Below are 54693 nucleotides of genomic sequence, written 5' to 3' on the forward strand. Positions count from 1 at the left end.
CGGACCACACGAGGTGGACGAGCAGGAGCAGGTTGAGCCCGAGCGCCGCGGCCTTGTTGGGGCTCACGCCGAACTCCGCGATGCGCGTGAGCATCGCGGTGAGCGCGACGGCGTCGACGGCGAGCGCCGCGACGACGAGGACGACCTGGAGCCCGTCGAAGAACGACCGCGGGGCGAGCGGGTCGCGCGCCGAGACCGAGTAGAGCAGCAGGCACAGGACGAGCACGAGGATCGCGTCCATGAGGATGAGCAGCTCGCGGTCGACGGCGGCGAGGTCGCCCGCGGTCGCGAGGACGACGAACACGGCGAGGAGCATGACGAGCGTCAGGGGCGTGAACACGCGAGTGAGCACGGGCGCGATGTTCTCGACGACGTTCTGCTTGGCCTCGACGAGCCACGCGGCGACGATCAGCGCGGCCGGCACGCACAGCGGCAGGATCCAGTCCTCGAGGTAGGGCTCGAGGTCGACGTCGGCGAGGGAGAAGACGCCGGCGGTGAGGCCGAGCAGGACGCCGCCTCCGAGCGCGAGGAGCGTGTAGTACACGGCGAGCTCGCCGGTGAACCGCGCGAAGTCCATGCGGCGCGCGTCCGAGCGCCAGCGGCCCCCGACGTACGCGAGACCGACGACGGCCCACAGGGTCACGGGGGCGCTCAGCGCCGCGAGCACGAGGGTCGAGCCCGTGGGCTCGAACGGGTACGTGTTGAGCACGACGCCCAGCACGACGAACGGCACCGCGAGCGCCCCGACGACGCGGGCGGTGACCTGGCGCTTCCACGCGAGGTAGGCCGTGAGGAACGGCAGCACGAGGAGCCCGACGTTGAGGCCGACGGTCTCCGGGGCGAGGACCGCGGTGGCGCCCTTGACCGTGATGCCGGTGGCGACGGCGAGCGCGAGCACGACCGCGAGCTCGCGCCACGAGCGCGTACGGCCGGTCGGCTGCTCGCCGACGAGGACGAGCTGCTTCCACAGCCGCTCGGAGTGCTCCTGCGCGAACTCGCGCGACAGGTCGTCGAGCGTGCCCATGCGCTTCACCGCGACGAGGAACGCCTCGTCGTCGTCGAGCCCGGTCGCCCGCAGGTCCTCGACCCGCTCGCGCAGGTGGTCCTCCATCTCGTCGACGTCCGCGGCCGAGATGGCCTCGCGGCGGCGGACGTACCCGCGCCACTGGTCGATCTGGGCCTCGAGCGCGGCGTGCGGTCCGGGGCTCGCCCCGTCCGTCGGCGCGGTCGCGGCGCCCATCAGGCCCACCCCTCCGCGACGCGCGGCGGGCTCTGGAGCCCGTCCTGCGCCGTGCGCCAGACCTGGTGGAGCGCGTGCGCGACGACGTCCCACTGCGCCTGGCGCTCGACGAGCGCCTCGCGCCCGGCAGCGGTGATCGCGTAGTGCTTGCGGCGCCGGCCGACGTCGGACGTGCCCCACGACGCCTCGACGAGCCCGAGCCGCTCCAGCCGGTGCAGGAGCGGATACAGCATGCCGTCGGTCCACTGCATGCGGCCGCCCGAGAGCTCGTCGACGCGCTTGAGGATCGCGTAGCCGTACGACTCCCCGTCGGCGAGGATCCCGAGCACGAGCGGGGTGGCCGACGCGGCCACGAGGTCCTTGTCGATACGCATGGCACTCCTATGCCTAGTTCTTCTAGGGATACTGACCCTAGCAGATCTAGGGTTGGATGCGGTCGGCGTCGACGGACGGGGAGGCGACGGCGCGCCGCGGGGGAGGTCGTCGTGACGGTGTTCCTCGGCCAGGACGGCGAGGGCACGCTCGACGTCGTCGGCGGCGCCGGAGCCGGCTGACCCCGGCCCCGGCGCCGTGGCTGCGCTCGGTCAGGCGACGGCGGTCGCCTCCAGCTCGACGAGCTGTCCGGGGACCGCCAGGCGGGTCACCCCGAGCATCGTCGTCGCCGGTGCCACGCGCGCGGCCCCGAGCCGTGCGGCGAGCACCCCGTAGTGCTGGAAGAGCGCGTCGACGTCGGTCGTGTAGACGTTCAACCGGACGACGTCCGCGAGCGTCATGCGCGCCTCCGCCAGCACCGCCTCCAGGTTGTCCAGGCTCAGCGCGAGCTGCGCCCCGAGGTCACCGTCGTGCTGGGGGCGGCCGTCGTGCGACATCGCCGTCTGCCCGGAGCAGAAGAGGGTCCGGGTGTGCCCGGAGACCAGCTCCGCCTGGTTGAACCCCAGCTCCTGCGACCACGTCACGGGGTTGATCGCCGTTCGTTCCACTGTCATGCCGACTCCGTCCGACTCGCCCTGCCCGGGCGCGCGTCGACCCTCGTGGCCGACGTCCCGCACGCCCGTCTCCGAGCCTCGCGGGGAAAGACGACACCCTCTGTCATGTGTCCCGGTACGTTTCTCGGGTGCGCGCCGACCGGCTGGTCTCCCTGGTGCTGCTGCTCCGGCAGCGGGGCCGGTTGTCCGCGACCGCCCTGGCGCGCGAGCTCGAGGTGTCGACCCGGACGGTCCTGCGGGACGTCGAGGCGCTCTCCGCCGCAGGCGTGCCGATCTACGCCGAGCGCGGCCGGCACGGAGGCTTCGCGCTCCTGCCCGGCTTCCGCACGGAGCTCACGGGTCTCAATCCGGACGAGGCGCTCGCCGTGCTCGCCGCCACGTCGGGGCGGGGAGAACAGGTGCTCGGCCTCGGGCCCGCGCTCGCGTCGGCCGTCCGCAAGGTCGTCGACGCGCTTCCCGACGCTCACCGTGACGCGGCCGACGACGCGGCCCGGCGGATCCTCGTCGAGCCGGAGATCGACCTGCTCGCTCGCCGGCAGGCCGCCGAGGAGGTGCCCGTGGCAGTCCTGCGCGAGGTCCGGCGCGCCGTGCTCGGCGGGCGGAGGCTCCGGATCCGCTACGCCGCCGTCGGCCGGACGCCGGCCTCGCGCGAGGTCGACCCGGTGGGCATGGTCACCGCCCGCGGCACGGGCTACCTGCTCGCCACGGTCGGCGGGGCGGACCGTACCTACCGCCTCTCCCGGATCCTTGCCGCCGAGGCGCTCGCCGAACCGGCGGACCGTCCCGACGTCGTCGACCTCGAGCAGCTCTGGCGCGAGCGCAGCGCCCGGTTCCGGGCGGGTGACCACCAGGTCGTCGCGCGCGTCCGGCTCGCGCCGCACCGACGGGAGATGCTCGTGGGCACCGCGGTCTCCGTCCGCGCCGAGTCCGTTGCCGACGACGGCCTGCTGGTGCTCGACGTGAGCTTCCAGGACCTCCGGCACGCCGTCTGGGCCGTGTGGCAGCTCGGGCCGGACGCCGAGGTGCTGGACCCGGCACCGCTGCGCGACCTGCTGCGGGACCGCGCCGTCGCGACCGCGCGACGCTACGGGGCACCGGACGGCGCCCCGGCAGAAGGACGGCCCCGCCGCGGACGGCGCGGCGGGGCCGTCGTCGAGCCCGGGCGGGACCAGGTGGTCCCGCCCGGGGTCGTGCACGGGTCTCCCGGAGGAGGGTCGGGCTACCCGGCGTAGGTCTCGAGCTCGGCGACGCGGGGAGTGCCCGACGCGCCGGTGATCTCGAGGTTGATCTTCTTGAGCGACGTCGCGGTGAACGTGATCGTCCCCGCACCGCTGCCCGTCTTCAGGACGGCGCCCGTGTCGTTGTTCACGAGGCGCCACGTCCCGATGCTGCCGCCGCCCGCGGCCTCCTTGACGACGACCCGGCCCACGGTCGTCGCGGTGCCCCACTTGACGGAGATGGTCCCCGTCGACCCGGAGGGGGACCAGTAGGTCGCGGTGTCACCGTCGATCACGGCCCCGTAGCTCGTCCCGCTGGCCTTGCTCGAGCCGTCCGCGCCGGCACCGATGCTGAGGTTGGTGCCCGACGGCGGGTCGGTCGGGTCGGTCGGGTCCGTGGGGTCCGTGGGGTCCGTCGGGTCGGTCGGGTTCGTCGGCTCGCCGCCGAAGGTGACCTGGAGCGAGCCGTCCGCCGCGAACGACCAGCCGAGCTCGCCGTCGTACGCGGAGCAGGCCGACCCGTTCGAGCCGGACCAGAACGAGTTGCCGCCCGCGTCCGTGCCGACCGTCTTGTCGTTCGCCCCGGAGTCGCACGACACGTTGCCGCTGAACCGGTGGGTCCCGGCGTCGAAGCTGAAGTTGCGCTCCTCGTTCCCGACCGCGACGTTCCCGCTGACCGTGATCGAGCCCGGGTTCGAGTTGTACGTGAACCCGTGCTTGCCGTTGTCCACCGCGAACGAGTTGCGCACGACGTGGTCGACCTCGATGTCCTCGCCACCGAGCTTGTACCCGTTGCGGTCGCCCGCACCGGCCTGGCCACCGTTGGAGAGCGTGCCGTTCTCGTAGGCGAGCGAGCTCTCGATCGTCACCGGCCCGATGGGTCCGGTGTCGGACTTCGTGTACAGGTCCCAGCCGTCGTCGATGTTGTGGTGCGCCACGGTGTTCCGGAACACGTTGCCCGGACCGGACGTGAGCTTGGCGGCGAACCCGTCCGCGTCCTCGCCGTCCGAGTCCGCGTTGTCGTGCGACTCGCTGCTGAGGATCAGGTTGTTCGACGGCCACTCGCTCGCCGGGGCGCCCGCCACGAGACGGGAGAGCTGCAGGCCCGTGTCGTGGTTGTAGCGGGTCACGACGCGCTCGATGACGTTGTTGCTGCCGCCGAGCAGGATGCCGTTGTCACCCGCGTGCTCGACCACGATGCCGTAGACGTGCCACCAGTCGCCGCCGATCGCGAGGCCGCGGTTCGCCGGGTCCTCCGCCTGCGCCGAGAAGTTCAGCACCGGCCGCTCCCCGGGGTACGCGGACAGCAGGGTGCGGTCGCCCGACGCGCCGTCGTTGCCCGGCTGGATCGTCACGGTCGACGACAGGTCGTACGTGCCACCGCGCAGGAAGATCTCGCCGCCCGAGGCGACGCGCTCGATCGCGACGGGGAGCGTCGTCGGCGCCGACAGCGTGCCGGCCGCGCTCGCGCTGCCGTTCGGCGCGACGTAGATCGTCTCCGCCGTCGGCTCGGGCGGGTCCGTCGGGTCGACGGGACCCGGGTCCGTCGGGTCGGTCGGGTCGGGGTCCGGCGTCTGCGGCGTGCACGAGCCGTCCGAGACCTTGAGGCCCTTGTTCGCGCCCGCGGTCTGGTTCACGAGGTTCGGCACGCAGCTCGCGCCGTCGAGCGTGTAGGAGTAGGGGATGCTGACCGACGTCGTCGAGGTCAGGTTCGGGCCGGCCGGCTGGATGTCACCGCTCGGGCTCGACCACGTGACGTTGTCGAGGACGTTCCCCGCGACCTGCCAGGTGCCCTTCTGGTCGGTGTAGAACGTGCCGAGGACGTCCTTGGAGTCCTCGAAGTAGTTGTTCTCGACCTTCGCCTTCGCCCCGGCCCGCGAGTTGATCCCGGACTCGTTGAGGTGCACGTAGTGGTTGTTGTAGATGTGGGCGATCCCGCCGCGCAGCAGCGGCGTGCGCGAGTCGAGGTTCTCGTACTTGTTGTGGTGGAACGTCACGAAGCCGTTGGACGTGTCGCTCTCGCTCGATCCGATGAGGCCGCCGCGGCCGGAGTTGCGCAGGATGCTGTAGGACAGCGTCACGTACTGGACGCCCGCCTTCATGTCGAAGAGGCCGTCGTAGCCCTCGGACTCCCCGCCCGACGCCTCGAGCGTCACGTGGTCCACCCACACGTTGCGGACGCCGCTCTCCATGCCGATCGCGTCGCCGCCGTTCGACGTGGGCGAGCCGGACTTCTTGACGTTCTTCACGGTGACGTTCTGGATGATGATGTTGCTGGCCTCACGGATGTGGATGCCCAGCTGGTCGAACGTCGCACCGTTGCCGACGCCGACGATCGTCACGTTGCTGATCTGCTTGAGCTCGATCACCCCGGCCGCGGTGTTGCAGCTGTCGCCCGAGACCTTGGCCGTGTTGCCGTGGTTGATGGTGCCCTCGACCTCGATGACGATCGGGGTGTCGTCGCTGGCCCTGCTGCACAGGGCTGCGTGGATCTGGGTGCCGGTCGTGGCGCGGACGGTCTGGCCGCCGGCGCCACCGGTCGTGCCGCCGTTCTGGGTCGCGTAGCCGGTCGGGCTGCCGGTCACGGCCGCGTTCGCGGTCGTGGTCAGGGCCGTCACGCCCATCGTGGTGGCCAGGGCCGTCGCGGCGGTGGCCGCGAGCAGTCGTCGTGCGACGGGTCGTCTCATCGTGGTGCCTCACCTTTCGTCATCGAACTGGGGGCAGTGCGTGGTGACTCACGGCTCCAGGTCCGCGTTCGCATCGGTCGACGCGACGACCCGTCCTGGTGCGCGGGCGCTGGGTCGTGCGCCCTGCGCGGCAGCCGACGACGACGTCGGGCAACCCGCCTCGGAAGAGCACGTCGAGGCGCTGGGATGGGGGTCGAGACTGGGTAACCGGTTTCCCGATCGTAGGATACCGGTTTCCCGATGCGCAAGCCCCGACTGCCTTGGGATTTTCTTTACCGTGAAATTGCGGACGTCGAGAAGTAGAGCCGCCGGGGCCGGGAGGCACCCGCTCGCAGTCAACCGGGCCGACGCGGACCACGGCAGCACGCCGCTCGACGTCGAGGAGCGAGCGTTCAGCGGTCGGGTGCGGGTGGGGTCGAGCGCGCGTAGCGCGCGGTCAGACGGCGAAGGTGTGCGACGAGCTCCGGTGGTCCGGTGACGTCGAAGTCCGCGTCGAGCAGTCCCAGGTACACGCCGAGCGTCTCCACGGTGTCGGCTCCGGTGTCCAGCACGCACGTCTGCTCGTCGATCCGTTCGACGACGCCCACCGCCGGGCTGATCCGCTCGCCCACCATCTCGGCGGGGGCGTGCACGGTGACCCGCGCCCGGTATCGCCAGGCGGCGGCGGAGACCCGGCTCGACACGTACGCCGCCACGTCGTCGGGCAGCTCGCGCGGGGCGAACCGCGGGCCGGTAGGGATGCGCGGCGCGATCCGGTCGACGCGGAAGGTCCGCCAGTCGTCCCGGTCCAGGTCCCACGCGAAGAGGTACCAGCGGCGGCCCCAGCTCACCAGCCGGTACGGCTCGACGGCGCGCACGGTGGCCGCGCCGGAGTGGTCCGCGTAGTCGAACCGGAGCCGCTCGCGGTCGCGGCAGACGGCGGCGAGCGCCGTCAGGACCTCCGTGTCGACGGTCGGGCCCGTGTCGTCGCGGGGCACGGGCACCGTATAGGTGTGCAGGGTGCTGACCCGCCGGCGCAGCCGCGAGGGCAGCACCTGCTCCAGCTTCGCCAGCGCCCGGAGCGACGCCTCCTCGATCCCCGCGATGGCGCCGCCCGTCGCCGTACGGAGCCCGACGGTGATCGCGACCGCCTCGTCGTCGTCGAGCAGCAGCGGCGGCAGGACCGCACCGGCGCCGAGACGGTAGCCGCCCACGTTCCCGCGAGTGGCCGTGACCGGATAGCCGAGGTCGCGCAGGCGCTGGACGTCGGCGCGCACGGTCCGCACGCTCACCCCGAGCCGCTGGGCCAGCTCGGGACCTGCCCAGTCGCGCGGGAGCTGGAGGAGCGAGAGCAGGCGCAGGAGCCGCGCAGAGGTTTCCAGCATGGCCCAAGATTCCCACGCCATGAGGAAGCGACTCTTCCTCATAGGTGAGCAGAGTGGGATCTATGGACATCACCGAGTACCGCATCGACATTCCCCAGGCCGACCTCGACGACCTCGACCAGCGCCTCTCCCGCGTGCGCTGGACCAACGAGCTTCCCGACGGCGGCGCCGACTACGGCGTCTCGCTCGAGTACCTGCAGACCCTCGTCCGGCGCTGGCGCGAGGAGTACGACTGGCGCGCCTGGGAGGCGCGGCTCAACCGGTACCCGCAGTTCACCACGACCATCGACGGGCAGAACGTGCACTTCATGCACGTCCGCTCCCCCGAGCCCGACGCGACCCCCCTGCTGCTGACGCACGGCTGGCCGACGACGGTCGTCGAGTACCTGGACGTGATCGACCGCCTGAGCGACCCGCGGGCCCACGGCGGCGACCCGGCCGACGCGTTCCACCTGGTGATCCCGTCGGTGCCCGGATTCGGCTTCTCGGGTCACACCACCGACCGGGGCTGGAGCCGGTACCGGATCGCGAAGGCGTGGGCCGAGCTGATGCACCGCCTCGGGTACGAGCGGTACGGCGCGCACGGCAACGACGGCGGCTCCCTCATCTCGCCGGAGGTCGGACGCTGCGACCCCGAGCACGTGCTCGGCGTGCACGTCACCCAGGTCTTCTCGTTCCCGTCCGGCGATCCCGCAGAGCTGGAGAACCTGTCGCCGGAGGACCAGAAGAACGTCGAGTTCCTGGCGTGGTGGCTGGAGAACGGCGGCGCGTACGACAAGCTGCAGTCGACCGCCCCGCAGACGCTGTCGCACGCGCTCGCGGACTCGCCGGTCGGACAGCTCGGCTGGAACGCGCAGCTGCTCGGCCCGAACCTCGACCCCGACTACGTGCTCACGAACACGACGATCTACTGGCTCACCAACACGGCGGCGTCGTCCGCGCGCCTCTACTACGAGGACTTCCACGCCACGGACAAGCCGACCGAGCCGACCACCGTGCCGCTGGGGCTGGCCAACTTCGCCTGGGACTTCCACTCGATCCGCGCGTTCGCCGAGCGGGACCACAAGAACATCGTGTCGTGGAACGTCTACGACACCGGTTCCCACTTCGCGGCGCACGACGCGCCCGACCTGCTGGTCGACGACATCCGCGGATTCTTCCGCAGCCTGCGCTGAGCGCAGGCCCGAACGCAGAAAGTCCCGGTCAGGTGATCCTGACCGGGACTCTCCGTCATGTGGGCTCCCGACTACCCGGGAACCCCACCACGTCACGTGCGCGAGGGGGGACTTGAACCCCCACGCCCTTTCGGACACTGGCACCTGAAGCCAGCGCGTCTGCCATTCCGCCACTCGCGCGTGCCGCAGAAGACTAGCACGACGCACGAGGACGCCTGGAACCGCGCGGCCGGACGTGACGGCGGCCACGCGCCGGTCGTCGCGCCCCGACGAGGTGCCCCGACGGCTGCGCGCCCGACGTTCACACCCTCCGCCCCGAAAGCGCCACATCCGTCCGGAGATCGTGCGACGAATCGGGCTGTCGTCGCAGACGTGATCGATACGATCTAGGTAGTCTGCCCGGGACGCAGGTGTGCACCAGAGGCCGCCGGGGGCAGGGCCGGGAGGCGCAGACGAGGACCGCGGCACGAGCCGCAGCACGAGCGAGCACGAGGGAGGAGGTGGCATGGGAGTCCTGGACCGCTTCGAGAAGGGCGTCGAGCGCGTGGTGAACAACGCGTTCGCCAAGGTCGGTCGCAGCGAGGTCAAGCCCGTCGAGCTCGCGAGCGCGCTGCGGCGCGAGGTCGACGACCGCGCCGCCGTCGTGGACCGCGAGCGCACGGTCGTGCCCAACGAGTTCACCATCGAGCTGTCGGTGGACGACTTCGGCCAGGTCGAGGGGTGGGGCGCGGAGACGCTCGCGGACGAGCTGGCGTCGAACGTCACGCAGTACGCGGCGTCGCAGCACTACGCCTTCGTCGGCCCGGTGAGCGTGAGCTTCGAGCAGAACGACACGCTCGACGTCGGCCGCTTCCAGCTCCGCTCGGCCAGCGTGCGCGGCAACGTGGCGCCCGCGACGTCGGCGTCCCCGAGCACCCGGCACCCGCTCGTCGACATCGACGGGCAGCGCTACCTGCTCACGGGCCCGGTCACGGTCATCGGCCGCGGCTCGGAGGCCGACATCGTCGTCGACGACCCGGGCGTCTCGCGCCGCCACCTGGAGATCCGCGTGACGCCGGAGGGCGTCATCGCGACGGACCTCGGCTCGACCAACGGCCTGTTCGTCGAGGGCCACCAGGTGCCGGCCGCGACGCTGCTGGACGGCAACTCCCTGACGATCGGCCGTACCCGCATCATGTTCTGGACCGGCGCGTCCGACAACGAGGAGTGGTGATCCGGCCCGCATGACCGACCTCACGTTCACCCTGCTGCGGCTGGGCTACCTGGTGCTGCTCTGGGTGTTCGTGCTCTCCGCGATCGGGGTGCTGCGTCGGGACCTGTACGGCACCAAGATCACGCCCCGCCGAGGCCGCAAGGGCGCCGCGCCGGCCGCGCGCCCGACGTCGGGCCCGACCCCTGCCGCGGCGCCGGAGCCCGCGCGCCCCGCCGCGCCGGCGGGAGCGTCCCGGCTCGTCGTCACCGCCGGCCCGCTGACGGGCACGACGATCCCCCTCACGACGTCGTCGATCCTCATCGGTCGGGCGCCGAGCTGCACGCTCGTGCTCGACGACGACTACTCCTCGTCGCGCCACGCGCGCATCTTCCCGCAGCACGGGTCCTGGTTCGTCGAGGACCTCGGCTCCACCAACGGCACCTACGTCGAGGACCAGCGCATCGCCCAGGTGACGCCGCTGGGTCCGGGCACGCGGGTGCGGATCGGTCAGTCCGTCGTCGAGCTGCAGAGGTAGCCCGCAGTGAACATCGCCCTGCGCTACGCCGCGCGCTCCGACGTCGGGCTCGTGCGCTCCAACAACCAGGACTCCGGCTACGCGGGCCCGCACTTGCTGGTCGTCGCCGACGGCATGGGCGGGCACGCGGGGGGCGACGTCGCGTCGTCGATCGCCATCGCCGCGCTGGCGCCGCTCGACGGCGAGTCGCACGGCCCGGACGACGCGCTCGCCGAGCTCGAGCGCTCGATCGACCACGCGCGCCAGGACCTCGTGGACCGCAGCGTGACCGACCCCGATCTCGTCGGCATGGGCACGACCGTCACCGCGATCCTGCGGGCGGGCAACAAGCTCGCGATGGCGCACCTCGGCGACTCGCGCGCCTACCTGCTGCGCGACGGCGAGCTCACCCAGGTCACGACCGACCACACGTTCGTGCAGCACCTCGTGGACACGGGCCGCATCTCGCCCGACGAGGCGGAGACCCACCCGCAGCGCAACGTCGTCATGCGCGTGCTCGGCGACTTCGACATCGACCTCACGCCGGACATGTCGGTGCGCGAGGCGAAGCCGGGCGATCGCTGGCTCCTGTGCTCCGACGGCCTCTCGGGCTTCGTCAGCCCGGAGACGATCGCCCAGACGCTCGCGGACACCCCCGACGTCGACGAGTGCGCCGACCACCTGCTCCAGCTCGCGCTGCGCGCCGGCAGCACCGACAACGTGACCGTCGTGGTCGCGGACGTCCTGGACCTCGACGTCCTGCCCGACGGCGCGGCGCCCGGCACCGGGGCGCAGATCGTCGGGTCCGCGGCGATCGACCGCGACGCCCCGACGTCGGCCGTGGACGGCCCCGCCGCGCGGGCGGCAGCCCTCATGGCCAGCGCGAACGCCCCCGCCGCGACCGAGGAGCCCTCCGCGGACGGCGCGCCCGAGGGCACGGAGGGCGAGGCGTCCGCGAGCGACGTCGCGGAGGAGGGCGAGGGCGACGTGCGGCCCGGCCGTGCGCCGCGCCGCTGGATCACCGTCGTCGCGATCCTCCTCGTCGTCGCCGGCCTGGGCGTGGCCGGCTGGGCGGGGTACCGCTGGACGCAGACGCAGTACTACGTCGGGGTCGCCGACGGCCAGGTGGCCGTGTTCCGCGGCATCCCGGAGAACGCGGGCCCGGTGACGCTGTCGACGCCGATCGAGCTCACCGGGACGCGCGTCGCGGACCTGCCGGGCTACGTCGTCGACCGCCTGGAGACCACGATCCCCGCGGAGTCGCTCGAGGACGCCCGTGCGCGCGCGGAGCGCCTCGTCGCCGAGGCCGCGGAGGAGCCCACCGACGCGCCGACGACCGACGACACCACGGAGACGCCCACCGAGGGGGCGACCGAGACCCCGGAGGCCGGGGCGCCCGACGTGACCCCGGCACCCACCGACGGCGCCGGCTCGGGGGCCTGATGGCCACGGTGGAGACCACCGAGGTGCGCCCCGGCCGGGGCGCGGAGCTCGGTCTGCTCGTCCTCGCGCTCGCGCTGGGCATCGGGGCGTACGCGCTCGTGGGCCTGCAGCTCACGGGCGAGCTCCCGGGTCGCTTCTACGTCTACAGCATCGGCACCGTGGTGCTCGCGGGCGCCGCGCACCTGCTGCTGCGCTTCAAGGCGCCGTACGCGGACCCGGTGATCCTGCCGATCGCGGTCGCGCTCAACGGCATCGGCCTCGCGATGATCTTCCGCCTCGACCTCGGCTCGCAGGTCACGGGCGGCACCCAGGACCTCGCGCCGCGCCAGCTCCAGTGGACCGCGCTCGGCATCCTCTGCGCGTTCGCGGTGATCTGGTTCCTGCGCGACCACCGGACCCTGCGTCGCTACACGTACACCGCGATGATCGCGGGCATCGTGCTCGTCGCGCTGCCGCTCGTCCCGGGCCTGGGGACGCGCATCAACGGCGCGCAGATCTGGATCAACGTCTTCGGCTTCTCGCTCCAGCCCGCCGAGTTCGCGAAGATCGCGTTCGCGATCTTCTTCGCCGGCTACCTCGTGACGAACCGCGACACGCTCGCGCTCGCCGGGCCCAAGGTGCTCGGGCTCCAGCTCCCGCGCCTGCGCGACCTCGGGCCGATCATCATCGTCTGGCTGGTCTCGCTCGCGATCCTCGTGTTCGAGCGCGACCTCGGCACGTCGCTCCTCTTCTTCGGGCTGTTCGTCGCGATGCTCTACATCGCGACCGAGCGCGTGAGCTGGGTCGTCATCGGTCTGCTCCTCATCGCGGTCGGCGCGGTCCTCGCGGCGTCGACGTTCGGTCACGTGCAGGCGCGCGTCGACGTGTGGCTCCACCCGTTCGACCCCGAGATCTTCGGCCGCAGCCCCGGCGGCTCCGGCCAGCTCGTGGGCGGCCTGTTCTCGCTCGGCAACGGCGGCCTGTTCGGCACCGGCTGGGGTGCCGGCTACCCGCGGACGGTCCCGTACGCGTTCTCCGACTTCATCTACGCGTCGCTCGGCGAGGAGCTCGGACTCACGGGCCTGATCGGCATCCTGCTCGCCTACCTCATCCTCGTGGAGCGCGGCCTGCGCACCGCGATCGGGGTGCGCGACGGGTTCGGCAAGCTCCTCGCGGGCGGGCTCGCGTTCGTCATGGCGTGGCAGCTCTTCGTCGTGGTCGGCGGGATCACCCGGATCATCCCGCTCACGGGCCTCACCATGCCGTTCGTCGCCCAGGGCGGGTCGTCGCTCCTCGCGAACTGGCTGGTCGTGGGCCTGCTGCTGCGCATCTCCGACGACGCGCGCCGGCCCTCGTCCCTGCCCGTGCGCGGGCAGGTGGCGCCCGGCGGGGCGCGCACGCGCCCCGACTCCGACCCGGTCGAGGTCGTCGGCAGCGGAGCCCCCGCCGTCGGCGCGCGGCCCGACGACGCACCCACCACGGTCGGTGCACCCATCACCACAGGCCCGGCCACGGGCCCGACGCGCGCGACGACGGGCGTGCAGCCCGCCGTCGGGCAGACGGGCGAGGCCTCCGCCCACCCCGACGAGCTCCGCACGGAGGTCGTGCGACGCCCCGGTCCCGACGGCACCCACCCCGAGACCGACCCCTGGGGAGGATCCCGGTGAACGTCCCCCTGCGTCGCGTCGCGACGGTCGTCCTCGTCATGTTCCTCGCGCTCATGGTGTCGACGACGTACATCCAGTTCGTCCAGGCGGACTCGCTCAACAACGACTCGCGCAACGCCCGCACCATCTACCGCGAGTACAACAAGTTCCGCGGCCCGATCGTCGTCGCGGGCGACGCGATCGCGTCCTCGACCCCGGTGGACGACGCGTTCGGCTTCCAGCGCCAGTACGCGAACGGCCCGCTCTACGCGCCCGTCTCCGGGTTCCTCTCGCTCACCAACGGGCGCACGGAGATCGAGGACAAGGAGAACGACTACCTCAACGGCGAGGCGAGCTCGCTGTGGCTCGACCGCCTCAGCGCGCTGTTCACCGGCAAGCAGCCCCAGGGCGCGTCCGTCGAGCTGACGATCAACCCGGCGGCGCAGCAGGCCGCCTGGGACGCCCTGGGCGACCAGCGCGGCGCCGTCGTGGCGATCGAGCCGAAGACCGGCCGCGTCCTCGCGCTCGTGTCCAAGCCGAGCTACGACCCCAACGAGCTCGCGACGCACGACACCGCCCTCGCGCGCGAGCGCTACCAGGAGCTGCTCAACGCCGACGGCAACCCGATGTCGAACCGGGCCATCCGCGGCAACACGTACCCGCCCGGCTCGACGTTCAAGATCGTCACCTCGGCCGCGGCGCTCGAGAGCGGGCAGTACACGTCCGAGACCGTGATCCCGGCACCGGACGAGCTCCCGTACCCGCAGTCGACGCAGACGATGAAGAACTTCGGCGGGTCGCGCTGCTCGCCGACGGGCGAGATGACGCTCGCGGACGCGCTCCGCATCTCCTGCAACACCGCGTTCGGCGACCTGGCCATGACGCTCGGCGAGGACGCGATGCGGGACCAGGCCGAGGACTTCGGCTTCGACGCCCCGCTCGAGATCCCGATGGACGTCACGCCCAGCCAGTTCCCCGCCGAGGGCACCCCGGGCGCGGACGCGGCCGGGATCGCGCGCGCGGGCATCGGGCAGGGCGAGGTCAAGGTCACGCCGCTCCAGATGGCGATGGTCGCCGCCGCGATCGCGAACGACGGCGTGCAGATGGCCCCGTACACGGTCGAGACCATCCGCAACCCCGACCTCGACGTCGTCCGTCAGTCCGAGCCGCGCCGCCTGCGCACCTCGGTGTCGCCGTCGACGGCCGACCAGCTCACGCAGATGATGCGGGGCGTCGTCGAGAACGGCTCCGGGAAGGCGGCGCAGATCCCGGGCGTGCAGGTCGCCGGGAAGACCGGGACCGCCGAGACGGGCGGCGAGGCCGCACCGCACGCGTGGTTCACGAGCTTCGCGCCCGCGGACGACCCGCAGGTCGCGGTCGCGGTCATCGTCGAGAACGGCGGCTCGATGGGCAGCGAGGCGACGGGCGGTGCGATCGCCGCGCCGATCGCGCGTGCGGTCATGGAGGCGGTGTTGAACGGATGAAGCCCGTGAGGGGGCTGACGCTCGGCAACCGCTACCGCCTGGTGCGGCGCATCGCCGTCGGCGGCATGGGCGAGGTGTGGGTCGCGGCCGACGACGCGCTCGGGCGCGAGGTGGCCGTCAAGGTCCTGCGGACCGAGTACGCGGGCAACGAGGACTTCCTCAACCGGCTGCGGACCGAGGCCCGCAACAGCGCCGCGCTCTCGCACCCCAACATCGCCCAGATGTACGACTACGGCGAGACCAACGGCTCCGGGTACCTCGTCATGGAGCTCGTCGTGGGCGAGCCCATGGCGGACCTGCTGGAGCGCGAGCCGGTGCTCCCCCCCGCCCGGCTCCTGCCGATCCTCGCCCAGACGGCGCGCGCCCTCCACGCGGCGCACCTGTCCGGCGTCGTGCACCGCGACGTCAAGCCGGGCAACATCCTCATCGACCGCTCCGGCACGGTGAAGATCACCGACTTCGGTGTCTCGCTCGCGGCCAACCAGGTCCCGATGACCGCGACCGGCATGGTGATGGGCACCGCCCAGTACCTGTCGCCCGAGCAGGCCGTCGGGCAGGCGGCCACGGGGGCGTCGGACATCTACGCGCTGGGCATCGTCGCGTACGAGTCGATCGTCGGGAACCGGCCGTTCACCGGGTCCACCCCGGTCGACATCGCGGTCGCGCACGTCAACGAGCCCGTGCCGCCGCTCCCGTCGTCGGTCGACCCGGAGCTCTCCGAGCTCGTCATGGTCATGCTCGCCAAGGACCCGCTGGCGCGGCCGCACCCGGCCGACGCCCTCGCGCGGGTCTTCGAGGAGATCCAGGCGCGCCTCGCGGCCGACCCGTGGTCCGCCCGTGCCGGCGCAGCCGCCAACACCCGGCGCGGCCGTCGCGCGCGCGCGGCGGAGGACGACGCCCCTCCGGCGCCGGAGCCGGACCCCGCTCCCGTCATCACGCCGCTCGTCATCCCGGCCGCCGTGCGCGACCCGCACCCGGTCGACCCCGCGACGCCGTGGACCGCCCCGGAGGCCCGACCCGGCGCCCACGCCGCCGAACCCGCAGGCGGCCACCTCGCCGAGAGCGACGCCGAGCCCGTGGGTCAGGCGCCCGCTCCGCCGTCCGACACGCCGCCCGCCCCCGGGCCCGCCCTGCCGTGGGAGCGCCCCGTCCCCGCGCCGGCGGGCGAGGACCCTGCCGGTCCCCGCGCCTACCCGCCGCGCCGCGAGATGCACGGCGGCACCCGCTCGTCGCGACGCCCGCAGCCGGCTCGGGGCGGCGCGCGGCCCGGCGTCGGCTCGGCCGCGAGCACCCCGTCAGCGCCGGCCACGCGGGCCGAGGCCCGACGGCAGTCGCAGGCGGCCCCGTCGCGGTCGTCCTCCGGTCGCCGCACGTCCACGACGACGGGGCGGCGCCTCGGCGGGTTGCCGAACGGCCTCACGTGGCCCCTCGTGGCCCTGCTGGGCCTGCTCCTCGTGCTGGTCGTCGCGACGATCGCCTCCCTGGGCGACCGGGGTGGGGACGATACGGACGCGGCTCCCGCGACCGTCGTCGAGACCGTCTCCCACGCCGCCCCGCCGGGCGTCCCGACTCCCTCCGGACGCGTGACATCGTGACGACATCGTTGTGCTTCCGGCTTTCCCGGACGCCCTCCAGTGGGATGATTGCGCCAGATGTGCCGCGCGCGGACGCGCCCGCGGCTCCGACGACACCGAAGGACGAATGAGTGGTGGACAACGCTCCCCGAGTGCTTGCCGGGCGCTACCAGGTCGGTGAGCTCATCGGCCGTGGTGGCATGGCCGAGGTGCACATCGGGCACGACAACCGCCTCGGTCGCACCGTCGCGATCAAGATCCTGCGGTCCGACCTCGCCCGCGACCCCACCTTCCTCGCGCGCTTCCGCCGCGAGGCCCAGGCGGCGGCGTCCCTCAACCACCCGGCCATCGTCGCGGTGTACGACACGGGCGAGGACGTCCACGCGGACGCCACCGGCAACTCGGTGCACGTCCCGTTCATCGTCATGGAGTACGTCGAGGGCCACACGGTCCGCGACATCCTCCGCGACGGCCAGGCCGTCCCCATCGACGAGGCCGTCGAGATCACCGCGGGCGTGCTCGCGGCGCTCGAGTACTCGCACCACGCCGGCATCGTGCACCGGGACATCAAGCCCGCGAACGTCATGATCACGCCCACGGGCGCCGTCAAGGTCATGGACTTCGGCATCGCCCGCGCCATGGCGGACTCGGCCGCGACGATGACGCAGACCCAGGCCGTCATCGGCACCGCCCAGTACCTCTCGCCGGAGCAGGCGCGCGGCGAGACGGTCGACGCGCGCTCCGACCTGTACTCCACCGGCTGCCTGCTCTACGAGCTGCTCACCGGCCGCCCGCCGTTCATCGGCGACTCGCCCGTCGCGGTGGCCTACCAGCACGTGCGCGAGGCCCCGGCGACGCCGAGCGCCGTCGCGCCCGACGTGCCCGAGGTCCTCGACCGCATCACGCTCAAGGCGCTCGCCAAGGACCGCACGGCCCGGTACTCGAACGCGGCGGAGTTCCGCGCCGACCTCGAGAACGCCGTGCGCGGCGGGGCGATCACGGCCCCCGCGCTCGGGGTCGCCGCAGCCGCGGCCGGCCTCGGAGCCGCCGCCGCGGCCGCCGACCTCCAGCCCACGATGGTGGAGTCCGCCACACAGGTCATGGCCCCCGCGGCCGCCTCCCCGAACCCGTGGGCGACGAGCGTGGCGCCGGCGGTCCCGCCCGGGGACGAGGTGCCGGGGGAGGACGAGGAGGAGCCCAAGAGCCGCAAGGGCCTCATGTGGACCCTCATCGCGATCGGCGTGCTCGCCCTCGCCGCGATCGTCACGATGCTCGTCATCAACGGCCAGGGCGAGGACGAGCCGACGACGGGCACCGTCCCGACGCTCTCGGCCGGCGTGACGCCGGAGGAGGCCGAGCAGAAGATCACCGACGCCGGCTTCGAGTACGCCCAGGCGATCGACCAGGAGTCGACGGAGGCCGAGGGGACGTTCACGAAGACCGATCCCGCGGGCGGCACCGAGGCCGACCTCGGCTCGACCGTCACGGCCTTCTTCTCCGCCGGTCCAGACGCCGTCGTGATCCAGGACGTCAAGGGCAAGTCCCAGGACGAGGCGCGCCAGATCCTCGAAGGACAGGGGCTGACGGTCACGTCGGGCGGCTCCGAGGACTCGAAGGACGTCCCGAAGGACGCGGCGACGCGTACCGAGCCGGCGGCAGGGCAGTCCGTCGCCGGCGGCTCGACCGTCACGCTCTTCGTCTCGTCCGGCCTCGTCGCCCTGCCCGAGCTCGTGGGCGACCAGCGCCAGAGCGCCGAGCAGAAGATCACCGACCTCGGTCTCAAGCCGGTCGTGAACGAGGTGGAGTCCGACGAGCCGGAGGGCCAGGTCGTCGCGCAGCGCCCCAACGCCGGCAGCGTGCCGCAGGGCTCGGAGGTCACCATCGACGTCGCGATCCCGAAGGCGGAGGAGCCGGAGACGACGAACGTCCCGAACAACCTCGTCGGCATGACCTTGGACCAGGCAAGCGACGCGCTCGGAGGTGCGGGGCTCAACCCTGGGACGCAGCAGAACCAGGAGTCCGACCAGTGGCCGGCCGGGGTCGTCATCGGCTCCGACCCCGGGGGCGGCACCGAGGTCGAGGTCGGCACCGAGGTCTCGCTCATCGTGTCGACCGGCCCCGGCCCGTCGACCGGGGGCGACAACGGTGGCGGCGGACCGGGCGGCGGCGGTGGGGGCAACGGCGACGGCTGATCGGCCGCCGTGCCCCGAGCACCCTGACGAACGGGCCCCCACCTCGCGAGGGGGGCCCGTTCGCCGTGCTGGCAGAGGCGGCGGCCGCACCGGTGGCGGCAGGGCAGCGGCCTGCGCCCGGAAGGCGCCGCCGGGTCTGGCCGGGCTACTGCCGGACGAGCGGCGCCATGCCTGCCGAACGCTCGACGGCGCCGTCGAGCCCGCACGCCTCGAGCCAGTTCGCGAGCAGGCGGTGGCCGCCCTCGGTGAGCACGGACTCGGGGTGGAACTGGACGCCGTGCAGGGGCAGGTCCTTGTGCTGGAGGCCCATGATGACGCCGCCGGAGGTCGACGCGGTCACCTCGAGCTCGGCGGGCACGGTGTCGCTCACGACGGCGAGCGAGTGGTAGCGCGTCGCGGTGAACGGGGCGGGGAGCCCGGCCAGGACGCCCTCGCCCTCGTGCTCGACGAGGCTCGTCTTGCCGTGCATGAGCTCGGGCGCGTGCGTGACCGTCGCGCCGTACACCTCGGCGAGCGCCTGGTGACCCAGGCACACGCCGAGCATCGGCGTCCGCGAGGAGGCGCACGCGCGGATGACCTGCTCGCTCTGGCCCGCCTCCTTGGGGGTGCCAGGCCCGGGGGAGACGAGGACGCCGTCGAACACGGTGCCGTCGACGTCGTGGAACCGACCCTCGGCGTCGGGCTCGGGCACGGCGTCGTTGCGCACGACGACGGTCTCCGCGCCGAGCTGGTCGAGGTAGCCGACGATCGTGTAGACGAACGAGTCGTAGTTGTCCACGACGAGGATGCGGGTCTGGTGGGTCATCGCGGGGCCTCCACGGACACTGCGCCGGCGGCGTCGGTCTGGATGTTGGGGTCGTTGAACGGCATGTACTCGGACACGAGCGGGAACAGCCACTCGAAGCACGCGAGCACCACGGCGGCCGCGAGGACGAGCAGGATCAGCACCCGGACCCATGCCGGGCCGGGCAGCACGCGCCACAGCGCCCCGTACATCACGCGCTCCCTTCGGCCGCAGGTGCCGCCTGGCCGACCAGGTCGGGCGGCGTGCCGTCCTCGACGGGCATCCAGTAGTCCAGCTTCGCGTTGACGATGAACCGCGCCACGAGCGAGTTCAGCCCGATCGGGTGGCACGTCGTCAGGGTGAGGTACCGCTCCGTCGGCTCGACGCCGGGCTGCCACGGGACGGGCGCCACGGCCTCCACCTGGTCGGGCTTCACGGCCTGCATGTGGTCCACGCGGTACACGTACCAGACCCCGCCGGCCTCCACGACGATCGGGTCACCGATCTCGAGCTCCTCCACGTCGTGGAAGATCTTGCCGTACGTCTGCCGGTGCCCCGCGAGCGAGAAGTTGCCGATGGCGCCCGGCATGACGGTCTCCGGGTAGTGCCCCGCCTGGCCCTGGTCGAGGATCGAGCGCTTGTCCGTCCCCTCGGCGATCGGCATCATCTTGCCGTCCCAGCGCGGCACGTAGAGCGTTCCCCACACCTCGCCCAGCGCGGGCGCCTCCATGACGGGCGGCTCGTCGCGGCGCACAGCCGTCGCGACGTCCGCGGGGTCCGGCGTGGGCGCGTCCATCTCCTCCAGGACCTGCGCCTGCACGCGGTCGGCCTGCACGTCCGTCCACCACAGCTGCCACACCACGTACAGCCCCAGCAGGATGCCCAGCGTGATGAGCAGCTCCCCGACGACGCCCACGACCGCGGACACCGGACCACGCCCCGAGGCGCGGCGGCCGGCGTGCCGCACCGGCGCGGGAGCGGTGGCCGTCACGACGCCACCGCGCCGGAGGGCCGGGCGTAGCGGAGCTCGAGCGCGCCCTCGTAGCCGGGGAGCTCGAGGTCCGACTTGTCCTCGACCGACCAGCCCAGGTTCACGGCGTCGACGTACTCCTGGTACACCTGCACGCCGGGCGAGCGCTCCAGGGCGTCGCGCAGCGCGTCGGGGTCGCCCACGGCCTCCACGACGTAGGGCGGCGAGTACACGCGGCCGTGCAGCAGGAGGATGTTGCCCGCGCAGCGGAACGCCGACGTCGCGGTGACGCGCTGACCCTGGAGCGTCATCGCCTCCGCGCCGCCGGCCCACAGGGCGTTGACGACGGACTGGATGTCCTGCTGGTGCACGACCAGGTCGTCCGGACGGATCTGCGGCGGGTAGTTGCCCTCCGGGGGTGCGTCGTCGAGCGAGACGGACAGGCCCGTGCCACTGACCGGCGTCGTGCCCGCCGCGACCGCGGTGCGCGACGCGAGGTCGGGGTCGACGCCGGCCGGCACGTCGCCGGTCTGCGACAGTCCCGCGATCTCCTCCGTGAGAGCGTCGACCTGGGCCGAGAGGTCGGCCACGCGGTCCGACTCGCGGTCGACGAGCTGGGCGAGGTTCTCGGGGTGACGCGAGTCGTCGCCCCGGGCGAGGCGGGCGTTCGCCGTGAACATCACGCCGGCGAGCGCGAGGACGAGCGCGACGGTCACGGCGGACCGGACCCTGCGGGAGCGCGGCGGCACAGCAGGTGCGGCCGGCGACGGCGCGGGACCGCCCGCGACCGCCTCGGCGGGCTCGTCGGGCGTCGCGGAGGCGGGGTCGGTGCTGCTCACGCGACCGTCTCCTTCCTGGGCGGACGAGGTCGTCGGCCGTCTCTCCGGGGTGTCACTGCCGTGCGTCTGTCAGGTCGTCGTCACCGCGACAGTGCCGTTGCCCGCGCGCGGTGTCCGTGCCTATTGTGTGCGCCCACTACGCTAGTCGACGAACGTCGTCCACGATCGTGACGGACCCGTGCTCCTACGGAGCCTCGCGGCGCGTCGACGACCTTCGCCCGAGCCATGCACGGTTCCTGCACGACGACGGCAGGCGTCCGCTCCCGCGGTGCGTCCCGACGCCGCCCGCAGCGGACCCCACCAGGACAGGAGCCCACCCTCGTGCCCGAGTCGAAGTCGCGCAAGAAGCCCAAGCCGCAGCGTCCGCCGAGCGTGCCCAAGCCCGAGTCGGGCAACCCGCGCTGGCTCGTGCCCACGATGCTCGGGCTCATGCTGCTCGGGCTGGCGTGGATCGTGCTGTTCTACCTCAGCGGGTCCGCGCAGCTCCCGATCCCGGCGCTCGGCGCCTGGAACCTCGGCGTGGGCTTCGCGTTCATCATCGCGGGCTTCGCGCTCACCACACGCTGGAAGTAGGCGGTCCGACGGCGGCCGCGCGCCTCGCGGCGCGCGGCGCGCCGAGCGACCCGTGGGGCAGGGAATGACACCGGCGTAGTTCCACACCTGTGAGTAACCCTGGGGATAACTCTCCCGGGCGATCGTCCGGGATCAGCCGACGAGAGTCCCGACCTGGGCTGCCGAGGCATAGGTCAGCCACGCTGCCGCGACGAGCGCGACCGCGACGGCCGCCGTCGCGCCCACGGACACCAGGGTGCGGCGTTCCTTCGGCGCGTACGCGTACGCGGCCCCGAGGGCGAGGCCGACGACGAGCCCACCGAGGTGCGCCTGCCACGCGATGCCGGTGAAGAAGAGACCGATCGCGAAGTTGATGCCGATGAGCACGACGATCTGCATCGCGTTACGACCGGTGCGCCGCAGCACGAGCAGGATGGCCCCGAAGAGCCCGAACACGGCGCCCGAGGCACCGACCACGGGCTGGTACCACCCCTCCGACGCCGGACCGCCCGCGAGGACGAGGTAGCCGACCGAGCCGCCGACCGCCGACAACAGGTAGAGCGCGACGAAGTGCCAGCGGCCGAGCATCTGCTCGAGGAACGGCCCCGTGACCCACAGCGCGTACATGTTGAAGAGGATGTGGACGGGGCTCGTGGAGTGCAGGAACGCCGACGTGAGGAAGCGGTACGGCTCGTCCTCGCCGATGACCGGTGCGAACCACCACAGCCGCGTCCACTCGCCGCCGGTGACGAGCTGGAGGATCCAGCTCACGACGCACAGACCGATGATCGTGAACGTCACGACCGGCGGGCCGCCGCGGACCGTGCCGCCGAGCGCGCTGCGCTGCGTCGGCGCCTGCCGGGCCGCCTCGCGCACGCAGTCGACGCACTGCACGCCGACCGCGGCCGGGCGCTGGCACTCCGGGCACGCGGGGCGACCGCAGCGCTGGCAGCGTACGTACGACACCCGGTCCGGGTGCCGCGGGCACACGGGCGGGACGGCAGGACCGTCGTGCGGTCCGGCCGTCCCGTACGCGGGCGGGCCGGGGGGCCCGGGAGGTGTGGTCGAGATGGTCAGTCCTCGATGGTGACCGACGTGATGACGATGTCCTCCTGGGGACGGTCGCCGGGACGCGTCGGCGTGGCGTTGATCGCGTCGACGACCGCGCGGGACTCGTCGTCCGCGACCTCGCCGAAGATCGTGTGCTTGCCGTTGAGCCACGGGGTCGGCACCGTCGAGACGAAGAACTGCGACCCGTTGGTGCCCTCGGCCTCGCCCGTGACCGGGTTGCGGCGCACGCCCGCGTTCGCCATCGCCAGGAGGTAGGGGCGGTCGAACTGGAGCTCGGGGTGGATCTCGTCGTTGAACGTGTAGCCGGGACCGCCCGTCCCGGTGCCCAGCGGGCAGCCGCCCTGGATCATGAAGTCCTGGATCACGCGGTGGAAGATCAGGCCGTCGTAGAACGGCTCGGTGCGCTCTGCGCCGGTGCGGGGGTCGGACCACGTCGTGGTGCCCTTCGCGAGCCCGACGAAGTTCGCCACCGTCTTCGGGGCGTGGTTCGGCAGGAGCTCGATCCGGATGTCACCTGCGGTCGTGTGGAGGGTTGCGAACATGGGCACCATCCTCCCACGAGACCCGCGCGCGACCCGTCCGACGCGATGTCTCGCGGGTCGGGCACGGTGGTGGCAGAGTGGTCGGAAACGCCCATCGCATCCGCCCTTTCGTCCCGTCGGACGACGACCCCGGGGAGCACGCATGACCCGTTCTCGCTCAGCGAGCGACTCCGTCAAGGACACGCTCGAGTCGATCGACACCGAGAAGCTCAAGGACCAGGCCGCACAGGCCGCCGCGACCGCGCAGAATGCCGCCAGCCAGCTCGCCGACCAGGCGAAGGACGCAGCGGTGCAGGCCAAGGAGTGGGGGACGCCCAAGGTCGAGGCGTTCCTCGAATGGCTCCAGCCGCGCGTCGAGAAGGCGTGGCAGGACAGCATCCAGGCCGCCGCGCCGCGCGTCGAGAAGGCCGCGGGCAAGGCCGCGCCCGCCATCGACACCGCGCACGACAAGCTCGTCGACGACGTGCTGCCGAAGATCGTCGCGAGCTTCAACGCCGCTGCCGCCAGCGCCGCCGACTCCGCCCAGCGCGCGGCGGACAACGCGGCCGAGGCGACCGCCGCGGCAACCGCCGCCGCGGCGGCGGCGACCGGCCGGAAGGGGCGCAAGCTCGCCAAGCAGGCGCAGAAGGCAGCCGCCGAGGCCGCGAAGCAGGCGCAGAAGGCCGCGGGCAAGGCGGGCAAGAAGGCCTCGAAGCACGCGGACAAGGCGGCGGAGAAGGCCGCGGCCAAGCTCGCCGCGGCGGCCGACAAGGCAGCGGCGAAGGCCGCGGAGGCCGACGCCTCGAAGGGCAAGGGCCGCACCCTCTGGTGGATCGCCGGCGGCGTCACCGCCGCGGGCGTCGGCTACGTCCTCTACCGCCGTGCCCAGCCCACGACCGACCCCTGGGCCGAGCCGTGGGAGCAGGAGGAGCAGCAGGTCCATTTCGACGACGTGGTCGGCGACGCCCGGCACGCCGTCGCGGACGCTGCCGAGTCGCTGGGCGAGGCCGCGGGCGTCGCCGTGGCGAAGGGCCGCGAGGCGACCGACAAGCTCGCCGAGCGCGCCGCGGAGGTCCGCGACGACGTCAGCGACCGCGTCAGCGACGCCAAGGACGCTGCCAAGAAGGCCACCAGCCGCGCGCGCAGCACGACCCGCAGCACGGCCTCGTCCGCCAAGGACGCCGCCGCGGACGCGAAGGACGACCTCGGCGACGCCGGCAAGAAGGCGCGCGAGGCGGCCGAGGCCGCAGCGGAGGACGCCGCCAAGAAGGCCGACGACGTCTGACCTCTCAGGACGGCGCGCCGAGAGCGCGCACGCGAAGGGCCCCACCGCGCGGTGGGGCCCTTCGTCGTTCCGCTGACGGCCCGGCGGCCGGGCCGCCGACCAGGTTGCCGGACCGGACGACGAGCGCGCCGTCGGTGCGCTTCGTGACGTCTCGCCGCTACGCCGGTGCGACCGCGGCGAGCCACAGCATCGCGGCGCCGAGGCCGAGGTCGAGCACGAAGCACGCCTCCGCGAGGGAGCGCGGCACGACCCGGTCCCTGACGACGTGGACGAGGTCCCACGCGGCGTGCCCGACGGCGGCCAGCGCCGCGAGGTAGAGAGCGGGGACGGGGCCCACCATCATGGCCGTGAGCGCGAGGGCGCTGAAGCCCAGGAACCCCAGGACCTGGATGCCCAGCTCGCGGCGGTCGACGTCGGCACCCCGGAGGAGGCCGAGCACCGCGAACGCCGCCCCCAGGACGAGCACCGCCACGGTGGGGTCGAGCCCCGTCACGCGCGCGAGCATGACGGTGACGACCGCGCCCCCGACCACGATCCAGCCGCTGCGCCGCGGACCGATCGCGCTGGTCGCGAGGTAGCACGCCGAGGCGATGACGATGATCATCGCGGTCACGTGCGCGTCGGCGCCGTTCGTGACGTTGAGGAGAAGAGCGAGCAGTCCGACGACGGACGGCCAGCGCTCCAGCAGATGGCGGCCCGCACCGTGGTCGCGGTGCGTGCCGGCGTGCTGTGCGGGATCGAGACGAGGCTGCTGTGTGTCCATGGTCGTGAGTCTGGGCCGGGGCCTCGCCCGACGGACCCGTGAATCCCGCACGGGACGCCCGTGCGCATGCTCACCGAGTGCTCGTCAGACCCAGCCGTTCTCGCGGGCGATGCGGTACGCCTGGGACCTGTTGTCCGCCCCGAGCTTGCGGCTGACCGACGCCAGGTAGTTGCGCACCGTCGCCGGCGAGAGGAACAGCTCTCGAGCCACGTCGCGGACGGCACGGTCCTGCTGCGCGGCCGCCAGCACGGCGGTCTCCCGGACGGTCAGCGGCGACGGGGCCACGGTCAGAGCGTCCGCGGCCAGGACGGGATCGACGTAGCGCTGCCCCTCGTGGACCCGCCGGACGACGTCCGCCAGCGCCGTGCCCGGCGCCCCCTTCGCGAGGAACCCCCGCGCCCCCGAGGCGAGCGCCTCGCGCAGCACGCGCGGGTGGCCGTGTCCGGTGAGGATCACGCCCGCGCATCCCGGGAGCGCCCGCGCCAGCTCCCCGATGACGCCGAGCCCGTCCACCCCCGGCATGTGCAGGTCGACGACGGCGACGTCGGGCGCGTGGAGCAGTGCTCGATCGATCGCCTCGCGGCCGTCGCGAGCGGTGGCGACGACGTCCACGTCCGGCTCCCGCTCCAGGAGCCCGACCAGGGCCTCCCGGATCAGCTCGTCGTCCTCGGCGAGGAGCACCCGGATCCGTTCGCTCATCACACCCTCCCCGACGGCGTCGAGTGTCTCACCCGCACCACGAAGCGGTCGTCGCCGTCCGGGCCCGCGACGAGCTCCGCACCGACGGCACCGGCCCGTGCCGCGAGGGCTGCCAGACCGGTCCCGCCGGCCGGGTCGGGCGCCGCTGCGGTGCGGACCCCGTCGTTCTCCACGCTCAGCGTCGTCACCGGCCCCTGCACCACGACGCGGATCGACGCAGTGCGGGCGTCGCTGTGCCGCAGGACGTTCGTGACGGCCTCTCGGACGACCGTCGCGAAGAGCCCGGCGAGCGTCGGCGGCACGGTCGAGAGCGTCTGCGGATCGACGACGACCGTCGGCGTGACCCCTGCCGAGCGGAGCACCAGGTCCGCCGATCGCAGCTGTGACGGGAGATCCGTGACGGCCTCTCCGTGGATGGTGCGCCGGGCCTCTCGGAGCGCGCCGGCCGCGAGGTCGCGGATGCTCCGGCTCTCGCCCGCGGCCGCCGCGGGGTCTCGCGCGGCCAGGTCGGCGGCGCGCTCGGCCTTGAGCGCGATCACGGCGAGGCGTCGTCCGAGCACGTCGTGCAGCTCTCGGCCGACGCGCAACCGTTCCTCGGCCACCGCGAGGCGTGCCTGCGCCTCCCGTCCGTCCTGCGCGGACCACCACAGCCGGTGCAACCACACCAACGCCTGGCACATCGCCCAGACGGTGAGGGCGACGCCGAAGGTCGTGACGACGCCGGGGAGGGGCGCGCCGTCGAAGACGGCGCCGCCTGCCGCGGCAGCACCACCCAGGACGACGGCCGCCACGACGCCGATGCGCCAGCCGGCCAGGCCGGAGGCGGCGACGACGAATCCCGCGAGCCACGCCCAGGGCTCGTCACCCGGCTCGGCCCACGAGAACGTCGGGGCCCAGAGCGCCAGGGTGAGCGCGATCAGCCCGGCGACCTTCCACCTCCGCGACGCCCGGTCCGGGGCGGGAGCGACGGCGTCGAGAAGGACGAGCAGCAGCGCGAGGCCGAGGAGGACCAGGAGGCCGACGAAGGCCGCCGTGCCCAGAGGCGTCGGTGGCTCGGTGGACGACATCGCAATGATCGGCGCCCACGCGAAGCTGGCCAGGAGGAAGCCCAGCACGATCCAGCGCGGAGTCCGTCGAGGCTGCGCCTGGGTCACGTCCTCGCCCCCCTCCCCACCTCCACCGGCGGAGTAGGAGCGAGCGTAGCCGCACGCTCGACGCGGCACCCTCGCGCGCCGCGCTCGGGAGAGCTCCGGGCGGCCGTCCTCGGACAGCACGAAGGACCCCCGACGGCAGACGTCGGAGGCCCTTCGGTGGTGGAGCCAGGGGGACTCGAACCCCCAACCCCCTGCTTGCAAAGCAGGTGCGCTACCAATTGCGCCATGGCCCCGGGTGACGCGGCCGGGGCCGGTCAGGAGTGAGACGTGCTCACTCGAAGGTGTCGGTGACCTCTGCCCAGAGGTCACGCTCGGCGTTGTCCTCCGTGTACTTGCGCCACAGGAGATATCCGGCGCCGGCGGCGAGGAGCAGGACGAGAAGCTTCTTCATGACGTTCCCCCTCGAGTGGGTTCGGCAGTGGGCCTAAGAGGACTTGAACCTCTGACCTCTTCCTTATCAGGGAAGCGCTCTAACCGTCTGAGCTATAGGCCCGTACGCGCCCTCGCCGGACAGCCCCGGGGGGGCCGCTCCGCTCGCAGGCAGCGATTGAGGTTACCCCACCGGAAGCCGCAGACCCAAACCGAGGGGGTCCGTGACCCCCGGTCCGGGAGCCGTGCTGGGTCAGTCGTCCGTGAGCGTGAGGTGCACGCCACCCACGAGCGCGGCGACGATGTTGTACAGGAACGCCATGATCGTCGACAGCGCGGTGATGATCACCACGTTCACGACGCCCAGCAGCGTGGCGATGGAGATCACGCGGCCGAACGCGACGTACTGCTGGATGTCCACGTCGGTCTCGGTGCCGACGATCTGCGTGAACAGGTCCTCGATCTTCGCGAAGACCATCATCCCGTCGAGCACGTACCAGACGACGGCCGTCGCGACGACGGTCATGATGCCGATCGCGACCGCCAGCAGGAAGCCGAGCTTCATCGCGGACCAGGGGTCGATGCGCGAGACCGCGAGCCGGACGCGACGCGGGCCGCCGTCGTGCCGGACCGTGGGCGTCGCGCCCGTCGCCGGGCCCGCTGCGGGCGTGGCACCGGTGAGCGGGGTCGCGGAGCCGGACACGCCGGCCGCGGAGTAGTGCAGCGAGGCCGCCGCCGGGGAGCTCGTCGCGGCAGGAGCCGCCGAGGTGGTCGTGGGCACGCGCCTCACCGTCTCGTCGTCGATCTCGTCGTGACCGGGCTGCTGAGGGTCGGACTCCGCCGGCGCGGCGGGGACCGCGGCGGAGACCTTCTTCGCCGCGGTCTTCGCCGCGGCGATGGCCGCAGCGGCAGCCTTCACGGCACCCGCGCGGGCGACCGCGACACGGCTCTCGCCGGACGCGCGCTCCATCCCGTCGTCGTCGACCCCGCGCTCCGGGGCGGCCTGGCCCTCCGACCGACCCGGGGGCGGCGGAGGCGGCGGCGGGGGGACGGCGCCCGACGCCGAACCGTTCGACGCGCCGTTCGACTCCGCGTGCTTGCTCGCCGTGGACGCGCTCGTGCGCGAGGTCGTGTCCGTGTCCGGACGCGGCACGGTCAGCCGGGGCGTGATCGTCGGCGGTGCGTTGTTCTCGCTGCTCATCTGGTTTCCTCGGTGGTTCCGGGGGCCGGCTCGGTCCCGCTCGCCCCGTCGGACGAGGCGGTCGGGTCGACGATCGGTGCGCTGCTCGTGTCGGTGCCGACCGGGGCCGTGCCGGTCCCGTCCTCGCCCTCCACGGTATCCCGATCCTCTCCGAGGCGACGCTCGACGTTCCGCGCGACCGCGATGATGCGGTCACCCTTGTCGGGCTTCGCGAACGTCACCCCCTGCGTGTTGCGGCCCGTGAGGTTCACCTCGTCGACCGCGGACCGCACGATCTTCCCGCGTTCCATGATCACCAGCACCTCGTCGTCGGCCTCTGTCACCAGAGCCCCCACGAGATCTCCACGAGCCTCCACCAGGTTCGCGACCTTGATGCCCAGACCGCCACGCCCCTGGACCCGGTACTCGTCGATCCGCGTGCGCTTGGCGAAACCGCCCTCGGTCACGACGAAGAGGTCCGAGCCCTCCTCGACCACGTCCGCCGAGAGGAGCTCGTCGCCCTCGCGGAACTTCATGCCCGTCACGCCCGACGTCGCGCGGCCCAGCGGTCGCATCGTGTCGTCGCCCGCGGGGAAGCGGATCGACTGACCCTTGCGCGAGACGAGGATGAGGTCGTCGTCGGCGTCCACGAGGAGCGCCGCGACGAGCTCGTCCGGCGTGCCCGACTCGTCCTCGCGCAGGTTGATCGCGATGAGCCCGCCCGATCGCGGCGAGTCGTACTCGGACAGCCGCGTCTTCTTGACGAGGCCGCGGCGCGTCGCCAGGACCAGGTACTCCGCGGCGTCGTAGTCACGCAGGTCGAGCACCTGCGCGATCTTCTCGCCGGGCTGGAACGCGAGCAGGTTGGCCACGTGCTGGCCCTTGGCGTCGCGACCGCCCTCGGGGAGCTCGTACGCCTTGGCCCGGTAGACCCGCCCGAGGTTCGTGAAGAACAGCAGCCAGTGGTGCGTCGTCGTCACGAAGAAGTGGTCGACGATGTCGTCCTCGCGCAGCTGCGCGCCGCGCACGCCCTTGCCGCCGCGCTTCTGCGCGCGATAGTTGTCGCTGCGGGTGCGCTTCACGTAGCCGCCGCGCGTGATCGTGACGACCATCTCCTCCTCGGCGATGAGGTCCTCGATCGAGACCTCGCCGTCGAACGGGAGGATCGTCGTGCGCCGCTCGTCGCCGTACTTGGCGACGATCTCGCCCATCTCCTCGCCGACGATCGTCCGCTGGCGGTCCGGCTTGGCGAGGATGTCCTCGTAGTCGAGGATCTTGCGCTCGAGCTCGTCGTGCTCGTCGAGGATCTTCTGCCGCTCCAGCGCGGCCAGACGGCGGAGCTGGAGGTTGAGGATCGCCGTCGCCTGGACCTCGTCCACGCCCAGCAGCTCCATGAGGCCCGTGCGCGCCACCTCGACGTCGGGGGAGCGCCGGATGAGCGCGATGACCTCGTCGAGCGCGTCGAGCGCCTTGAGGTAGCCACGCAGGATGTGGATGCTGCGCTCGGCCTCGGCGAGCAGGTAGCGCGTGCGACGCACGACGACGTCGAGCTGGTGGGTCGTCCAGTGGCGGACGAACGCGTCGAGGCTCAGCGTGCGCGGTACGCCGTCGACCAGCGCGAGCATGTTCGCGCCGAACGTGTCCTGGAGCTGGGTGTGCTTGTAGAGGTTGTTGAGCACGACCTTCGCCACGGCGTCGCGCTTGAGCACGATCACGAGGCGCTGGCCCGTGCGGCCCGACGTCTCGTCGCGGATGTCGGCGATTCCCTGGACGCGTCCGTCCTTGACGAGGTCGGCGATCTTGGCCGCGAGGTTGTCCGGGTTCACCTGGTAGGGGAGCTCGGTGACGACCAGGCACACGCGGCCCTGGATCTCCTCGACGTTGACCACCGCGCGCATCGTGATCGAGCCGCGGCCCGTCCGGTACGCCTCCTCGATGCCCTTGTGGCCGAGGATCGTCGCGCCGGTCGGGAAGTCCGGGCCCTTGATGCGCAGCAGGAGCGCCGCGAGGAGCTCCTCGCGGCTCGCCTCGGGGTGGTCCAGGTGCCACTGGACGCCCTCGGCGACCTCGCGCAGGTTGTGCGGCGGGATGTTCGTCGCCATCCCGACGGCGATGCCCGCCGAGCCGTTGACCAGCAGGTTCGGGAACCGCGACGGCAGGACCGCCGGCTCCTGCGTGCGGCCGTCGTAGTTGTCCTGGAAGTCGACGGTGTCCTTGTCGATGTCCCGGACCATCTCCATGGCGATGGGAGCCATGCGGCACTCGGTGTACCGCGGGGCCGCCGCCGGGTCGTTGCCGGGCGAGCCGAAGTTCCCCTGGCCGGCGACGAGCGGGTAGCGCAGCGACCAGTCCTGCACGAGGCGGACGAGCGCGTCGTAGATCGCGCTGTCGCCGTGCGGGTGGAACTTGCCCATGACGTCGCCGACGACGCGCGAGCACTTGGAGTACGACCGGTCCGGCCGGTAGCCGCCGTCGTACATCGCGTACAGCACGCGGCGGTGCACGGGCTTGAGGCCGTCACGCACGTCCGGCAGCGCTCGCCCGACGATGACGCTCATCGCGTAGTCGAGGTACGACCGCTGCATCTCGAGCTGGAGGTCGACCTGCTCGATGCGCCCGTGGTGCACGGCGACCGCCGTACCGTCGGCGTGCACGATCTCCTCGGCCCCGTCGCCGGGAGCCGTGGGCTCGGTCTCGGGGTTCTGCTCGTCGGTCACGGTCTACCTCGTTCGTTCGTTCCTGCGTGCTCGCTGCGCTCGTCGTCTGCCGCGGTCCGCGCCGCCGGGGCGCGTTCGCGGGCCGGTCGCCCGCGCGGGGCGGGCGCCGGCTGGTCAGATGTCAAGGAACCGCACGTCCTTCGCGTTCCGCTGGATGAAGCTGCGGCGGGACTCGACGTCCTCGCCCATGAGGACGGAGAAGATCTCGTCCGCGGCGGCGGCGTCGTCCAGGGTGACCTGGTTGAGCGTGCGGTGCTCGGGGTCCATGGTCGTGTCCCACAGCTCCGAGTAGTCCATCTCGCCCAGACCCTTGTAGCGCTGGATCCCGTTCTCCTTGGGGATCCGCTTGCCGGCGGCCTGCCCGGACGCGAGGAACGCGTCGCGCTCCTTGTCCGAGTAGACGTAGTCGTGCGGGGCGTTCGACCACTTGAGCCGGTACAGCGGCGGCTGCGCGAGGTAGACGTGCCCGTTCTCGATGAGGGGGCGCATGTACCGGAAGAGCAGCGTGAGCAGGAGGGTCGCGATGTGCTGGCCGTCGACGTCCGCGTCGGCCATGAGGACGATCTTGTGGTACCGCAGCTTGGTGAGGTCGAAGTCCTCGCCGATGCCCGTGCCGAACGCCGTGATGATCGACTGGACCTCCTGGTTGGACAGGGCCCGGTCGAGGCGCGCGCGCTCGACGTTGAGGATCTTGCCGCGGATCGGGAGGATCGCCTGCGTCCGCGGGTTGCGGCCGCGGACGGCCGAGCCGCCGGCCGAGTCACCCTCGACGATGAAGATCTCGCACTCCTCGGCGCGGTTCGACTGGCAGTCGCGCAGCTTGCCGGGCATGCCCCCGGACTCCAGCAGGCCCTTGCGGCGCGTCGCCTCGCGCGCCTTGCGCGCGGCGAGGCGGGCCTGCGACGCCTGGATCGCCTTGCGCAGGACGTCGCGGGCCTCGTTCGGGTGCGAGTCGAACCAGTCGTTGAGACGCTCGTTGACGACGCGCTGGACGAACGTCTTCGCCTCGGTGTTGCCGAGCTTCGTCTTCGTCTGCCCCTCGAACTGCGGCTCGCCCAGCTTGACGGAGATGACCGCGGTCAGCCCCTCGCGGATGTCGTCGCCCGTGAGGTTCTCGTCCTTGTCCTTGAGGATGCCCTTGTCGCGCGCGTAGCGGTTGACCAGCGAGGTCATCGCCGCGCGGAAGCCCTCCTCGTGCGTGCCGCCCTCGGTCGTGGAGATCGTGTTGGCGAACGTGTGGACGGACTCCGAGTAGGCGCTGGTCCACTGCATCGCGATCTCGACGGAGATGCGCCGCTCGGTGTCCTCCGACTCGATGTCGATGACGTCGGGGTGGACGAGCTCGACCTTCTTGGCGCCGTTGAGGTGCTTCACGTAGTCGATGAGGCCGCCGTCGTACTTGTAGCTCACCGTGCGCGCTGCGGTCGACGTGCCCGACGACGTCGCGTCGCCGCTCGCGGGCGTACCGTCCTCGGCCTCGCCCGTGACCTCGTCCCCGGTGTCGAGGTGCGCAGGGCGCTCGTCGGTGAGCGTGATCCGCAGGCCCTTGTTGAGGAACGCGTACTGCTGGAACCGCGCGCGCAGGGTCTCGAAGTCGTACTCGGTGGTCTCGAAGATGGCCGGGTCGGCCCAGAACGTCTGCGTCGTGCCCGTCGCCTGCGTCGCCTCGCCGCGGTGCAGCTCGCCCACGGGCTTGCCGCCGTCGGCGAACTCCTGGCGCCAGGCGTAGCCGTCACGCTGGACCTCGGTGACCACGCGGGACGAGAGCGCGTTGACGACGGAGATGCCGACGCCGTGCAGACCGCCCGAGACGGCGTACCCGCCACCGCCGAACTTGCCGCCCGCGTGGAGGATCGTCATGACGACCTCGACCGTGGGCCGGCCCTCGGTGGGGTGGATCGCGACGGGGATGCCGCGCCCGTTGTCGACGACGCGCACCCCACCGTCGGCGAGGAGCGTCACGTCGATCGTGTCCGCGTGGCCGGCGAGAGCCTCGTCCACAGAGTTATCCACAACCTCGTACACAAGGTGGTGGAGGCCTCGCTCACCCGTCGAGCCGATGTACATGCCCGGACGCTTGCGGACCGCCTCGAGGCCCTCGAGGACGGTGATGTTGCTCGCGTCGTAGCCGCCGCCCGCCGAGGGTGCCGCCTCCGCGGACGCCGTCGGGTCGGAGATGGCGGTGTCGGTGTGGTCTGCCACGGGCAGGACTGCTCCTCGTCGTCGTGCATGCTGCGCCCGCGTTCGTGCGGAAGCGGTCGCCGCTGCTCAAGGGTTCCGGGCCCGCACCACGGTCGGCGTCGCCTCCTCCGCGATGACGGACGGTCGGCCGCGGACGGCCGGCCGCGCCTCCTCGGAAGGGCTGCGCGCGCGGGTGGTGAACAGACCCGGAATGACCTCCCCAGTCTACCCGCCACGAGCCGAATTCCGCGGATTGTGGCCCTCCTGGGGACGGCGTCCCGGGCTTTCACGACGTGATCCGCGCGTCGTCGTCGAGACTCCTCCACACAGTTGTCCACAGGCGTTGTCCACCGGTCGGGGGGCCGCCTCCGGACGGGTGTCGCATCCACCCGCGCGGCGGTGGGTGGCCGCTGCGTGGGAACGCTTCCTTCGGGACAAGTCGGGAATCGGCATTTCACGTGGAAAGTGGTCTAATACCACACACCATCATGATTCGCGCGTCGTCCGCGCAGGAGTGATCCGCGTGCGGGCGGCCTCACCCCCGGAAGGGACCCTCACCTCGTGAAGAGACTCCTCGCGAGCGTTGCGACGACAGCGCTCGCACTCGGTGGCCTGCTCGTGGCCACCGCGGCCCCCGCCTCCGCTCACAGCGGCGGCCCCGTCGCCGACTGCCAGAGCCTGAAGGTCGACCTCTGGGCCTACGCGCCCGGGAACGGCCTGACCGTCGTCGTCGACGGCACGACGCTCGAGCCCCGGAGCTTCGACGGGCACTTCAAGAAGACCTACGAGCTGGACCCGACCCAGGACCACACCTGGAGCGTCGCCGTCGACGCCTCGGACGACGACAAGTACGACAAGTCCTGGAAGGGCTCCACGACCGCCTGCGAGACTCCCGAGGAGGAGAGCCCCGTCCAGGTCGGCGTCTACGTCTACCCCAAGCTCGACACCGAGCGGCCCGCAGCCTGGGAGAACTCGGGACCGCAGAAGATCGTCACGAGCGACGAGGTCGCGGTGCCCGAGAAGCCCTGGGACAAGACGTGGCTCGTCGCGCCCCTGGACCTGGAGGCCGTCCGCGAGGTCGCCCGGACCATCGAGCCCGACGTGACCACCGAGGACCTGTGCACCGCCTGGGCCGTGCAGCAGGACCTCGTGGACCTGCCCGGCGGGATCGACGACCTGCCGACGGACATCCGCTACTCGCCCGACGGCAAGCACCTCGGCGAGTTCCCCGACGGCACGTTGATCGCGTGGGACCACCAGGACCTCGCCGACCTCTTCCCCGAGGGCGCGTGCGACACCCCCGAGCCGGTCGACGAGGAGGTCGTCGCCCCCGCGACGCCGGTCGTCCCCTCCGCGGTCGAGGTGTGCGGTACCGAGCTGACGGAGGAGAACGTCCCGGCCGAGTCCGAGGAGTTCCGCTACACCGTCACGGCCGAGGGTGTCGTCGCTGAGCCGAAGGACGCCACCGTGGAGTTCTCGGCGGAGACGGCCGAGCTCGGCTACGTCGTCGCCGAGGACGGCCGCAGCGCGCTGTTCCCGGTCGCGGACCTGCTGCCGTCCGAGGAGGCTTGCGCGCTCGTCCCGGGCGCGATCGAGGCGGTCTGCGAGGGTGACGTGCCCTACCTCGGCTACGAGGTGGCCCTGCCCGAGGGGATCACGGTCGACGACGAGAACCCGCTGACGATCACGTTCCTGCACCCGAACGGTGGGGAGGACTACGTCGTGGAGGGCCAGCCGTTGAACGGGACGATCCTGTGGCCCGGAGCCTCGGCACAGGAGCCGAAGCAGTGGCCCGGGTTCGTCCGCAACGAGGACGGGTCGTACACCGAGACCGAGGGCAACTACGCCTGGACCCGTGACGGCGTCGAGGTGCTCTTCGAGGTGAACCCCGCGTACTCGACGGTCGTCTCCTACCCGCCGGCGACCAGCGCCTGCGCGAACCCGCCGGTCGCACCCGTCGCGGCCGAGGACGTCCCCGCACCCACGGAGGCGAGCGGCCCCGAGCTCGCCACGACCGGTGCGACCGTCGCCGGCGCCGCGGCGTTCGCGGCGCTGCTCGTCGGTGGCGGCGCGCTGGTGTTCTGGCTGCGCCGCCGCGTGCAGTCCTGACCCCATGACGTGGTGACCAGCGCCCCGGTCACCACCCGCGAGGCCCGCCGTGACCCGGTCACGGCGGGCCTCGTCGTCTGTCGGCACCACCGCTGGTGCGCCCGTGGTCGACGCGGCCGGCGCCGCCGGGCCCTCAGCCCCAGGTGTCGCGCGGGCCGGGCCCGCGGACCGACTTCTTGCCGCGCCGGAAGCTCGGCCCCGCCGGCCCGAGGACCGTGACCGTCTCCACGACGCCCTCGCCGACCTCGCGCGCGAGCCGCTCGAGGAGCTGCGGTGCGAGCAGACGCACCTGCGTCGCCCACGCGGTCGAGTCCGCCCGTACCACGAGGACCTTGTCCTCGAACGTCTCCGGCTCGCAGTGGTCCGCCACCTGGTCGCCGACCACCTCGCGCCACCGCCCGACGACACCGCCCACCGACACGTCGGCGACCCAGTCGCGCTCCCGCAGCAGGTGCGCGACGACGTCGCCCAGGAGCTGCGGGTCGCGACCGCCCGGTCGGGCGCCCGACGTGGGCGGGTCGGCCAGGATGCGGCGGCGAGGCTCCTGCCCCGGCCGCAGTCCCTTCGCCCGGGCCGCCGCCTTCGCCCGGTTGAGCGCCTGCCGTGCCACCTCCGCCGGTGGCGTCAGCTCCACGACGTCCCCGACGGGCACTCCCGTCGCCCGAGGCTCCACCTCGTCCCTGTCCTCGGCGGTCGGGCGCGTCGACGCCGGGCCGCCTGGCGAGGCCGTCGTCTTCTCACGCTCCCCGGGTGAGCCGGCGGCGTGGGACGACGCGGCGCCGCGCGATCCGTCACGGTTCGACACGGGTCACCGTCCCGTCGTGGACGGCGAACCGCGCCCCGTCCAGGAGGGCGGGGACGTCGTCGGGCACGGCCGCGGTGATGATGACCTGGCCGGCGTCCGCGACGAGCTCGGCCAGCCGCTCGCGCCGCCGGACGTCGAGCTCGGCGAACACGTCGTCGAGCACGAGGACGGGCTCGCCGTCGGGACCCCACTGGTCGGCCCACAGGAGGGAGTCGAGCCCCTCCGGCGCCCCGTCCTTGAGGAGGCGGTACGACGCGAGGCGCAGCGCGAGGGCGAACGACCACGACTCGCCGTGGCTCGCGTACCCCTTCGCCGGCAGGCCGCCCAGGGTGAGCACGACGTCGTCGCGGTGCGGCCCGACGAGGTTCACCCCGCGCTCGACCTCCTTCGCCCGCACCACCCGCATGGCATCCAGCATGCGCTTCTCGAGCGTCGCTGTGTCGGGAAGGGCCGGCATCGGACCGTCGCCGCCGGGGACCGTCTCACCCAGCGTCGGGGCAGCATCTTCGGCCGCCTCCGGGTCGAGCGCCTCGTCGACCGACGAGCGGTACGCGATCCGCGCCTCACCCTGCCCGGCGCTCACCTGCTCGTACGCCTCCGCGACGTACGGCGTGAGGGCCGCCACGAGCTGGCGGCGCAAGGCCGTGATCTCGGCGCCGAGGCTCGCGAGCCGCGCGTCCCAGACCTCGAGCGTCGCGAGGGGTGACGATGCGCCCTCAGTCGCGTCGTCGTCCGGCGGCGGCTCCGCGGCCGCGGGACGGCGGGTCCCGCGGCCACGACCCCGGAGCGCGGTCGCGGACTTGAGGAGCGCTCCCCGCTGGCGCAGCACCCGCTCGTAGTCCGCCAGGAGCGCGGCCACCCGCGGGACCAGGAGGACCGCGAGCTGGTCGAGGAACCGTCGGCGACCGTCCGGGTCGCCCTTGACCAGGGCGAGGTCCTCCGGCGCGAAGAGGACCGTACGCACGATGCCGAGGACGTCGCGCGGCCGCTGCGCGGGCGACCGGTTGATGCGGGCGCGGTTCGCGCGGCCGGAGGCGATCTCCAGCTCGACCGTGCTCGCCCGGTCGCCCCGGACGACCCGCGTCCGGACGACGGCGCGTGCGGCGCCGGCGCGGACGAGCGCCGCGTCCCCCGCGACCCGGTGGCTCGCGAGCGTCGCCACGTACCCGATCGCCTCGACGAGGTTGGTCTTGCCCTGGCCGTTCTGCCCGACGAGGGCGTTCACGCCCGGGACGAGCTCGACGTCGACGGACTCGTAGGACCGGAAGTCGACGAGGGACAGGTGCGAGACGTACATCGGTTCAGCGAGAGGTCGGGGACGAGGCGGACGGACGCCCCGGTCAGGCCGGGGGCTCGAGCGGTCCGGCCCCCGGGGAGGCCGGGCCGGCGGCCTTGACGGCGTGCCCGCCGAACTGCTGGCGCAGCGCCGCGACGGCCTTGAGCGCCGGCGACTGCTCCTGGCGGGAGGCGAAGCGCGCGAAGAGCGCAGCCGAGATGACGGGCAGCGGAACAGCGTTGTCGATGGCCTCGTCGACCGTCCAGCGACCCTCGCCGGAGTCGTCGACCCAGTCGTCGATCTCGGCGAGCTGGGGGTCCTCCTCGAGCGCCTTGACGAACAGGTCGAGGAGCCAGGACCGCACGACCGTGCCGCGCGTCCAGGCCTTCATCGTGCCGTGCACGTCCTTGACGAGCCCGCTCTTCGCGGCGAGGAGCTCGTAGCCCTCCGCGTACGCCTGCATGAGGCCGTACTCGATGCCGTTGTGGACCATCTTGGCGAAGTGGCCGGCGCCGACCTCGCCGGCATGGACGAAACCCTCCTCGCGCGGGCCGTCGGGCCGCAGCGCGTCGAAGACGGGCATGGCGGCCTCGACATGGACCGGGTCGCCGCCGACCATGAGGCCGTAGCCGTTCTCCAGGCCCCAGACCCCGCCCGAGACGCCGACGTCGAGGTAGCCCACGCCCTTCTCGGCCAGCTCGGCGGCGCGTGCCTGGTCCTCCGCGTAGTACGAGTTGCCGCCCTCGATGACGACGTCGCCCGCGCCGAGCAGGGCGCCGAGCTCGGTCACCACGCCACGCGTCGGCTCGCCCGCGGGCACCATGACCCACACGATGCGCGGACCGTCGTCGGGCAGGGCCGCGACGAGGTCGGCGAGGCTCGCGACGTCGGAGACCTCCGGGCGAGGGTCGTAGCCGACGACCTCGATGCCGGCCGCGCGGACACGCGCCCGCATGTTGTTGCCCATCTTGCCGAGGCCGACGAGTCCGATGCGCGTGACCATGCGAGTCCTCCGGGGTGCGGTGATGCGGTCGAGGCGGTGGTGCGAGAACGATCCTCGCGGGTCAGCCCGCGAAACGGATCGGCACGAGCAGGTAGCGGTAGTGCGACGAGTCCTCGCCGTCCAGGGAGTCCTGCCCCGTGAACTCCACGGGCTTGTTCGGGTGCGTGAAGCTCAGGCGCACGAAGTCCGTCCCGAGGGCCCCGAGACCGTCGAGGAGGAACTGCGGGTTGAAGGCCACCGAGATGTCCTCGCCCACGAGCACGGCCTCCAGCGCCTCGGACGCCTGCGCGTCGTCGCCCTGGCCCGCGTCGAGCACGACCTGCCCGTCGGTGAACGACAGCCGGATCGGGGTGTTGCGCTCCGCGACGAGCGACACGCGCTTGGCCGCGTCGATGAGCGGAGCCGTGGGGACGACCGCGTGGATCGGGGTCTCGTCGGGGAACAACCGGCGCACGGCGGGGTAGTCCCCGTCGACGAGCTGCGACGTGGTGTGGCGGCCGCCCGCCTCGAAGCCGATGAGGTCGACCCCGGCCCCGGTGTTCAGGCCGACGTTCACGAGACCCGAGCTGCCGAGCGACTTGGCCACGTCGTTGAGGGTGCGGGCACGGACGAGCGCGACCGCCGAGTAGCTGGGGGTGACGGGGGTCCACGTGAGCTCGCGGAGCGCCAGGCGGTAGCGGTCCGTCGCGAGGAGGGTGATCTTCTCGCCCTCGATCTCGACCCGGACCCCGGTGAGCAGGGGGAGGGTGTCGTCGCGGCTCGCCGCCACCGTGACCTGCGCGACGGCGTTCGTCAGCTCGTCGCCGGAGACCGTCCCGGAGAGCTCGGGCATGGCGGGCAGGGCGGGGTACTCGTCCACCGGCATGGTGAGGAGCGTGAAGCGGCTCGCGCCGCAGGTCACGGTGACCTTGTTGCCCTCGAGGACGACGTCCACCGGCTTCGCCGGGAGCGCGCGGGAGATCTCGGCGAGCAGACGACCGGACACCAGCACCGTGCCGGGCTCGCTCACCTCCGCGGGGATCTCCGAGCGGGCCGAGACCTCGTAGTCGAAGCTCGACAGGCCGATCGTCCCGGACGCGTCGGCCTCGAGCCGCACACCGGCGAGCACCGGGGCGGGCGGGCGGGTCGGCAGGGTCCGCGCCGTCCAGGTTACCGCGTCGGCCAGGACATCACGCTCAACCCGGAACTTCATCCCACACCCTCTCGTCCCAACGTCCTGATCGGACTCGATCTTCACATGTGCCGTCCGGCTGCGCCCCAGCGCACGGCTCGTCGTCGGGCTGAGCGACGTCCTGGCCGTCCGGGCGAGAGCCTGTGACGGGGGACGCGAGGAGCTCGGGTCGCGGGTCCGCGCACACGTGTCGTGCATGAACCCTACGCGAGGAGCAGGGCGTGAGGAACTGGAACGACGTGCCTGGGGACGGTCCTGTGCACCGACGTCGCCGTGGGCGTCGGCCGGTAGGCCTGAGCCTGCCGTCGGCACGCCGGTGGCTGGTCGGCGGCCGGTGCGGGATCGTGGTCGGAGCAGGTGGCGCGGTTCGGCCTCCGGAGCCTGATGAAGGCGTGTGGAATTCCCCCTTGATCAAACCTTCGTCGTCGTCATCGGGGTTGTGGAATGCGTGGAAAACCGGTGTCGGTGCAGGTCAGAGGGCAAAAACGCGTGTGGACGAACCCGTGGTCTCGCTGTGGGAAAGTCGCACGGCCTGTGGGCAGCCGATCTGTCCCCACACGTCGTCCACCGTCAGGCACCTCGTCGTCCACACCGCAGGGCTGGTCGTCCACAGTTATCCACAGAAGCGTGCACAGCAGGCGGCCCTGAGTGCCGTCCACAGACTGTGCACGACGCACCGTTTCCACAGCCCCTCCGGGATAAACGCTCGACACTCCGCGGTTTGTGGAGAGCCGCTGGGGGCTGTGGTCGAACGTGGCTCCCCAGATCACGCGCATGTCACAACCCACAGATCTCCTGTGGATGACTGTGGACAACTCGACCCACACGCTGTGTACGAAGCGCTCTTCCGAGGTCACCAGGCTGCGTCGAGACATTCGCGAGGGCTGTATCCACAGGATGATGCACTCCGGTGGGCATCTCTGTGGATCAGTGTGGACGAGGCGGAGGTGGACGTCGCCGGACGATGCGTCGGACGTACCGGTCGTCGCCGCACGGGCATCTGGGTGGGCGGGGAAGCTGGTGCGGAAGCGTGACACGGTTCGGCTCGCGAGGGAGCCCGGCGTGGACCGACGGCGGGAGCGCGGTGTGGACCGAGGACCGGCGCGGCTGGACGAGTCGACCGTGTCGAGACCCGACGCCGCGGGCGCGTCACGGGGAGGGTGCGGTCGTGCAGGAACCGAGCAGGCTCCCGTGCGGAGAGTGCGAGGCGTGGGGAGGCGGCGGGTCGTACGACCGGACAGGACCTCCCCGGCGGTGTGCGTGGGCGTGCCCACGGCGACGCGCCTCAGCCCCGGTGCTGCTGCTTGATCCTGCTCGTCAGCTCGGTGACCTGGTTGTAGGTGGACCGTCGTTCCGCCATCTGCTCGGTGATCTTGCGGTTCGCGTGCATGACCGTCGTGTGGTCGCGCCCGCCGAACTGCTGGCCGATCTTCGGCAGCGAGAGGTCGGTCAGCTCGCGACACAGGTACATGGCGATCTGCCGCGCGGTGACGAGGACGCGCGAGCGTGAGCTCCCGCAGAGGTCGTCGATCGTCAGGCCGAAGTACGCGGCCGTCTGCGCGATGATCGCGGCAGGGGTGATCTCCGCGCTGTCCTCGTCGGTGATGAGGTCCTTGAGGACGATCTCGGCGAGCGGGAGGTCGACCTGCTGGCGGTTGAGGTTCGCGAAGGCCGTCACCCGGATCAACGCGCCCTCGAGCTCGCGGATGTTGGTCGAGATGCGGGAGCCGATGTAGGAGAGCACGTCGTCCGGGGCCGCGAGCCGCTCGCTCGACGCCTTCTTGCGGAGGATCGCGATGCGCGTCTCGAGGTCCGGCGGCTGGACGTCGGTGATGAGGCCCCACTCGAACCGGGAGCGGAGCCGGTCCTCGAACCCGTTGAGCTGCTTGGGCGGCAGGTCGGACGTGATGACGACCTGCTTGTTGGCGTTGTGGAGGGCGTTGAACGTGTGGAAGAACTCCTCCATCGTCTGTTCCTTGCCCTGGAGGAACTGGATGTCGTCGATGAGGAGGACGTCGACGTCCCGGTAGCGGCGCTGGAACGCTCCCGCCTTGCCCTCACCGATCGAGTTGATGAAGTCGTTGGTGAACTCCTCGGAGTTCACGTAGCGCACGCGGACGTTCGGGTAGAGGTTGTGCGCGTAGTGGCCGATCGCGTGCAGCAGGTGCGTCTTGCCGAGGCCCGAGTCCCCGTAGATGAACAGCGGGTTGTAGGCCTTGGCGGGCGCCTCGGCGACGGCGACCGCCGCAGCGTGCGCGAACCTGTTCGACGACCCGATGACGAACGTCTCGAAGACGTACTTGGGGTTGAGCCGGCTCGGCTCGGCCTGGGGGCGCGGTGGGGGAGGGGGCGGGAGGTCGGGAAGACCGTCGTCCACCTCGATGTACGGGCGCTCCACGGCCGGGCGGGAGGCGGGGGCGACGACCGGGTCCGAGCTGAGCTCCGGGTCGACCGTGATGCCGAACCGGACGTCGCGTCCCAGGCACGAGGACATCGCCGTCACGAGCTCGTCGCGCACGCGGGTCTCGAGGTAGGTGCGGGTCTGCTCGTGCGGTACCGCGATGAACACCGTGTCGTCGAGGATCGCGAGCGGCTTGGCCAGTCGGATGAAGGCGATCTGCCGCGGTGTGATGTCCGGGCTCGCCTCGAGGATGCTCAGGGTCTGCGCCCAGACGTCGGCGATGTTCTCGTCCGGGTTGGCCACGGGCAGTTCCTCACAGGTCGAGGGTGTGTGCCGGCGCGCGGAGCCGACCGTCGAGCGCGCGCTGACGGGCCGGGCGGGGTGCGCCGACGAAAGAAGGTCATGGGTGTGGTGATGCTGAGGTCGATCGTGCCATGGGAACCCCTCGTCCACATAGTTGTCCACAGGCTGTGGGTTGTAGGGTGAGGATGCTCTCAGCCTCGAGGGGTGCAGAGGGGAGCGCGACGACGTGACACCCGCCCCGCGGCGCATCTCACCTCTCGTGGTTTGACCGAGAGGGGTCGCGCAGCGTAACGTCAGACAGCCGTTCCAGGTGTTCTTGGCGCGCCCGCGTGGAGGAGTACTCGACACGAGGCCTCGCCTCCTGAAGTACCTGCAAAGATCCGGTGCCCCCAGCAATGGCCCACTCGATCCGCGTGCCTGGACGGCGGCCGAGCGGGTGACCGCACGGTGCACGACCTGAACCACCGACAGGCTCCAACCGGGACCTGTCACTGCATCGTCGAGGACATAGACGGTGTACCTCCCCGACGTTCTTGGAGTACCTCGTGAGCAAGCGGACCTTCCAGCCGAACAACCGGCGCCGGGCGAAGACCCACGGCTTCCGGCTGCGCATGCGGACCCGTGCCGGCCGCGCCATCCTGGCTGCCCGCCGTCGCAAGGGCCGCACCGAGCTCTCTGCCTGATCCCACGTGCTCCCCGCGGCGCACCGACTGCGCCGTTCCGTCGATTTCGAGCGGGCGGTGCGCCGCGGCGTGCGTGCGGGTAGGTCGACCGTGGTCGTGCACCTCTCAGAAGATCTCGAGGGTGACGCGCGACCACAGGTCGGCTTCGTCGTCTCCAAGGCGGTGGGGAACGCGGTGCACCGCAACCTCGTGAAGCGTCGGCTGCGTGCCGCCGTTGCGGCGCGCCTCGGCATGCTGCCCGACCACGGGCGTGCTGTCGTGCGGGCGCTTCCCGCCTCGGCCGCGGCGACCTTCGGCGACCTGAGCGCCGACCTCGACCGCGGCCTCGATCGCGCCGCGCGACGCCTCCACGAGCGTGCGGGCGTGGATCGATGACGACCACCCACCCGATCGACGCTCCCGGCGCGACGTCCCCCGAGGACGCGGCCGACAGTGGAGCTCCCGGCATCGTGCGCCGCGTCGTCGCCGTCCTGCGTCGCGTCCCTGCGCTCACCCTCATCGGCATGATCCGGGCCTACCAGTCGGTGATCTCCCCGATGACCGGGCCCACGTGCAAGTACTACCCGTCCTGCTCCCAGTACGCCCTCACGGCGGTGCGTCGACACGGCGCCCTGCGCGGAACGGGCCTCGCCCTCTGGCGGCTGCTGCGCTGCAACCCCTGGAGCCTCGGTGGGGTCGACGACGTTCCGCCGGCACGACACACGCACTAGTCCGCAGCCCGAGATCGGGCGATTCACAAGCTTTGTCTGAAGTTGAGGGAGCAGTCACCGATGGACTTCTTCGCGTTCCTCGCCCCGATCGAGTGGGTCGTGGCGTGGATCATGTACCTGTGCCACCAGGGTCTGGTGTTCCTCGGGTTCTCCGACGGTCCTGGGCCGGCGTGGGTCCTGTCGATCGTCGGGCTCGTGATCATCATCCGTATCCTGCTGATCCCGCTGTTCTTCAAGCAGATCAAGGCATCGCGTGGCATGCAGATGCTTCAGCCCGAGATGCAGGCGATCCAGAAGAAGTACAAGGGCAAGACGGACCCGGCGTCTCGGGAGGCCATGAGCCGCGAGACGATGGACCTGTACCGCAAGCACGGGACGAACCCCTTCGCCTCGTGCATGCCGATCCTGTTGCAGTCGCCGATCTTCTTCGCGCTCTTCCGGGTGCTGAACGGCCTCGTGCCCATCTCCAACGGCACGGATGACCCGATCGGCCCGATCAACTCGGCGGTCGCGAGCGACATCGAGAGCTCGTCGGTGTTCGGGGCGCAGCTGTCCGACGTGTTCCTGCGCACCTCCGACCTGCAGACCAAGATCGTCATCGCCGTGCTCATCGTCGCGATGTGTGCCACCACGTTCTTCACGCAGCGCCAGCTCACGATGAAGAACATGCCGAAGGCCGCGCTCGAGGGTCCGATGGCGTCGACGCAGAAGATGATGCTGTACGTCTTCCCGTTCATCTTCGCGGTCTCCGGTGTCAACTTCCCGGTCGGTGTGCTCGTGTACTGGACGACGACGAACCTCTGGTCCATGGGCCAGCAGTTCTACACGATCCGGCGCATGCCGGCGCCGGGCTCCGAGGCGGAGCGACTCCTCAAGGAGCGCCAGGCGCGCAAGCGTGCGGCGAAGGGGATCGTCGAGGACGCCACGCCGGTGATCGAGCAGCCGCGCGGGCAGCGTCAGCAGCCGAAGCGCAAGGACCGACAGAAGGCAGCGCCCCGCCCGGTCGGGACGGCCACTCCGAGCGTCGAAGACGCTCCGGTTGAGGACGCCCCCGTCGAGGACGCCCCCAAGGCGGCAGATGGATCAGGGACGAAGGACGGCGCGAAGGGCTCTCCGGCCGCCGGGGCGTCCAAGCCCGCGCCCAAGAAGAAGAAGCAGAAGTAGACCCGCGCGCGTGCGCGCCCCCGCCGTGAGGAGCACCGTCATGACGCCTACCGAGACCCCAGCGCCTGAAGACGCCGTCACCGACGAGTCGACGCGCGAGACCACCAGCCTGGAGGAGGAAGGTGAGATCGCAGCGGACTACCTCGAGGAGCTGCTCGACATCGCCGACCTCGACGGTGACATCGACATCGACGTCGAGCACGACCGCGCGGCGGTCGAGATCGTCGCCGACGATCCTGCGGCACTGCGTTCCCTGGTCGGGGAGGACGGCGATGTTCTCGACGCGCTCCAGGAGCTGACCCGCCTTGCCGTCCAGGCGCGGACGGGGGAGCGGAGCCGACTGATGCTGGACGTCGCCGGCTTCCGCGCCGCTCGACGCCGTGAGCTCACCGCGCAGGCCGAGGAGGCGATCGCTCGCGTTCAGTCCGGCGGGGCGAAGGTCTCGCTGGAACCGCTGAACGCCTTCGAGCGCAAGGTGATCCACGATGCGGTGGCTGCCGCGGGCCTCCGGAGCGACTCCGAGGGCGTCGAGCCTCAGCGCTACGTGGTGATCTACCCCGCTGACTGACGTTGCTCTGTGTCGGACGTCGTTCGCCCCCCGTTTCACGTGAAACGGGGGGCGAACGTCTTTTGGCGTGGCCATCCCAGGGACCGGCATCGGTCTTGGTGTCGGCGTTGCATGCAGCCCGGCCTCGCTGGGGTTCCCTCGGGTGTCCGTTCGGTCCTCGCTCGACGTGGAATGGAGCGGCAGGGGGCACGTGTGCGGAACGGTGTGCCGGCGAGCCGCACGGGACGACGGGGATCACAGGCTGATCGGGCACGCCGTCGGGCGTTTCACGTGAAACGATGTGGCGTGCCCATTGACGAGGAAGCAGAGGAGCCGATGCGCGACCTGGTGGACGGCAACGCAGAGCCGGAGATCTCCCGGGAGGCGCTGACCGAGTACTTCGGTGCGGCGTACCCGACCATCGAACGGTTTGCGGACCGCCTCCGCGAGGAGGGCGAGCTGCGGGGGCTGATCGGTCCCCGCGAGGTTCCTCGTATCTGGGACCGGCACATCCTGAACTCCGCCGCGGTCGTCCCGTTCCTTCCGGAGACAGGGCTCATCGCAGACATCGGTTCCGGCGCCGGGCTCCCCGGGGTCGTGATCGCAGCGATGCGTCCAGAGGCCTCCGTCTACCTGGTCGAGCCGATGGAGCGGCGCTGCGCGTGGTTGTCGGAGATCGCCGCGGATCTGAACCTCACGAACATCGAGGTGAAGCGGGGACGTGCGGAGGAGTACCACGGCGCGTTCGAGTGCGACGCGGTGACCTCTCGCGCCGTGGCCGCACTGGACAAGCTGGTTCGGCTCTCGCTGCCGCTCGTCCGCCCGGGCGGCGAGATGATCGTCCTTAAGGGGCGCAACGTGCCGCGCGAGATCGAGCCCGCGCGCAAGGTGCTTCGACGGCTCAAGGGGGGCGAACCCGAGATCGTTGACGCGCCGACGATCCCCGGTGTGGAGACGACCACCGTCGTGCGCATCGTGCGGCAGACTGGGGCACGCTGAACCCGACCCTCGACCTCGGCACGGCAGTGTGACGACACGGGGGGCGACGAGCGCCCGACGTCCACCGTTGAGTGGGCTGGACGGCGCATGCTGGGACGCGACGACGGAGAGGATGAGACGCGTGACGGAAAGCCCTGTCGACCCTGGAGGACTTCAGGATCGGTCGGCGACGTCTCTCTCGCGGGATGGGGGAGGGACGCGGAACCCCGGGAGCGAGGACGACCGGAGAGCAGCCCTGATGGCGAGCCTGCCGGTCACGGACGAGTCGACGCCGCTCGCCGCTCAGCTCGCCGAGGACGCCAGGCGCCGCATCGACCTCCACGGGCGCCGCTTCCCACGCCCGGCGTCGACGCGGATCATCACGGTGGCGAACCAGAAGGGCGGCGTGGGGAAGACCACGACGACGGTCAATCTCGCTGCCGGTCTCGCGCTGGCGGGGCTCAACGTTCTCGTCATCGACAACGATCCTCAGGGCAACGCCTCGACCGCGCTCGGGGTCGAGCACCGAGCGGGGACACCGTCGGTCTACGAGGTCCTGGTCGACGGCGATCCGCTCGCTAGCGCGGTCCAGCAGTGCCCTGACATCCCGACGCTGTGGTGCGTACCGGCAACGATCGACCTCTCGGGCGCGGAGATCGAGCTGGTCTCTCTCGTTTCACGTGAAACACGGCTCCGCCGCGCTCTGGACGAGTACTTGGCAGAGCGGGAACGCGAGGGCCTGGCCCCGATCGACTACGTTCTGGTCGACTGCCCGCCGAGCCTGGGCCTTCTCACCGTCAATGCGTTCGTCGTCGGTCGGGAGGTGCTCATTCCGATCCAGTGCGAGTACTACGCACTCGAGGGACTGAGCCAGCTCCTGAAGACGATCGAGCTCATCAAGTCGCACCTCAACCCCGGCCTGCATGTCTCGACGATCTTGCTGACGATGTACGACGGGCGAACGAATCTCGCGCAGCAGGTGGCGGCAGAGGTGCGTGAGCACTTCCCTGACCAGACCTTGCGGACGACCGTGCCTCGTTCGGTGCGCATCTCCGAGGCGCCGAGCCACGGGCAAACGGTGATGACCTACGACCCAGGCTCGACCGGTGCGTTGGCGTATCTCGAGGCAGCACGAGAGCTGACACAACGCGGTGTGAACCGACCTGGCGATCACGGCCTCGATCCCGTCCCAGGGCAGGACGCGGCTCGCGAGCGCGGTGACGTTCCCGAGACTCGCCCCGCGCCTGAGGCGGTCCGAACCGAACATGAGTTTGCCGGCACCATCGGTGGTCCCGGCCTGCGGCAGGAGGAACTGCGATGAGCGAGAAGCGTCGAGGGCTCGGCCGAGGGCTCGGGGCTCTCATCCCGACCAGCTCAGAGGGGAAGCGACCGGTAGATGTCTTCTTCCCCAGCCCGACGCCTGAGGAGACGGTGCACGACGACGCACCGACCGAAGGTGCTTCTTCGGGTGACGGGGAGGGGCAAGGCTCGGCCGAGAGCGGGGCTCAAGGTACGCCTGTCGTCACCCTCGTCGCGGAGACCGGCTCAGGTCCGGCGGACCTGGACTCCCTGACGTCGCTCTCGGTGCACGACCTTGCCGAGCTGGAGGCGGTGAGTGCGGGAGACCGCGGTGCGCTGGGTGGGAGTGGCGACGAGCCTGCGCAGCCGAGGCACCACGAGAGCGCGGAGAGCAGCGTGCAGAGCGTCGATGGCGCGACGTCGGCACGTGACCGTGCTGCGGGCAGTGTTTCACGTGAAACGACCCCCGATACAGCGGATGGCGGCGACTCGGCGGGGGAGGGGGTTGCGGAGTCGCCACGGGAGAACCTCAACGGTGAGGCCACCCCGAGTGCCGAGGAGTGGACGGGGAGCGCGGCTGACGACCTCGTGCCGGTCCCCGGCGCGCGCTTCGCCGAGGTGCCGACCGCGTCGATCCGTCCGAATCCACGCCAGCCACGCACCGTCTTCGACGAGGGGGATCTCGACGAGCTCGTGGGCTCGATCCGCGAGATCGGTGTCCTTCAGCCGATCGTGGTTCGCCCCGTTCCTGGGGAGGACGGTTCTTTCGAGCTCATCATGGGGGAGCGACGCTGGCGCGCGACGCAGGCTGCCGGGCTCGACGTCATTCCTGCGATCATCCGTGAGACGGATGATGCTGACCTGCTGCGCGACGCACTGCTCGAGAACCTGCACCGCAGTGCCCTCAATCCCTTGGAAGAAGCGGCGGCGTATCGCCAGCTGCTCGACGACTTCGGATGCACTCACGAGGAGCTCGCAGAACGCATCTCTCGAAGTCGACCGCAGATCTCCAACACCCTGAGGCTCCTGCGCCTCCCACCCCTGGTGCAGCGGCGCGTCGCGGCGGGTGTTCTCTCCGCTGGTCATGCGCGCGCGCTCCTGGGTCTCACCGACGGAGCGGAGATCGAGCGCCTTGCCCAGAGAATCGTGGCTGAAGGGCTCTCGGTCCGCGCGACCGAGGAGATCGTCGCGATGGGCGGACTGGACAGAGATCGCCGTGCCCCGCGCGCACCTCGTGCAGGTCAGCGTTCTGCCGCGATCGACGAGCTTGCCCATCGCCTCTCCGACCGCTTCGAGACGCGCGTGAAGGTCGACCTCGGCAAGAACAAGGGGCGCTTGACCGTCGAGTTCGCCTCGGTCGAGGACCTCAACAGGATCCTCGACGTCTTGGCTCCCGACGACCCGGGTCTCCTGCGCAAGTAGCGACACCAGGTGGGCGCGCCACGCAACGCGTGACGCGGACACAGATGCCGGGACTGTCGTGAGGTGCACGTGAGCACCCGCGGCAGTCCCGGCCGTATCTTCGCCACCCTCCCACGTGGGAGGACGCCCGTATGTCTCCCTCAAGGGGGAGGAACAGTGCGGCCCGCAGAGCCGTCCATAGGTCCCCCGGTGGCCACCGTGCTCTCCCATTTCCGGCCCGGGTGCGAGCGGTGATGACGTCGCCCGAGTGGGGCTATGCACGGAGGCGTTGCCCACTTGGACGGCGTCGAGCCAGCGCTCCACCTCGGCCTCGTCGAGGCTGCGGCACCGCCGTCCGCGTGTCGCCCTGCCGTGCCTGTGGGCGATCACGTCCACCCGGACACCGCGTCTCGCGGCCACATGCTCGGTGTGCGGGAACGTTGACGCGAAACTGTTCCTGGTCAGGCGTTTCACGTGGAACACACGCCGACGATGGCAAAGAGCGCCTGCGGCCACGACAACGCCGGTGGTGGGCACGACGTTGCGGAGTCGTCTCCGCGCTGAGAAGTGGAGATGAAGCCGCAAGGGCTGGCGAAGCGTGGAGAAGGGTGGGTGGAGCGTCATGACCGTGGTCGATCGGAACGCGAGCCCGCATCCGTCTGTGACTGATTCCGTGCGGGGGCGCGATGTGGTGCCGTGTGCGAGCGCGGCGGTGCTGATGCGTTGCGGCGAGCTGTCCCCACGTTCCTCCCCGCCTACCATGCGGGTCTTCTGGTGTCAGCACGGACCGAGGGTCGGGGCAGAAGGCAGGGATTCGAAGACCGTGGCCGATCCGGTGTTTCACGTGGAACACGCGCCTGGTGAGGCCGCGCGCGAAGAGAGCCGGTTCACGGGGATCTACGCGGCCGGCGAATCTGCGTGAGGGGAGCCGATTCACGGGGAATGACGCGGGCCGGCAGACCCGCGCGAGGAGAGCCGCTTCTCGTGAGACATCCTCGCGATAGTCCCAGGCCCCGAGGAGCGTCGTTTCACGTGAAACAGGCGCGGTGCGACAGTGTCTCGCTGGTCGATGAGGAAGTGCTCCGCGCCCCAGGGGCCATCCGACGCGCCCGGGTCCTCTGGTTCTCTCAGGAGTGTGCACGTGCGGGCCGTGGCGCACGGTCTCCTGATCGCACAGCAACGGTTCCGACGCGTTGGCGTCCTTGAGTTCATCCCCAAACGCGAGGGGCACAAGGCGCTCGGAGCGGCGAAATATGGGCATCCGACCCCACCGGCGCCCGAGCCCAGGTGCGAGCCCGAACGAGTGCCGGGAACAGAGCCAGAGCCCGGACGGGTTCCTGAGCCCGGACGAGTGTCTGAGCCCGACTTCGTACCGGAACGAGCCCAAACCTGAGCTCAAGGCCGATTCCCCCATCTGCGCCCGAGTCCGAGCCCGAGTCCGAGTCCCGGCCTGAGGGTGTCCGAGACCACGCAGCTGCCAGCGTCCGCACGAGTGTCATGGTCCGAGCCAGTGTCCGGCAGAATCGACCCGCCTCGTGTCCCTCCTCCTCCATGGACCGGGTCGCCTGGTGCGAGGCGTGACACCGGGGGAGAGCGCGCCGGCACGCGCAGAGAGGATCTGCTTCAGCACCGTGATCCCGACCGTCGGGCGTGGTGGATCCGCGCGACAGTCCTCCTGGACCATGAGACGTGGCGGCCATGCCGTGGGGCGGCCCGAGGGACGACACCGCTCGTGGGGGGCTCAAGCCCGCGCCTTCGAGGACCGTTCGGTGAGCACCGCCAAGCGAGAGAAGCCCGATCGATCGAGACCGGTCGGTCAAACGCGACGAGGATCGCTGTGTGCGCTGCCCTGGTCGCGCTGTCTGGCACAAGTCCACGCGATCAAGAGCGCGCGAGCTGGACCACGCGATCTGGACCACGCTCGCGAGAGATCAGTCGAGCAGAACGTGGCGAGCGACGCCACGACGACGGCAGCACCAACGACGGCCATCAGGAGCGACGGCGAGAGCGAGGAACGTCGACACGTTGAGACGTCGTCATCGCGACGTTTCACGTGAAACAGCGACCGTCGATCGTCGGTCGGACCGCAGTCGCTCAGTGGCGCACGTGGGCGTTGACGAGCGAGCGGTAGAGGTGACCGAGGTCGAGCCCAGCGGCACGTGCGGCCTGGGGGAGGAGGGACGTCTCGGTCATGCCCGGTGCGACGTTGACCTCGAGGAACTGCACGACGCCGTCCTGGTCGAGGATCACGTCGGTACGCGACAGGTCACGCAGGCCGAGCGCGACGTGCGCGCGGAGGGCTACCTCGCGGACGATACCGAGCACGTCGTCGTCCAGCCGGGCGGGCGAGAAGTACTCGGTTCGTCCGGGGTTGTATCGCGCGTCGAAGTCGTACGGTCCGCTCGTGACGATCTCGACAGGCGGCAGCGCCTCAGGCCCGTGGCCGAGGTCGACGACGCTGACCGCGAGCTCCACGCCGCGCACGGCGCGCTCGATCAGGGCGACGTCTCCGTACGCGAAGCAGTCGACCATCGCTCGGGGAAGCTGGTCGGCGCGCTCGACGAGGGTCACGCCCAGCGCCGAGCCGCCATGGGTCGGCTTGACGACGAGGGGGAGACCAAGGCGTGCGACGACGGCGTCCAGGACGGGCTGGGCACCGAGCTCCCGGAACAGGCTCTGCGGGAGGGTCACGTACTCGGGCGTGCACAGGCCTGCACCGAGCACGACGCTCTTCGCGACGGGCTTGCTCCACGCCGAACGGCTCTCCCGCGGCCCGGTGCCGACGTAGGGAGCCCCGACGAGCTCGAGCACGTCGCGGATCGAGCCGTCCTCGCCGCTCGCGCCGTGGAGCAGCGGCCACACGACGTCGGGCCGGGTCGCGGCGAGGAACGGGAGAAGGTCGGCGTCGACGTCGTGGATCGTCACCTCGAGACCTGCGGCACGCAGGCTCTCGGCGACGCGGCGCCCCGACCGCAGGGAGACCTCGCGCTCGTGGGAGAGCCCGCCGGCGAGGATCGCGACGTGCCCGCCCGGGGGGACGGCTTCCTCGGGCCGGAGAAGGTGAAGGTGCTGGTCAGGACGCTGTGCGTCGAACTGGGCTGCGGTGGCAGCGTCGCCCGTGGCTGCCGGGGTACCCGTGGTCGTGTCCACTGTTGACGGACTCCTGTTCGGTGCCGGCGTCGCCCTGGTGGGGTCGTCCCGGCGTCGTGGTGAGGTGCTTCAGGCCAGGTTGGGCGAGGGGTTCTCGACGTCCGTGACGTCGGGGTCGAGCTCGGCGTTGGTCCCGAAGATCTCGACGAGCTCCTGCTCGGCGTTGACGACCCCGGCGAGGCGTCGGACTCCCTCACGGATCCGCTCGGGGGTCGGGAAGCAGTAGGACAGGCGCACGTGGCTCGAGCCGGTGCCGTCCGCGTAGAAGGCGGTGCCCGGCACGTAGGCGACGCGTGCCGTGACGGCGCGAGGGAGCATGGAGCGTGCGTCGAGGCCCTCCGGGAGCTGGACCCAGGTGTAGAAGCCGCCGTCGGGCACGGTCCAGCCGGCCGAGGGGAGGTGCTCGGAGAGCGCGCCGATCATGGCGTCCCGACGTTCCCGGTAGAGCTCGCGGAACTGCTTGATCTGACCCTTCCAGTCGCACGTGTCGAGGTACGCGGCGATGGCGAGCTGCGAGGCGTTGGACGGGCAGAGGATCGCGGACTCGCTCGCGAGGACGAGCTTCTCGCGGACCGCGTGGGGTGCGACGACCCAGCCGACGCGGTATCCCGGGGCGAACGTCTTGGAGAACGACCCGAGGTACAGGACGCCGTCCTCGTCGAGGGAGCGGAGAGCGGGGAGGGTCTGCCCGTCGAAGCCCAGGAGGCCGTAGGGGTTGTCCTCGATGACCAGGACGCCGTAGCGCTGTGCGATCTCCAGGATGCGCGGGCGGCGCTCCGCGGTGAGGGTCACCCCGGCCGGGTTGTGGAAGTTCGGCACGGTGTAGAGCAGCTTGACGCGGCGACCGTCCGCCGCGAGCCGGGCGAGCGTCTCCTCGAGGGCCTCGGGGACGAGCCCGTGCTCGTCGAGGGGCACGTGCACGACGTCCGCCTGGTACGAGCGGAACACGCCGAGCGCCCCGACGTAGCTCGGCGCCTCGGCGACGACGACGTCACCGGGGTCGACGAAGATCCTGGTCACGAGGTCGAGCGCCTGCTGCGACCCTGTCGTGACGACGACGTCGTCGGGGTGGCACTCGATCCCCTCGAGCCGGACCACGTCGAGGATCCGCTCGCGCAGCGTCTCGTCACCCTGCCCGGACCCGTACTGGAGTGCGGTCGCGCCGCGCGTCGCGACGAGACGCTGCATCGTGTCGGCGATCTGGTCGAGGGGGAGCCCTTCGAGGTACGGCATGCCGCCGGCGAGCGACACGACCTCGGGTCGGTTCGCCACCGCGAACAGCGCCCGGATCTCCGACGCTCGCATCCCGTGCGCTCGCTCTGCGTAGGCACCGAACCACGGGTCGAGGCGGGTGCCGCTGGGAGCGGGCTGCTGCGGGGGAGTCGTCGGTCTAGTCACGACCCCCAGTGTCGCACGGTGCATCGAGGGATCCCGTGAAGACGCCGGAGGGCGGACCGCGGTGCTCGCGGTCCGCCCTCCGGCGGCGTGGTGGTGGTGCGGATCAGACGCTCGTGGCGAGCACGGCGTCGATCTCCTCGGTGAGCGCCCGCTTGGGGCGCGCCCCGATGATCGACTTCTGGAGCTCGCCGCCCACGTAGACGTTCAGCGTGGGGATGGAGACGATGCCGTAGGCGCCGGTCGTCTCGGGGTTCGCGTCCGTGTCGAGCTTGGCGATCTTGATCTTGCCGTCGTACTCCTCGGCGAGCTCCTCGAGGATCGGCGCGACCTGGCGGCACGGGCCGCACCACGTCGCCCAGAAGTCGACGAGGACGGGGACCTCGGACTCGAGGACCTCGGCACGGAAGGTGTCGTCGGTGACCGGAACGGTCGGCATGGTTGACCTCCTGCAGTAGGACTCGGTGGGGCTGAGGGGACGCTGTTCAGGCCTGGAGCTCGGCGAGCGCCTCGGGCAGCT

General features: G+C 71.6%; 46 protein-coding genes and 3 tRNA genes (1 of these 49 running past the window's edge). 20 read left to right on the forward strand and 29 right to left on the reverse strand.

Translation table 11 applies throughout. The annotated features are described in order from the left end of the window. From CCE02nite_RS11420 to CCE02nite_RS11430, 3 genes are all read right to left on the reverse strand, one after another. On the reverse strand, positions 1 to 1240 hold the 5' portion of the coding sequence (locus CCE02nite_RS11420; protein WP_141389758.1) for a permease prefix domain 1-containing protein. Its footprint begins 140 nt before the window's first position; only the first 1240 of its 1380 coding nucleotides appear in the window; it begins with the start codon at positions 1238 to 1240; its stop codon lies beyond the left edge, outside the window. After that, the gene (locus CCE02nite_RS11425; protein WP_141389759.1) at positions 1240 to 1614 is read right to left on the reverse strand and encodes a PadR family transcriptional regulator; all 375 of its coding nucleotides are present in this window, start codon (positions 1612 to 1614) and stop codon (positions 1240 to 1242) included. The genes CCE02nite_RS11420 and CCE02nite_RS11425 overlap by 1 nt, the downstream gene beginning before the upstream one ends. 210 nt (positions 1615 to 1824) lie before the next feature. Beyond that, a complete protein-coding gene (locus CCE02nite_RS11430) occupies positions 1825 to 2220 on the reverse strand; it encodes a RidA family protein (protein WP_141389802.1) in 396 nt (131 codons plus the stop codon). Between the two features lie 134 nt (positions 2221 to 2354). On the opposite strand from CCE02nite_RS11430, the gene CCE02nite_RS11435 reads away from it, so the two are divergent. Then, positions 2355 to 3458, forward strand: a complete 1104-nt coding sequence (locus CCE02nite_RS11435; protein WP_141389760.1) for a helix-turn-helix transcriptional regulator — start codon at positions 2355 to 2357, stop codon at positions 3456 to 3458. On the opposite strand, the gene CCE02nite_RS11440 is transcribed toward CCE02nite_RS11435, so the two are convergent. Together CCE02nite_RS11440 and CCE02nite_RS11445 are read right to left on the reverse strand one after the other, a co-directional pair. Further along, positions 3446 to 6130 (reverse strand): pectate lyase family protein, encoded by a 2685-nt coding sequence (locus tag CCE02nite_RS11440; protein ID WP_141389761.1) that lies wholly within the window; start codon positions 6128 to 6130, stop codon positions 3446 to 3448. The two genes, CCE02nite_RS11435 and CCE02nite_RS11440, sit on opposite strands and share 13 nt — an antisense overlap. A 392-nt stretch (positions 6131 to 6522) precedes the next feature. Continuing rightward, positions 6523 to 7494, reverse strand: coding sequence for a helix-turn-helix transcriptional regulator (locus tag CCE02nite_RS11445; protein WP_141389762.1), 972 nt, complete (start codon positions 7492 to 7494; stop codon positions 6523 to 6525). A gap of 62 nt (positions 7495 to 7556) precedes the next feature. On the opposite strand from CCE02nite_RS11445, the gene CCE02nite_RS11450 reads away from it, so the two are divergent. Then, a complete protein-coding gene (locus CCE02nite_RS11450) occupies positions 7557 to 8669 on the forward strand; it encodes an epoxide hydrolase family protein (RefSeq protein ID WP_141389763.1) in 1113 nt (370 codons plus the stop codon). 97 nt (positions 8670 to 8766) lie between these two features. Here the strand turns inward: CCE02nite_RS11450 and CCE02nite_RS11455 are convergent. After that, a tRNA-Leu gene (locus CCE02nite_RS11455) sits at positions 8767 to 8849 on the reverse strand. 325 nt (positions 8850 to 9174) lie between these two features. Here CCE02nite_RS11455 and CCE02nite_RS11460 point away from each other — a divergent pair. From CCE02nite_RS11460 to pknB, 7 genes are all read left to right on the forward strand, one after another. Continuing rightward, positions 9175 to 9882 (forward strand): FHA domain-containing protein, encoded by a 708-nt coding sequence (locus CCE02nite_RS11460; RefSeq protein WP_047230883.1) that lies wholly within the window; start codon positions 9175 to 9177, stop codon positions 9880 to 9882. 10 nt (positions 9883 to 9892) lie between these two features. After that, the gene (locus CCE02nite_RS11465) at positions 9893 to 10396 is read left to right on the forward strand and encodes an FHA domain-containing protein FhaB/FipA (RefSeq protein ID WP_141389764.1); all 504 of its coding nucleotides are present in this window, start codon (positions 9893 to 9895) and stop codon (positions 10394 to 10396) included. 6 nt (positions 10397 to 10402) lie between these two features. Continuing rightward, on the forward strand, positions 10403 to 11818 hold the full coding sequence (locus CCE02nite_RS11470; protein WP_141389765.1) for a Stp1/IreP family PP2C-type Ser/Thr phosphatase: 1416 nt from the start codon (positions 10403 to 10405) through the stop codon (positions 11816 to 11818). Beyond that, positions 11818 to 13464 carry an FtsW/RodA/SpoVE family cell cycle protein gene (locus tag CCE02nite_RS11475; protein WP_141389766.1) on the forward strand — a complete coding sequence of 549 codons (1647 nt, stop codon included), beginning with the start codon at positions 11818 to 11820 and terminating at the stop codon, positions 13462 to 13464. Before CCE02nite_RS11470 ends, CCE02nite_RS11475 begins: the two co-directional genes overlap by 1 nt. Continuing rightward, positions 13461 to 14927, forward strand: coding sequence for a peptidoglycan D,D-transpeptidase FtsI family protein (locus CCE02nite_RS11480; protein ID WP_141389767.1), 1467 nt, complete (start codon positions 13461 to 13463; stop codon positions 14925 to 14927). Before CCE02nite_RS11475 ends, CCE02nite_RS11480 begins: the two co-directional genes overlap by 4 nt. Then, positions 14924 to 16522 (forward strand): serine/threonine-protein kinase, encoded by a 1599-nt coding sequence (locus CCE02nite_RS11485; protein WP_141389768.1) that lies wholly within the window; start codon positions 14924 to 14926, stop codon positions 16520 to 16522. Before CCE02nite_RS11480 ends, CCE02nite_RS11485 begins: the two co-directional genes overlap by 4 nt. 110 nt (positions 16523 to 16632) lie before the next feature. Further along, entirely contained in the window at positions 16633 to 18693 is a 2061-nt protein-coding gene (gene pknB, locus CCE02nite_RS11490) for a Stk1 family PASTA domain-containing Ser/Thr kinase (protein WP_141389769.1), read from the forward strand. A gap of 145 nt (positions 18694 to 18838) precedes the next feature. On the opposite strand, the gene CCE02nite_RS11495 is transcribed toward pknB, so the two are convergent. Genes CCE02nite_RS11495 through CCE02nite_RS11510 form a run of 4 tightly spaced genes read right to left on the reverse strand, consistent with a single transcriptional unit; the run spans position 18839 to position 21286 of the window. Further along, complete coding sequence (locus CCE02nite_RS11495; RefSeq protein ID WP_141389770.1) at positions 18839 to 19498, reverse strand: aminodeoxychorismate/anthranilate synthase component II; 660 nt, start codon at positions 19496 to 19498, stop codon at positions 18839 to 18841. Next, the gene (locus CCE02nite_RS11500; protein WP_087470438.1) at positions 19495 to 19689 is read right to left on the reverse strand and encodes a hypothetical protein; all 195 of its coding nucleotides are present in this window, start codon (positions 19687 to 19689) and stop codon (positions 19495 to 19497) included. The genes CCE02nite_RS11495 and CCE02nite_RS11500 overlap by 4 nt, the downstream gene beginning before the upstream one ends. After that, positions 19689 to 20468, reverse strand: a complete 780-nt coding sequence (locus CCE02nite_RS11505; protein ID WP_237841021.1) for a class E sortase — start codon at positions 20466 to 20468, stop codon at positions 19689 to 19691. Before CCE02nite_RS11505 ends, CCE02nite_RS11500 begins: the two co-directional genes overlap by 1 nt. Then, positions 20465 to 21286: a DUF881 domain-containing protein gene (locus CCE02nite_RS11510; RefSeq protein WP_255318815.1), complete on the reverse strand. Its 822-nt coding sequence runs from the start codon at positions 21284 to 21286 to the stop codon at positions 20465 to 20467. Before CCE02nite_RS11510 ends, CCE02nite_RS11505 begins: the two co-directional genes overlap by 4 nt. Positions 21287 to 21607: 321 nt before the next feature. Between CCE02nite_RS11510 and CCE02nite_RS11515 the strand changes: the two genes are divergently transcribed. Next, positions 21608 to 21859, forward strand: coding sequence for a cell division protein CrgA (locus tag CCE02nite_RS11515; RefSeq protein ID WP_141389771.1), 252 nt, complete (start codon positions 21608 to 21610; stop codon positions 21857 to 21859). A gap of 132 nt (positions 21860 to 21991) precedes the next feature. On the opposite strand, the gene CCE02nite_RS11520 is transcribed toward CCE02nite_RS11515, so the two are convergent. After that, complete coding sequence (locus tag CCE02nite_RS11520) at positions 21992 to 22732, reverse strand: rhomboid family intramembrane serine protease (RefSeq protein WP_308463695.1); 741 nt, start codon at positions 22730 to 22732, stop codon at positions 21992 to 21994. A gap of 179 nt (positions 22733 to 22911) precedes the next feature. After that, positions 22912 to 23451 (reverse strand): peptidylprolyl isomerase, encoded by a 540-nt coding sequence (locus CCE02nite_RS11525; RefSeq protein WP_141389772.1) that lies wholly within the window; start codon positions 23449 to 23451, stop codon positions 22912 to 22914. 142 nt (positions 23452 to 23593) lie between these two features. Here CCE02nite_RS11525 and CCE02nite_RS11530 point away from each other — a divergent pair, with 142 nt between their 5' ends. Continuing rightward, positions 23594 to 24715 (forward strand): hypothetical protein, encoded by a 1122-nt coding sequence (locus CCE02nite_RS11530; RefSeq protein WP_141389773.1) that lies wholly within the window; start codon positions 23594 to 23596, stop codon positions 24713 to 24715. Positions 24716 to 24872: 157 nt separating this feature from the next. Here CCE02nite_RS11530 and CCE02nite_RS11535 read toward each other — a convergent pair whose 3' ends face one another. The 9 genes from CCE02nite_RS11535 to gyrB all read right to left on the reverse strand — a co-directional run bounded on the left by CCE02nite_RS11535 (position 24873) and on the right by gyrB (position 33775). Further along, positions 24873 to 25478 carry a hypothetical protein gene (locus CCE02nite_RS11535; protein ID WP_255318817.1) on the reverse strand — a complete coding sequence of 202 codons (606 nt, stop codon included), beginning with the start codon at positions 25476 to 25478 and terminating at the stop codon, positions 24873 to 24875. Between the two features lie 84 nt (positions 25479 to 25562). Continuing rightward, the gene (locus CCE02nite_RS11540) at positions 25563 to 26177 is read right to left on the reverse strand and encodes a response regulator transcription factor (RefSeq protein WP_141389774.1); all 615 of its coding nucleotides are present in this window, start codon (positions 26175 to 26177) and stop codon (positions 25563 to 25565) included. Next, positions 26177 to 27331 carry a sensor histidine kinase gene (locus CCE02nite_RS11545; RefSeq protein WP_141389775.1) on the reverse strand — a complete coding sequence of 385 codons (1155 nt, stop codon included), beginning with the start codon at positions 27329 to 27331 and terminating at the stop codon, positions 26177 to 26179. Before CCE02nite_RS11545 ends, CCE02nite_RS11540 begins: the two co-directional genes overlap by 1 nt. A gap of 157 nt (positions 27332 to 27488) precedes the next feature. Continuing rightward, positions 27489 to 27564: transfer RNA gene (locus CCE02nite_RS11550), tRNA-Ala, on the reverse strand. Positions 27565 to 27602: 38 nt separating this feature from the next. Beyond that, entirely contained in the window at positions 27603 to 27722 is a 120-nt protein-coding gene (locus tag CCE02nite_RS20765; protein ID WP_208863433.1) for a DLW-39 family protein, read from the reverse strand. A 28-nt stretch (positions 27723 to 27750) separates the two neighbouring features. Next, positions 27751 to 27824: transfer RNA gene (locus CCE02nite_RS11555), tRNA-Ile, on the reverse strand. 129 nt (positions 27825 to 27953) lie between these two features. After that, positions 27954 to 28901, reverse strand: coding sequence for a DUF3566 domain-containing protein (locus tag CCE02nite_RS11560; RefSeq protein ID WP_141389776.1), 948 nt, complete (start codon positions 28899 to 28901; stop codon positions 27954 to 27956). Then, entirely contained in the window at positions 28898 to 31537 is a 2640-nt protein-coding gene (gene gyrA, locus CCE02nite_RS11565; protein ID WP_255318820.1) for a DNA gyrase subunit A, read from the reverse strand. The genes CCE02nite_RS11560 and gyrA overlap by 4 nt, the downstream gene beginning before the upstream one ends. 174 nt (positions 31538 to 31711) lie before the next feature. Further along, complete coding sequence (gyrB, locus tag CCE02nite_RS11570; protein WP_255318821.1) at positions 31712 to 33775, reverse strand: DNA topoisomerase (ATP-hydrolyzing) subunit B; 2064 nt, start codon at positions 33773 to 33775, stop codon at positions 31712 to 31714. A 564-nt stretch (positions 33776 to 34339) separates the two neighbouring features. Here gyrB and CCE02nite_RS11575 point away from each other — a divergent pair. Next, a complete protein-coding gene (locus CCE02nite_RS11575; RefSeq protein WP_141389779.1) occupies positions 34340 to 35887 on the forward strand; it encodes a hypothetical protein in 1548 nt (515 codons plus the stop codon). Positions 35888 to 36020: 133 nt separating this feature from the next. Here CCE02nite_RS11575 and CCE02nite_RS11580 read toward each other — a convergent pair whose 3' ends face one another. The 5 genes from CCE02nite_RS11580 to dnaA all read right to left on the reverse strand — a co-directional run bounded on the left by CCE02nite_RS11580 (position 36021) and on the right by dnaA (position 42846). Next, positions 36021 to 36560, reverse strand: a complete 540-nt coding sequence (locus CCE02nite_RS11580) for a DciA family protein (protein WP_255318818.1) — start codon at positions 36558 to 36560, stop codon at positions 36021 to 36023. A gap of 118 nt (positions 36561 to 36678) precedes the next feature. Further along, a complete protein-coding gene (gene recF, locus CCE02nite_RS11585; RefSeq protein ID WP_141389780.1) occupies positions 36679 to 37989 on the reverse strand; it encodes a DNA replication/repair protein RecF in 1311 nt (436 codons plus the stop codon). 43 nt (positions 37990 to 38032) lie between these two features. Then, positions 38033 to 38971 (reverse strand): phosphogluconate dehydrogenase (NAD(+)-dependent, decarboxylating), encoded by a 939-nt coding sequence (gnd, locus tag CCE02nite_RS11590; RefSeq protein WP_141389781.1) that lies wholly within the window; start codon positions 38969 to 38971, stop codon positions 38033 to 38035. A gap of 61 nt (positions 38972 to 39032) precedes the next feature. Next, on the reverse strand, positions 39033 to 40163 hold the full coding sequence (gene dnaN, locus CCE02nite_RS11595) for a DNA polymerase III subunit beta (protein WP_141389782.1): 1131 nt from the start codon (positions 40161 to 40163) through the stop codon (positions 39033 to 39035). Positions 40164 to 41427: 1264 nt separating this feature from the next. After that, positions 41428 to 42846, reverse strand: a complete 1419-nt coding sequence (dnaA, locus tag CCE02nite_RS11600; RefSeq protein ID WP_141389783.1) for a chromosomal replication initiator protein DnaA — start codon at positions 42844 to 42846, stop codon at positions 41428 to 41430. Positions 42847 to 43391: 545 nt separating this feature from the next. On the opposite strand from dnaA, the gene rpmH reads away from it, so the two are divergent. The 8 genes from rpmH to CCE02nite_RS11640 all read left to right on the forward strand — a co-directional run bounded on the left by rpmH (position 43392) and on the right by CCE02nite_RS11640 (position 49649). Further along, positions 43392 to 43529, forward strand: a complete 138-nt coding sequence (gene rpmH, locus CCE02nite_RS11605; protein ID WP_034225701.1) for a 50S ribosomal protein L34 — start codon at positions 43392 to 43394, stop codon at positions 43527 to 43529. A 6-nt stretch (positions 43530 to 43535) separates the two neighbouring features. After that, a complete protein-coding gene (rnpA, locus tag CCE02nite_RS11610; RefSeq protein ID WP_141389784.1) occupies positions 43536 to 43904 on the forward strand; it encodes a ribonuclease P protein component in 369 nt (122 codons plus the stop codon). Then, positions 43901 to 44239 carry a membrane protein insertion efficiency factor YidD gene (gene yidD / locus CCE02nite_RS21230; protein WP_141389785.1) on the forward strand — a complete coding sequence of 113 codons (339 nt, stop codon included), beginning with the start codon at positions 43901 to 43903 and terminating at the stop codon, positions 44237 to 44239. The genes rnpA and yidD overlap by 4 nt, the downstream gene beginning before the upstream one ends. Positions 44240 to 44299: 60 nt before the next feature. Further along, on the forward strand, positions 44300 to 45403 hold the full coding sequence (gene yidC, locus CCE02nite_RS11620; protein WP_141389786.1) for a membrane protein insertase YidC: 1104 nt from the start codon (positions 44300 to 44302) through the stop codon (positions 45401 to 45403). 40 nt (positions 45404 to 45443) lie between these two features. Continuing rightward, positions 45444 to 45971: a Jag family protein gene (locus tag CCE02nite_RS11625; protein WP_141389787.1), complete on the forward strand. Its 528-nt coding sequence runs from the start codon at positions 45444 to 45446 to the stop codon at positions 45969 to 45971. A 285-nt stretch (positions 45972 to 46256) separates the two neighbouring features. After that, the gene (rsmG, locus tag CCE02nite_RS11630; protein WP_255318819.1) at positions 46257 to 46949 is read left to right on the forward strand and encodes a 16S rRNA (guanine(527)-N(7))-methyltransferase RsmG; all 693 of its coding nucleotides are present in this window, start codon (positions 46257 to 46259) and stop codon (positions 46947 to 46949) included. Positions 46950 to 47187: 238 nt separating this feature from the next. Continuing rightward, positions 47188 to 48249: a ParA family protein gene (locus tag CCE02nite_RS11635; RefSeq protein WP_141389788.1), complete on the forward strand. Its 1062-nt coding sequence runs from the start codon at positions 47188 to 47190 to the stop codon at positions 48247 to 48249. Further along, positions 48246 to 49649, forward strand: a complete 1404-nt coding sequence (locus CCE02nite_RS11640) for a ParB/RepB/Spo0J family partition protein (protein ID WP_141389789.1) — start codon at positions 48246 to 48248, stop codon at positions 49647 to 49649. Before CCE02nite_RS11635 ends, CCE02nite_RS11640 begins: the two co-directional genes overlap by 4 nt. Positions 49650 to 51722: 2073 nt before the next feature. Here CCE02nite_RS11640 and CCE02nite_RS11645 read toward each other — a convergent pair. The 3 genes from CCE02nite_RS11645 to trxA form a co-directional block, all read right to left on the reverse strand. Further along, positions 51723 to 52643 carry a D-alanine--D-alanine ligase family protein gene (locus CCE02nite_RS11645; protein WP_141389809.1) on the reverse strand — a complete coding sequence of 307 codons (921 nt, stop codon included), beginning with the start codon at positions 52641 to 52643 and terminating at the stop codon, positions 51723 to 51725. Positions 52644 to 52847: 204 nt separating this feature from the next. Further along, complete coding sequence (locus CCE02nite_RS11650; protein ID WP_141389790.1) at positions 52848 to 54200, reverse strand: aminotransferase-like domain-containing protein; 1353 nt, start codon at positions 54198 to 54200, stop codon at positions 52848 to 52850. Between the two features lie 79 nt (positions 54201 to 54279). Beyond that, positions 54280 to 54612 (reverse strand): thioredoxin, encoded by a 333-nt coding sequence (gene trxA / locus CCE02nite_RS11655; RefSeq protein ID WP_047230902.1) that lies wholly within the window; start codon positions 54610 to 54612, stop codon positions 54280 to 54282. Positions 54613 to 54693: the final 81 nt, after the last annotated feature.

Source organism: Cellulosimicrobium cellulans, assembly GCF_006539945.1.
Lineage (GTDB): Bacteria > Actinomycetota > Actinomycetes > Actinomycetales > Cellulomonadaceae > Cellulosimicrobium > Cellulosimicrobium cellulans.

Excerpts from the sequence above, each read along its gene's own strand:
- CCE02nite_RS11475 (WP_141389766.1), top strand. The coding sequence starts at position 11,818 with ATGGCCACGGTGGAGACCACCGAGGTGCGCCCCGGCCGGGGCGCGGAG.
- CCE02nite_RS11640 (WP_141389789.1), top strand. The coding sequence starts at position 48,246 with ATGAGCGAGAAGCGTCGAGGGCTCGGCCGAGGGCTCGGGGCTCTCATC.
- CCE02nite_RS11560 (WP_141389776.1), bottom strand. The coding sequence starts at position 28,901 with ATGAGCAGCGAGAACAACGCACCGCCGACGATCACGCCCCGGCTGACC.
- CCE02nite_RS11460 (WP_047230883.1), top strand. The coding sequence starts at position 9,175 with ATGGGAGTCCTGGACCGCTTCGAGAAGGGCGTCGAGCGCGTGGTGAAC.
- CCE02nite_RS11540 (WP_141389774.1), bottom strand. The coding sequence starts at position 26,177 with ATGAGCGAACGGATCCGGGTGCTCCTCGCCGAGGACGACGAGCTGATC.
- yidC (WP_141389786.1), top strand. The coding sequence starts at position 44,300 with ATGGACTTCTTCGCGTTCCTCGCCCCGATCGAGTGGGTCGTGGCGTGG.
- CCE02nite_RS11440 (WP_141389761.1), bottom strand. The coding sequence starts at position 6,130 with ATGAGACGACCCGTCGCACGACGACTGCTCGCGGCCACCGCCGCGACG.
- yidD (WP_141389785.1), top strand. The coding sequence starts at position 43,901 with ATGACGACCACCCACCCGATCGACGCTCCCGGCGCGACGTCCCCCGAG.
- CCE02nite_RS11650 (WP_141389790.1), bottom strand. The coding sequence starts at position 54,200 with ATGCACCGTGCGACACTGGGGGTCGTGACTAGACCGACGACTCCCCCG.
- CCE02nite_RS11485 (WP_141389768.1), top strand. The coding sequence starts at position 14,924 with ATGAAGCCCGTGAGGGGGCTGACGCTCGGCAACCGCTACCGCCTGGTG.
- gnd (WP_141389781.1), bottom strand. The coding sequence starts at position 38,971 with ATGGTCACGCGCATCGGACTCGTCGGCCTCGGCAAGATGGGCAACAAC.
- CCE02nite_RS11530 (WP_141389773.1), top strand. The coding sequence starts at position 23,594 with ATGACCCGTTCTCGCTCAGCGAGCGACTCCGTCAAGGACACGCTCGAG.
- CCE02nite_RS11500 (WP_087470438.1), bottom strand. The coding sequence starts at position 19,689 with ATGTACGGGGCGCTGTGGCGCGTGCTGCCCGGCCCGGCATGGGTCCGG.
- CCE02nite_RS20765 (WP_208863433.1), bottom strand. The coding sequence starts at position 27,722 with ATGAAGAAGCTTCTCGTCCTGCTCCTCGCCGCCGGCGCCGGATATCTC.
- CCE02nite_RS11535 (WP_255318817.1), bottom strand. The coding sequence starts at position 25,478 with ATGGACACACAGCAGCCTCGTCTCGATCCCGCACAGCACGCCGGCACG.
- recF (WP_141389780.1), bottom strand. The coding sequence starts at position 37,989 with ATGTACGTCTCGCACCTGTCCCTCGTCGACTTCCGGTCCTACGAGTCC.
- CCE02nite_RS11465 (WP_141389764.1), top strand. The coding sequence starts at position 9,893 with ATGACCGACCTCACGTTCACCCTGCTGCGGCTGGGCTACCTGGTGCTG.
- CCE02nite_RS11495 (WP_141389770.1), bottom strand. The coding sequence starts at position 19,498 with ATGACCCACCAGACCCGCATCCTCGTCGTGGACAACTACGACTCGTTC.
- CCE02nite_RS11450 (WP_141389763.1), top strand. The coding sequence starts at position 7,557 with ATGGACATCACCGAGTACCGCATCGACATTCCCCAGGCCGACCTCGAC.
- CCE02nite_RS11525 (WP_141389772.1), bottom strand. The coding sequence starts at position 23,451 with ATGTTCGCAACCCTCCACACGACCGCAGGTGACATCCGGATCGAGCTC.
- CCE02nite_RS11445 (WP_141389762.1), bottom strand. The coding sequence starts at position 7,494 with ATGCTGGAAACCTCTGCGCGGCTCCTGCGCCTGCTCTCGCTCCTCCAG.
- CCE02nite_RS11625 (WP_141389787.1), top strand. The coding sequence starts at position 45,444 with ATGACGCCTACCGAGACCCCAGCGCCTGAAGACGCCGTCACCGACGAG.
- CCE02nite_RS11425 (WP_141389759.1), bottom strand. The coding sequence starts at position 1,614 with ATGCGTATCGACAAGGACCTCGTGGCCGCGTCGGCCACCCCGCTCGTG.
- dnaN (WP_141389782.1), bottom strand. The coding sequence starts at position 40,163 with ATGAAGTTCCGGGTTGAGCGTGATGTCCTGGCCGACGCGGTAACCTGG.
- CCE02nite_RS11635 (WP_141389788.1), top strand. The coding sequence starts at position 47,188 with ATGGCGAGCCTGCCGGTCACGGACGAGTCGACGCCGCTCGCCGCTCAG.
- trxA (WP_047230902.1), bottom strand. The coding sequence starts at position 54,612 with ATGCCGACCGTTCCGGTCACCGACGACACCTTCCGTGCCGAGGTCCTC.